The 51209-nt window shown below is 50.5% G+C and carries 67 protein-coding genes and 7 pseudogenes (1 of these 74 only partly in view); 58 read left to right on the top strand and 16 right to left on the bottom strand.

What is annotated here, in order from left to right:
- Positions 1-464 precede the first annotated feature (464 nt).
- From ATG98_RS08180 to ATG98_RS08220, 11 genes are all read left to right on the top strand, one after another.
- Positions 465-1085, top strand: coding sequence for a class I SAM-dependent methyltransferase (locus ATG98_RS08180; protein ID WP_098422589.1), 621 nt, complete (start codon positions 465-467; stop codon positions 1083-1085).
- 89 nt (positions 1086-1174) lie between these two features.
- The gene (locus tag ATG98_RS08185) at positions 1175-1381 is read left to right on the top strand and encodes an AbrB/MazE/SpoVT family DNA-binding domain-containing protein (RefSeq protein WP_098422590.1); all 207 of its coding nucleotides are present in this window, start codon (positions 1175-1177) and stop codon (positions 1379-1381) included.
- Positions 1378-1761, top strand: coding sequence for a type II toxin-antitoxin system VapC family toxin (locus ATG98_RS08190; RefSeq protein ID WP_098422591.1), 384 nt, complete (start codon positions 1378-1380; stop codon positions 1759-1761). Before ATG98_RS08185 ends, ATG98_RS08190 begins: the two co-directional genes overlap by 4 nt.
- A 110-nt stretch (positions 1762-1871) precedes the next feature.
- Entirely contained in the window at positions 1872-2288 is a 417-nt protein-coding gene (locus tag ATG98_RS08195) for an MAPEG family protein (protein WP_098422592.1), read from the top strand.
- 75 nt (positions 2289-2363) lie between these two features.
- Complete coding sequence (locus ATG98_RS08200) at positions 2364-3161, top strand: PhzF family phenazine biosynthesis protein (protein WP_098420606.1); 798 nt, start codon at positions 2364-2366, stop codon at positions 3159-3161.
- A gap of 76 nt (positions 3162-3237) precedes the next feature.
- Positions 3238-3675, top strand: coding sequence for a hypothetical protein (locus ATG98_RS08205; protein ID WP_228706065.1), 438 nt, complete (start codon positions 3238-3240; stop codon positions 3673-3675).
- 96 nt (positions 3676-3771) lie between these two features.
- Positions 3772-4158 (top strand): tautomerase family protein, encoded by a 387-nt coding sequence (locus tag ATG98_RS08210; RefSeq protein ID WP_098420584.1) that lies wholly within the window; start codon positions 3772-3774, stop codon positions 4156-4158.
- Between the two features lie 101 nt (positions 4159-4259).
- Positions 4260-5003 (top strand): hypothetical protein, encoded by a 744-nt coding sequence (locus tag ATG98_RS08215; RefSeq protein ID WP_143751172.1) that lies wholly within the window; start codon positions 4260-4262, stop codon positions 5001-5003.
- 113 nt (positions 5004-5116) lie between these two features.
- Positions 5117-5380 carry a hypothetical protein gene (locus ATG98_RS21480; protein WP_143751173.1) on the top strand — a complete coding sequence of 88 codons (264 nt, stop codon included), beginning with the start codon at positions 5117-5119 and terminating at the stop codon, positions 5378-5380.
- 98 nt (positions 5381-5478) lie between these two features.
- Positions 5479-5799 carry a hypothetical protein gene (locus ATG98_RS21485; protein ID WP_143751174.1) on the top strand — a complete coding sequence of 107 codons (321 nt, stop codon included), beginning with the start codon at positions 5479-5481 and terminating at the stop codon, positions 5797-5799.
- 122 nt (positions 5800-5921) lie between these two features.
- The gene (locus ATG98_RS08220; protein ID WP_098420610.1) at positions 5922-6299 is read left to right on the top strand and encodes a hypothetical protein; all 378 of its coding nucleotides are present in this window, start codon (positions 5922-5924) and stop codon (positions 6297-6299) included.
- Positions 6300-6377: 78 nt separating this feature from the next.
- Here ATG98_RS08220 and ltrA read toward each other — a convergent pair whose 3' ends face one another.
- Positions 6378-7712, bottom strand: coding sequence for a group II intron reverse transcriptase/maturase (gene ltrA, locus ATG98_RS08225; RefSeq protein WP_098422593.1), 1335 nt, complete (start codon positions 7710-7712; stop codon positions 6378-6380).
- A gap of 625 nt (positions 7713-8337) precedes the next feature.
- Here ltrA and ATG98_RS08230 point away from each other — a divergent pair.
- Both ATG98_RS08230 and ATG98_RS08235 read left to right on the top strand, forming a co-directional pair.
- Entirely contained in the window at positions 8338-9462 is a 1125-nt protein-coding gene (locus ATG98_RS08230) for a DUF3800 domain-containing protein (protein ID WP_098420612.1), read from the top strand.
- A 170-nt stretch (positions 9463-9632) separates the two neighbouring features.
- On the top strand, positions 9633-9857 hold the full coding sequence (locus ATG98_RS08235) for an addiction module protein (protein ID WP_098424406.1): 225 nt from the start codon (positions 9633-9635) through the stop codon (positions 9855-9857).
- 355 nt (positions 9858-10212) lie between these two features.
- On the opposite strand, the gene ATG98_RS08240 is transcribed toward ATG98_RS08235, so the two are convergent.
- Positions 10213-10530, bottom strand: a complete 318-nt coding sequence (locus tag ATG98_RS08240) for a CcdB family protein (RefSeq protein WP_098420614.1) — start codon at positions 10528-10530, stop codon at positions 10213-10215.
- Entirely contained in the window at positions 10530-10775 is a 246-nt protein-coding gene (locus tag ATG98_RS08245; RefSeq protein WP_036183053.1) for a type II toxin-antitoxin system CcdA family antitoxin, read from the bottom strand. The genes ATG98_RS08240 and ATG98_RS08245 overlap by 1 nt, the downstream gene beginning before the upstream one ends.
- Before the next feature lie 211 nt (positions 10776-10986).
- Here ATG98_RS08245 and ATG98_RS08250 point away from each other — a divergent pair, with 211 nt between their 5' ends.
- The 13 genes and pseudogenes from ATG98_RS08250 to ATG98_RS08320 all read left to right on the top strand — a co-directional run bounded on the left by ATG98_RS08250 (position 10987) and on the right by ATG98_RS08320 (position 22884).
- Positions 10987-11214, top strand: a complete 228-nt coding sequence (locus tag ATG98_RS08250) for an addiction module protein (RefSeq protein WP_007348074.1) — start codon at positions 10987-10989, stop codon at positions 11212-11214.
- Between the two features lie 1314 nt (positions 11215-12528).
- Positions 12529-13380, top strand: coding sequence for a tyrosine-type recombinase/integrase (locus ATG98_RS08265; RefSeq protein WP_098422594.1), 852 nt, complete (start codon positions 12529-12531; stop codon positions 13378-13380).
- Complete coding sequence (locus tag ATG98_RS22340) at positions 13380-13604, top strand: transposase zinc-binding domain-containing protein (protein ID WP_228706260.1); 225 nt, start codon at positions 13380-13382, stop codon at positions 13602-13604. Before ATG98_RS08265 ends, ATG98_RS22340 begins: the two co-directional genes overlap by 1 nt.
- Positions 13605-13790: 186 nt before the next feature.
- Positions 13791-14501, top strand: a pseudogene (locus ATG98_RS22345) (transposase).
- 363 nt (positions 14502-14864) lie between these two features.
- Positions 14865-17597, top strand: a complete 2733-nt coding sequence (locus ATG98_RS08275; protein ID WP_098420616.1) for an SIR2 family protein — start codon at positions 14865-14867, stop codon at positions 17595-17597.
- Positions 17598-18037: 440 nt separating this feature from the next.
- Positions 18038-18502, top strand: a complete 465-nt coding sequence (locus tag ATG98_RS08285) for a hypothetical protein (RefSeq protein ID WP_098422595.1) — start codon at positions 18038-18040, stop codon at positions 18500-18502.
- Positions 18499-18819 carry an IS66 family insertion sequence element accessory protein TnpB gene (gene tnpB / locus ATG98_RS08290; RefSeq protein ID WP_018405611.1) on the top strand — a complete coding sequence of 107 codons (321 nt, stop codon included), beginning with the start codon at positions 18499-18501 and terminating at the stop codon, positions 18817-18819. The genes ATG98_RS08285 and tnpB overlap by 4 nt, the downstream gene beginning before the upstream one ends.
- Positions 18794-20506 carry an IS66 family transposase gene (tnpC, locus tag ATG98_RS08295; RefSeq protein ID WP_218925849.1) on the top strand — a complete coding sequence of 571 codons (1713 nt, stop codon included), beginning with the start codon at positions 18794-18796 and terminating at the stop codon, positions 20504-20506. The genes tnpB and tnpC overlap by 26 nt, the downstream gene beginning before the upstream one ends.
- Before the next feature lie 164 nt (positions 20507-20670).
- On the top strand, positions 20671-20970 hold the full coding sequence (locus ATG98_RS08305; RefSeq protein ID WP_098420620.1) for a helix-turn-helix domain-containing protein: 300 nt from the start codon (positions 20671-20673) through the stop codon (positions 20968-20970).
- Between the two features lie 124 nt (positions 20971-21094).
- Positions 21095-21346: a toxin HicA gene (locus ATG98_RS08310; RefSeq protein ID WP_098420621.1), complete on the top strand. Its 252-nt coding sequence runs from the start codon at positions 21095-21097 to the stop codon at positions 21344-21346.
- Positions 21339-21665 carry a type II toxin-antitoxin system HicB family antitoxin gene (locus ATG98_RS08315; protein ID WP_098420622.1) on the top strand — a complete coding sequence of 109 codons (327 nt, stop codon included), beginning with the start codon at positions 21339-21341 and terminating at the stop codon, positions 21663-21665. The genes ATG98_RS08310 and ATG98_RS08315 overlap by 8 nt, the downstream gene beginning before the upstream one ends.
- Before the next feature lie 496 nt (positions 21666-22161).
- On the top strand, positions 22162-22296 hold the full coding sequence (locus tag ATG98_RS22705) for a hypothetical protein (RefSeq protein WP_267283833.1): 135 nt from the start codon (positions 22162-22164) through the stop codon (positions 22294-22296).
- Between the two features lie 114 nt (positions 22297-22410).
- On the top strand, positions 22411-22884 hold the full coding sequence (locus ATG98_RS08320; protein ID WP_179888086.1) for a GNAT family N-acetyltransferase: 474 nt from the start codon (positions 22411-22413) through the stop codon (positions 22882-22884).
- Between the two features lie 84 nt (positions 22885-22968).
- On the opposite strand, the gene ATG98_RS08325 is transcribed toward ATG98_RS08320, so the two are convergent.
- Together ATG98_RS08325 and ATG98_RS08330 are read right to left on the bottom strand one after the other, a co-directional pair.
- On the bottom strand, positions 22969-23283 hold the full coding sequence (locus ATG98_RS08325) for a type II toxin-antitoxin system RelE/ParE family toxin (protein WP_098420623.1): 315 nt from the start codon (positions 23281-23283) through the stop codon (positions 22969-22971).
- A 2-nt stretch (positions 23284-23285) separates the two neighbouring features.
- A complete protein-coding gene (locus ATG98_RS08330; protein ID WP_098420624.1) occupies positions 23286-23522 on the bottom strand; it encodes an addiction module protein in 237 nt (78 codons plus the stop codon).
- A gap of 209 nt (positions 23523-23731) precedes the next feature.
- Here ATG98_RS08330 and ATG98_RS08335 point away from each other — a divergent pair, with 209 nt between their 5' ends.
- Positions 23732-23974: a type II toxin-antitoxin system Phd/YefM family antitoxin gene (locus tag ATG98_RS08335; RefSeq protein WP_098420625.1), complete on the top strand. Its 243-nt coding sequence runs from the start codon at positions 23732-23734 to the stop codon at positions 23972-23974.
- On the top strand, positions 23971-24234 hold the full coding sequence (locus ATG98_RS08340; RefSeq protein ID WP_098420626.1) for a Txe/YoeB family addiction module toxin: 264 nt from the start codon (positions 23971-23973) through the stop codon (positions 24232-24234). The genes ATG98_RS08335 and ATG98_RS08340 overlap by 4 nt, the downstream gene beginning before the upstream one ends.
- A 148-nt stretch (positions 24235-24382) precedes the next feature.
- On the opposite strand, the gene ATG98_RS08345 is transcribed toward ATG98_RS08340, so the two are convergent.
- A complete protein-coding gene (locus ATG98_RS08345; protein ID WP_179888087.1) occupies positions 24383-24865 on the bottom strand; it encodes an HPP family protein in 483 nt (160 codons plus the stop codon).
- A gap of 99 nt (positions 24866-24964) precedes the next feature.
- On the opposite strand from ATG98_RS08345, the gene ATG98_RS08350 reads away from it, so the two are divergent.
- From ATG98_RS08350 to ATG98_RS08385, 6 genes are all read left to right on the top strand, one after another.
- The gene (locus ATG98_RS08350; protein WP_098420627.1) at positions 24965-25543 is read left to right on the top strand and encodes a TetR/AcrR family transcriptional regulator; all 579 of its coding nucleotides are present in this window, start codon (positions 24965-24967) and stop codon (positions 25541-25543) included.
- 78 nt (positions 25544-25621) lie between these two features.
- The gene (locus ATG98_RS08355) at positions 25622-26245 is read left to right on the top strand and encodes a SagB/ThcOx family dehydrogenase (protein WP_098420628.1); all 624 of its coding nucleotides are present in this window, start codon (positions 25622-25624) and stop codon (positions 26243-26245) included.
- 96 nt (positions 26246-26341) lie between these two features.
- Complete coding sequence (locus ATG98_RS08360) at positions 26342-26758, top strand: hypothetical protein (RefSeq protein WP_098421788.1); 417 nt, start codon at positions 26342-26344, stop codon at positions 26756-26758.
- 88 nt (positions 26759-26846) lie between these two features.
- Positions 26847-27260: an ACT domain-containing protein gene (locus ATG98_RS08365; protein WP_098420629.1), complete on the top strand. Its 414-nt coding sequence runs from the start codon at positions 26847-26849 to the stop codon at positions 27258-27260.
- Positions 27261-27406: 146 nt separating this feature from the next.
- Positions 27407-27907 (top strand): GNAT family N-acetyltransferase, encoded by a 501-nt coding sequence (locus ATG98_RS08370; RefSeq protein ID WP_098422597.1) that lies wholly within the window; start codon positions 27407-27409, stop codon positions 27905-27907.
- Between the two features lie 866 nt (positions 27908-28773).
- The gene (locus ATG98_RS08385) at positions 28774-29148 is read left to right on the top strand and encodes a hypothetical protein (RefSeq protein ID WP_098420634.1); all 375 of its coding nucleotides are present in this window, start codon (positions 28774-28776) and stop codon (positions 29146-29148) included.
- Between the two features lie 293 nt (positions 29149-29441).
- Here the strand turns inward: ATG98_RS08385 and istB are convergent, their stop codons facing one another.
- The 6 genes and pseudogenes from istB to istA all read right to left on the bottom strand — a co-directional run.
- A complete protein-coding gene (istB, locus tag ATG98_RS08390; RefSeq protein WP_098422599.1) occupies positions 29442-30197 on the bottom strand; it encodes an IS21-like element helper ATPase IstB in 756 nt (251 codons plus the stop codon).
- An 11-nt stretch (positions 30198-30208) separates the two neighbouring features.
- Positions 30209-31117: pseudogene (locus ATG98_RS08395) on the bottom strand (Mu transposase domain-containing protein); the annotation flags it as partial.
- An 87-nt stretch (positions 31118-31204) separates the two neighbouring features.
- Entirely contained in the window at positions 31205-32221 is a 1017-nt protein-coding gene (locus ATG98_RS08400) for a tyrosine-type recombinase/integrase (RefSeq protein WP_098418647.1), read from the bottom strand.
- Complete coding sequence (locus ATG98_RS08405; RefSeq protein ID WP_098418646.1) at positions 32218-33207, bottom strand: tyrosine-type recombinase/integrase; 990 nt, start codon at positions 33205-33207, stop codon at positions 32218-32220. The genes ATG98_RS08400 and ATG98_RS08405 overlap by 4 nt, the downstream gene beginning before the upstream one ends.
- The gene (locus tag ATG98_RS08410) at positions 33204-34466 is read right to left on the bottom strand and encodes a site-specific integrase (RefSeq protein ID WP_098418645.1); all 1263 of its coding nucleotides are present in this window, start codon (positions 34464-34466) and stop codon (positions 33204-33206) included. The genes ATG98_RS08405 and ATG98_RS08410 overlap by 4 nt, the downstream gene beginning before the upstream one ends.
- 165 nt (positions 34467-34631) lie before the next feature.
- A pseudogene (istA, locus tag ATG98_RS08415) lies at positions 34632-35270 on the bottom strand (IS21 family transposase); the annotation flags it as partial.
- Between the two features lie 178 nt (positions 35271-35448).
- Between istA and ATG98_RS08420 the strand changes: the two are divergent.
- Positions 35449-35682, top strand: coding sequence for a type II toxin-antitoxin system Phd/YefM family antitoxin (locus ATG98_RS08420; RefSeq protein ID WP_416376594.1), 234 nt, complete (start codon positions 35449-35451; stop codon positions 35680-35682).
- Positions 35670-35972 (top strand): type II toxin-antitoxin system RelE/ParE family toxin, encoded by a 303-nt coding sequence (locus ATG98_RS08425; protein ID WP_098420636.1) that lies wholly within the window; start codon positions 35670-35672, stop codon positions 35970-35972. Before ATG98_RS08420 ends, ATG98_RS08425 begins: the two co-directional genes overlap by 13 nt.
- A 137-nt stretch (positions 35973-36109) precedes the next feature.
- On the opposite strand, the gene ATG98_RS08430 is transcribed toward ATG98_RS08425, so the two are convergent.
- On the bottom strand, positions 36110-36625 hold the full coding sequence (locus ATG98_RS08430; RefSeq protein ID WP_228706261.1) for a transposase: 516 nt from the start codon (positions 36623-36625) through the stop codon (positions 36110-36112).
- 91 nt (positions 36626-36716) lie between these two features.
- Here ATG98_RS08430 and ATG98_RS08435 point away from each other — a divergent pair.
- Positions 36717-37998, top strand: a pseudogene (locus ATG98_RS08435) (IS4 family transposase).
- A 434-nt stretch (positions 37999-38432) separates the two neighbouring features.
- Here ATG98_RS08435 and ATG98_RS08445 read toward each other — a convergent pair.
- Positions 38433-38894 carry a helix-turn-helix domain-containing protein gene (locus ATG98_RS08445; RefSeq protein ID WP_018405070.1) on the bottom strand — a complete coding sequence of 154 codons (462 nt, stop codon included), beginning with the start codon at positions 38892-38894 and terminating at the stop codon, positions 38433-38435.
- A gap of 1240 nt (positions 38895-40134) precedes the next feature.
- Here ATG98_RS08445 and ATG98_RS08450 point away from each other — a divergent pair.
- The 4 genes from ATG98_RS08450 to brnA all read left to right on the top strand — a co-directional run bounded on the left by ATG98_RS08450 (position 40135) and on the right by brnA (position 41301).
- Positions 40135-40422, top strand: a complete 288-nt coding sequence (locus ATG98_RS08450; protein ID WP_098420638.1) for a toxin — start codon at positions 40135-40137, stop codon at positions 40420-40422.
- On the top strand, positions 40409-40711 hold the full coding sequence (locus tag ATG98_RS08455) for a CopG family antitoxin (protein ID WP_098420639.1): 303 nt from the start codon (positions 40409-40411) through the stop codon (positions 40709-40711). Before ATG98_RS08450 ends, ATG98_RS08455 begins: the two co-directional genes overlap by 14 nt.
- 85 nt (positions 40712-40796) lie before the next feature.
- On the top strand, positions 40797-41060 hold the full coding sequence (locus ATG98_RS08460) for a BrnT family toxin (protein WP_098420640.1): 264 nt from the start codon (positions 40797-40799) through the stop codon (positions 41058-41060).
- Positions 41050-41301, top strand: a complete 252-nt coding sequence (brnA, locus tag ATG98_RS08465) for a type II toxin-antitoxin system BrnA family antitoxin (protein ID WP_098420641.1) — start codon at positions 41050-41052, stop codon at positions 41299-41301. Before ATG98_RS08460 ends, brnA begins: the two co-directional genes overlap by 11 nt.
- 785 nt (positions 41302-42086) lie before the next feature.
- Here the strand turns inward: brnA and ATG98_RS08470 are convergent.
- Both ATG98_RS08470 and ATG98_RS08475 read right to left on the bottom strand, forming a co-directional pair.
- Positions 42087-42404: a CcdB family protein gene (locus tag ATG98_RS08470; protein ID WP_098420614.1), complete on the bottom strand. Its 318-nt coding sequence runs from the start codon at positions 42402-42404 to the stop codon at positions 42087-42089.
- Complete coding sequence (locus ATG98_RS08475; RefSeq protein WP_036183053.1) at positions 42404-42649, bottom strand: type II toxin-antitoxin system CcdA family antitoxin; 246 nt, start codon at positions 42647-42649, stop codon at positions 42404-42406. The genes ATG98_RS08470 and ATG98_RS08475 overlap by 1 nt, the downstream gene beginning before the upstream one ends.
- A 191-nt stretch (positions 42650-42840) precedes the next feature.
- Here ATG98_RS08475 and ATG98_RS08480 point away from each other — a divergent pair.
- From ATG98_RS08480 to ATG98_RS08560, 17 genes and pseudogenes are all read left to right on the top strand, one after another.
- Positions 42841-43109, top strand: a pseudogene (locus ATG98_RS08480) (type II toxin-antitoxin system RelE/ParE family toxin).
- 10 nt (positions 43110-43119) lie between these two features.
- Entirely contained in the window at positions 43120-43407 is a 288-nt protein-coding gene (locus tag ATG98_RS08485; RefSeq protein ID WP_098420643.1) for a HigA family addiction module antitoxin, read from the top strand.
- A gap of 165 nt (positions 43408-43572) precedes the next feature.
- Entirely contained in the window at positions 43573-43854 is a 282-nt protein-coding gene (locus ATG98_RS08490; protein ID WP_007348116.1) for a type II toxin-antitoxin system Phd/YefM family antitoxin, read from the top strand.
- On the top strand, positions 43851-44153 hold the full coding sequence (locus ATG98_RS08495; RefSeq protein ID WP_098422600.1) for a type II toxin-antitoxin system RelE/ParE family toxin: 303 nt from the start codon (positions 43851-43853) through the stop codon (positions 44151-44153). The genes ATG98_RS08490 and ATG98_RS08495 overlap by 4 nt, the downstream gene beginning before the upstream one ends.
- Before the next feature lie 147 nt (positions 44154-44300).
- Positions 44301-44525, top strand: coding sequence for an addiction module protein (locus ATG98_RS08500; protein WP_098420645.1), 225 nt, complete (start codon positions 44301-44303; stop codon positions 44523-44525).
- Positions 44522-44815, top strand: a complete 294-nt coding sequence (locus ATG98_RS08505; RefSeq protein WP_098420646.1) for a type II toxin-antitoxin system RelE/ParE family toxin — start codon at positions 44522-44524, stop codon at positions 44813-44815. The genes ATG98_RS08500 and ATG98_RS08505 overlap by 4 nt, the downstream gene beginning before the upstream one ends.
- A 95-nt stretch (positions 44816-44910) precedes the next feature.
- Positions 44911-45276, top strand: a complete 366-nt coding sequence (locus tag ATG98_RS08510; RefSeq protein ID WP_143751176.1) for a hypothetical protein — start codon at positions 44911-44913, stop codon at positions 45274-45276.
- 11 nt (positions 45277-45287) lie between these two features.
- Positions 45288-45788 (top strand): annotated as a pseudogene (locus tag ATG98_RS08515) (TSUP family transporter); the annotation flags it as partial.
- 130 nt (positions 45789-45918) lie between these two features.
- Positions 45919-46119, top strand: a pseudogene (locus tag ATG98_RS22350) (type II toxin-antitoxin system RelE/ParE family toxin); the annotation flags it as partial.
- 54 nt (positions 46120-46173) lie between these two features.
- Positions 46174-46461, top strand: coding sequence for a helix-turn-helix domain-containing protein (locus ATG98_RS08525; RefSeq protein ID WP_098420649.1), 288 nt, complete (start codon positions 46174-46176; stop codon positions 46459-46461).
- Between the two features lie 153 nt (positions 46462-46614).
- The gene (locus ATG98_RS08530; protein WP_098420650.1) at positions 46615-47625 is read left to right on the top strand and encodes a D-hexose-6-phosphate mutarotase; all 1011 of its coding nucleotides are present in this window, start codon (positions 46615-46617) and stop codon (positions 47623-47625) included.
- 283 nt (positions 47626-47908) lie between these two features.
- The gene (locus ATG98_RS08535) at positions 47909-48502 is read left to right on the top strand and encodes a GNAT family N-acetyltransferase (RefSeq protein WP_098420651.1); all 594 of its coding nucleotides are present in this window, start codon (positions 47909-47911) and stop codon (positions 48500-48502) included.
- Between the two features lie 560 nt (positions 48503-49062).
- Positions 49063-49380: an antibiotic biosynthesis monooxygenase family protein gene (locus ATG98_RS08540; RefSeq protein ID WP_098420652.1), complete on the top strand. Its 318-nt coding sequence runs from the start codon at positions 49063-49065 to the stop codon at positions 49378-49380.
- 99 nt (positions 49381-49479) lie between these two features.
- Positions 49480-49965 carry a DUF3291 domain-containing protein gene (locus ATG98_RS08545; RefSeq protein ID WP_098420653.1) on the top strand — a complete coding sequence of 162 codons (486 nt, stop codon included), beginning with the start codon at positions 49480-49482 and terminating at the stop codon, positions 49963-49965.
- A gap of 170 nt (positions 49966-50135) precedes the next feature.
- Positions 50136-50471 carry a hypothetical protein gene (locus tag ATG98_RS08550; protein WP_098420654.1) on the top strand — a complete coding sequence of 112 codons (336 nt, stop codon included), beginning with the start codon at positions 50136-50138 and terminating at the stop codon, positions 50469-50471.
- A 95-nt stretch (positions 50472-50566) separates the two neighbouring features.
- Positions 50567-50923 carry a DUF2628 domain-containing protein gene (locus tag ATG98_RS08555; protein WP_098422601.1) on the top strand — a complete coding sequence of 119 codons (357 nt, stop codon included), beginning with the start codon at positions 50567-50569 and terminating at the stop codon, positions 50921-50923.
- 173 nt (positions 50924-51096) lie between these two features.
- Positions 51097-51209, top strand: partial view of a hypothetical protein gene (locus ATG98_RS08560; RefSeq protein WP_098424409.1) — the 5' portion only. 295 nt of this gene lie beyond the right edge of the window; only the first 113 of its 408 coding nucleotides appear in the window; the start codon lies at positions 51097-51099; its stop codon lies beyond the right edge, outside the window.

Here is a 51209-nt window from a genome sequence, read left to right on the forward strand (position 1 = left end):
CGCTTATCTCAGCGTTAGCTGGATTTATGTGGTGCCTTTTGGGTAGTTCGGCACCAGTGGCCTTGGTTCAGATTTGGTCGCAAACCGGCGAGTTTTGGTGTTTGCCAAGGCCGTCTAAATCGGTGGTCAGTTGGTAGCTCAGTGATTCAGCAGTGGTGAAAGAAAGTTGAGCGTTCCGTTTGTGGGGCTGTCCGGCGCGCGCTTGGTTTTGATCTGCTAGTCTGATGTTCAGATTCATTCACCGTATGGAGTGTGGTGTTTTTAAACGCGGTGCACCGGCAAATTTTGGTGCAAAGCAGCAGTGGCGCAGGCCATCGTATTGGTTGCCAGGGAGTGGCTTCACCGTTACACCCAGCTAACCAGTCGCTTAAGTTCGTTCCCGGCCTGAAGGCCGTCCACCGGATGCCCTTGTCAGGGCACCGCTTAGCTTCGCGTTAGACCTGCACTGATTATCCGGAGGGATCATGCAATCGAAAGAACACTGGGAGGGTGTGTACTCCACCAAAGCAATGGACTCTGTTAGTTGGTTCCAAGAGCACGCCGAACATTCACTTCAGTTCATCGAAGGAACTGGAGCATCACCTTCCGCGCCCATCATCGACATTGGAGGTGGGGCTTCCACCTTAGTTGATGATCTTCTCGTCAAAGGCTATTCAAATCTTACGGTACTCGACCTCTCTGTAGCAGCGCTCAGCGCTGCCCGGATCCGTATCGGACCGTCCGCTGACGCTGTCCATTGGATAAGCGCGGACATTACTAAGGTAGAGCTACCGGTTCACGCTTTCGACGTCTGGCATGACAGAGCTGTGTTCCATTTTCTAACCGCGCCCGAGGACAGGCACGCTTATGTTCAAGCCGTGCTTCGTGCGGTCAAGCCAGGTGGTCACGTCATTGTCGCGACCTTCGCCGAGGATGGTCCAACTCAGTGCAGCGGTCTCCCCGTCATGCGCTACAGTGCTGCCGAACTCTACGCGGAATTTGGCGAACGGTTCACACTCGCGCAGCATGACAAAGTGGAGCATCACACGCCCTTTGGCACAGTTCAGCAGTTTACCTACTGCTATTTTCGCAAGTCAGTCTCATAAGGCGCAGGTCTAACTCAGGTGTTATGTGCCTTGACCGTTCTGATCGATAGAGGTATCGTAATACCGAATCGTTATCGATAGGTGATGTCATGACTGCAGTAACTGTTTCCCCGAAGTATCAGATTGTAATTCCTAAAGAAATTCGTGAATCTATGGGTATCGTGTCCGGACAGAAAGTCCAGATCATATCCTATCAAGGCCGGATCGAGGTGATTCCTCTGAAGCCCATGAAGGAAATGAAAGGGTTTCTTAAGGGTATTGATACCACTGTTGTCAGGGAAGAAGACCGGATATGAATGTCGTTGATTCATCGGCTTGGCTGTCGTACTTCGCCGGTAACGGTAATGCGGTCATGTTCTCGGAGCCAATCGAAAAATTAGACGAGTTGCTTGTGCCGAGTATCACGATCACAGAGGTTTTTAAGAATGTTCTGCGTCAACGCGGTGAGGAAGCTGCTTTGATCGTTACTGCCCACATGGAACAAGGCAAAGTCATTTCCCTGGATTCTGAGCTTGCAATGAATGCTGCCAAATTTGGTGTGCTCTATAAACTTCCCTTAGCTGACAGCATCATTTTCGCCACAGCTAAAAAGTATTCAGCCGTGCTCTGGACTCAGGATAATGATTTTGAGGGATTGGAGAATGTCAGGTACATTTCCAAGAAAAAGAACACATAACAATCCGCAGCAATCGCTCCCGTTGGTCGCTGGGACAGCTAAAACGCTGCGCTTATTTGTCTGCCCTTGTGCGGGGCGTTATGTTTTATTCAGACAGGGGGTATCAATAAATGGAAATTATCTACCCGATTTTTGTACTTGTAGTGCTTACATTTTTGATTGGATTTAGTACTGGGATATCGCGCCTAGTTAGTGTTAAGAAAGGACAGGTAAATCCTAGGTATTTTAAATTGCTCTCTGGGTATACTCCTCCTGATTACGTAGTTAAATTAGGTCGTAATTTTTCGAATTTATTTGAAATTCCGGTCCTTTTTTATGCCCTTGGTATTATTTACCTGGCTTTAGGTATTAATAATAATTTAATGCTGGGGCTAGCCTGGTCTTTTGTTGTCCTTCGGATAATTCACTCAATTATCCATATTACCTACAATAACCCAATGCATAGGTTTTTGGCATTTTTATTATCAAGCGGCACCGTGTTAGCAATGTGGATACAGTTAGTTATAATAATCAGTCAAAAAACATAACAAATCACGGAAGACGGACGCGTGAGACGCGCCGCTTTGTTCAGCGTTAGAAAGTATTAAAAGGAAGTGAGTCGAATGGATCTTGAAATAACTGTAGTTGATGCATTTACAGATTCCGTCTTTAGCGGGAATCCAGCAGCAGTGATCATCACGGATAGTTGGCTATCCGACGATTTAATGCAGTCTATTGCTGTAGAAAATAACCTTTCCGAGACAGCTTTTCTAGTTTTGTCTGAAGCATCAACTTATCAGATCCGATGGTTCTCGCCGCTCACTGAAATTGCTTTTTGCGGCCATGCAACTTTGGCCTCTGCTTTCGTCTTGTTTGACAAAAGTCCTGAGCTAGCTAACATTAAATTTTCAGCTAAAGCAGTTGGAGATTTCTCGGTAGGGAAAAGTGAGTCGGGTAGAATTCAGATGGACTTCCCGAACACCAAGCCTGAAAAAATCGAAACTATTCCTGAGAGTCTGATATCTGGTCTTTCCATTACGCCAACTGAAGTCTATCGCAACTCGCAGGCGTATTTTGTGGTCTACAGATCCGAATCTGAGGTCTTGTCTGTGCTTCGTAATAACGAGTCTCTGGTTAAACTTAAGCCCCTTGATGTTGTTGTGACGTGCAAGGCTGAAACAAAGGATTATGACTTCATATCAAGGTACTTCTGGCCTGCAAATGGCGGCGATGAAGATCCTGTAACTGGCTCAATCCACACGGGTCTAGCACCATTTTGGGCAGAACGATTGGGTAAAAATAATTTGGTGGCATATCAAGCCTCAGAACGAGGAGGGGTGCTCAATTGTGCGGTTTCAGGAGGAAGAGTACTAATTTCTGGCAACGCAGTTCAGTATTTAAAAGGTCGCATCACTATTTAGCGCTATATATTTCTAACAAGGCCCGGCACAGCGACGTCTTTTCCGTTGCGGCTCCGCCTCCACTACAAAGCCGCGCATGCTGGCGGTGTTAATTGGTAAAGCCATGAATTCAGTCATTCAGGAAGAAACGACCGGCTGTGGTATTGCAGCAAGCGCTGCTCTTGCAGATGTGAGTTACGCCGAGGCAAAAAAGAGAGCCAACGCTCTGAGTATTTATGCCGCAGACACGGCGCTCTGGTCGGATACCGAGTACGTCCGAAAGCTGCTCCGCGAATTCGATATTCCGGTATCCGCCATCGAGACGCCATTTGAGTCATGGGAGCGCCTTCCAGACAAAGCTCTTATGGCCATCAAGTGGCGGGTGAAGCGGGGCAAACCATTTTGGCACTGGGTGGTTTTCGTCAGGGAAGGAGGCCAAGCAATGGTGCTAGACTCAAAAAAAACTTTGAAATCGAACATCCGGCAAGATTTTGGACGCATCAAGCCCCAGTGGTACATTGAAGTCACCAATTAACAAGTCATTCAAGTTCGTTCCCGGCCTGACGGCCGTCCACCGGACGTCCCTGTCGGGCCGCCGCTTAATTCGGCGTTACACATCGCAGGAGGCATTGTGATAGTCATCTATGGAATTAAGGAACACCTGAATCCAGTCAAGGCCCAGCTTTCTGACGTCATTCACGGATGTATGCGGTCAGTTCTGGGCATGCCAGAAGACAAGCGGGCTCATCGTTTCATCCCAATGAATGCTGAGGATTTTTATTACCCAGGTGGAAGGACGCCCGCCTACACGGTTATTGAAATCAACATGATGCAGGGGCGAACTCCCGATACCCAGAAAGCCCTGATAAAGAAGCTGTTCTGTCAAATTGAGTCGGAGATTGGTATTTCGCCTGTGGACGTGGAAGTGACGATTAAGGAGCAACCAGCCCACTGTTGGGGTTTCCGTGGCATGACCGGAGATGAAGCGCGAGACCTCAAGTACTCAGTCAATGTGTAACAAAACGCTCAAGTACGTTCCCGGCCTGCAGCCGTCCACCGGACGGCTTTTAGCCGCCGCTTAGCTATGCGTTATGTATATAAATAAGATGGGAGAGTTGCATGAGTTTTTCTGAATTTCACTTCATTAAGACGTTATTTATAGTAGTACTGGTCTCTGGTGCTTTGGTCGGATGCGATACATCTAACTATTCTTTGAGTTCGGGCAGCGACCCCAGTTCTAATAATATAGCTGAACAGGAAACGGACTCACATTCGCCAGAAGCCTATTCGATCTCAGCTTCAAGTCAGAAACTAGGTAATAATAAAATTCTTCTGAAATTGGCGACAAACATACCTGGAACAATCGAATTGATGGCTGGCATCAGTTTAGCCGACCAGGCTCCGGACGATATTTTGATTGGAAAAAATGGACGCGCTCGATTAGTGAACGGGAAAGGGCAGGTAACATTTAATGTAAGTGACTTGCCATCTGGAAAATATAATGTGAAGGCTGCGTTTTATCCTCGCTGGGGCTTTAAAGATGAAGAGTCAAAGTTGTCTGGGGTGGACGAAAATCTAGAGTATAAACATTCAATTTCTCTAACTGGATCAGGTGAGCCAGCCGAGTCAGCTAATCAGCGCAATGAGGGGCAAGCGTGGGTAATGGAGAATATCACTATGGGGTCGGAGTGGGATCCTGGTTTTTGGAAAAACCGTTTTGGTCAATGGAATGAATTTCCCGTAACAACTCGTAATCCAGATATCACTTCAAACTATTATTTTGAATCTCTTGATATGACCATAATCGTAAATTCTTTCAAGAATGAAATAACAACTTGGAGAATGGGTCGAGATGGCTTGTAGTCGCACACTACATAACCAGTCAATTAAGTACGTTCCGGGCCTTGTGGCCCTCCACCGGACGCGCTAGAAACCGCGCGCCGCTTATCTCAGCGTTAGGCAATCAAGGAAAAGTCATGTTGAGAGTATTATTTATAGCTTTGGTTCTTGCAGGGTGTACATCATCTCCAGGCATCATTCCGGTGGGAAATGATACGTATGCAACAATGATTTCAGGCCAAAGTGGTTTTGTTCCTGTTGGTGGAATGAAGGCGGATGCATACGAAGGTGCGCAGAAACATTGCAAAAGCCTTGGAAAAACATTGGAAGAAGTATCATTTAATTCAAGTTCGGGTTTTGGAAAGTTCCCAGAAGTTGAATTAAAGTTCAAATGTGTTTAGTCCTAGTGCTCTGGAAATGCCTAACAATTGATTGCTACGGATTTGGTAGTTTTGAGTAGAATCGTAATGTGCTACCAACTTTAATACGAGAAAAGAAAATGACAAGTACAAACCCTGCACGACATATATTTTCTTTTGAGGGCGGTGACAAACTAACCACCATCGGTGCGACGTTCTTCGTTTCTTATCTCTATCATCTGCATGTCGATTCAACTCATAGAAAATGGGCTTCTATAAAAACTCAGAAATCGCGTATTAGTACTATCAACAAATCGGAGCAATATCATAGTATTTGGTTAAAGCACATCGGTGGTATGAGTGAAGCTAACCTCAATAGAAACACTCTAGGTTTGGACGGTGCTACTATTAAAAAAATGGCGCTGGCCATACAAAAATCATTGTCAATACCAAGAGCCTAACAAGTGCATCTTGCCGGATTTGGGTAAACTGTCACCTGTTTTGCAAAAACACGCAAAACAGCCGCCAATTCACCCAAACCGCAAATGCAGGCGTTAGCAATCAAAAAGGAACTTCAAAGTTCATGAACAAAATATTTAAAATACTTTTAATTTCTTTCTTGGCTTTTACAGGCACTTGTAGTGCTGGTGAGTGGTATGAAGGAGGCACACTCACAGACCGGAACGCAATTGCATGGCAAGATGCTAGTCTGGCAAATAAGATTGCCTCGTCAGCAGATTTTGTTGCAGTAATGTTCCAAGGCAGTTATCTCAAGCCTTCTATTTCAAGCAACATTAAGTCCGTTACTGATTTAGCCCCATATGCCATTCAAGTTGCAATATGCATTGACGGCTCAACAAAAAAACTGGCAGATCCAGAAGAAAATAGAAAAACCTTTACCAACCAAAAGTTAAGTGGCATGGCGGCAACATGTACAACTTTAATGGGCTGGATGAAATAATAATTGCTAATCGGGTAGCCGAGGGTATCTAACCCTCAGCCCCCACAACACCCTGCATGCGGGTCCGCACAGGGCGTTTCACTTAGGGTAGTGAAGCTTGATCCAACCATCACGCAACGAATAAAGCCCCTCAGATTTCAAATATTTTAAAGACAATGCTTGATTGATCCCTGGAGTTTTAGCGCTACGCCATGGCCCTTTGCTGGTAATGCCACACGCAACTGCTGACTGCACATGCACACCTCGTCTCATCAAGTTTCTTACCTTGGTTCGTGGCTTGCGCCACTGTCGCCAGTAAGCCATTCTGACCCTGCGCCGAATCCATTGATCTAGATCGACACAGAGTTGATAGCCTTTGGCGATACCAAAGTAATTGATCCAGCCACGTAGGTACTGGCTCAGCTTGAAGAGTTGGTATCGCATTGATACACCCCAGTTGCGATTCGTTAGTTTCCGAACTTGTTGTTTGAACTTGTTCAACGTATTCGGGTGCCAATGAATGTTCCCTGCTCGGAAAGTGAATCCCAAGAACTTGCTATCATTGGTTTTAACGACGCGGCTTTTGATCGTGTTAACGATCAATTTCAAACGGCATTGCAGGTATTTACTGATACTATGAAGTACACGTTCGCCTGCACGCTTACTCTTCACTAAGATCGTAAAGTCGTCTGCGTATCGGGCGAATTTGTGGCCTCGCTTCTCAAGTTCTTTGTCTAGTGGGTCGAGCATGATGTTCGCCAATAATGGCGAAAGAGGCCCACCTTGAGGAACACCCTCATGACTTTCACTATAGAGCTGGTTATCGATAACCCCAGCTCGGAGATAACGCTTAATCAATTTAAGAAGCCGTTTATCCTTCACTTTGTAGCCAAGGTACGTCATCAGTAAATCATGGTTAACTCGATCAAAGAACTTAGACAGGTCAACATCAACAGAAAAACGGCGACCCGTTTTGATGATGCCTTGAACCTGCTTAACCGCTTGCTGCCCATTACGATTTGGACGGAACCCGAAGCTATTGTTCGAGAAGTCTGGATCGAAGATGGGAGTTAGTATTTGGGCAATGGCTTGCTGAATAACACGATCAGTGACCGTGGGTATCCCTAATTGGCGTTTGCCGCCATCAGGTTTATCTATTTCAACACGTCTGACCGGAAAGGGATAATAGAGACCTGTTTCCAGTTCCTCAACAACCTCTTTCCAACGGCCACACCTTGCCCAAGAGGGGAACTCATCAACGGTCATCCCGTCGATGCCAGCCGCCCCTTTATTGGCTCGAACGCGTTTCCATGCCGCCTGAAGGTTTTCAGGTTGCAACGCTTGTCCGAGTAGATCTTCGCTAAAGGCTGGCTTCATATCCATACGCTGAATCACGTCATCACCGGACGGTGTTCGTGTGTTCAAGTCTGTCATGGCTCCTCCTTTATTCAACTAAGTGTTCAGGCCTTCACCGTGTCCCAACCATTACGATGGGCGTTTGGCTACTATGCCGTCTGCTGACTTCTGCTCAATCACCGGCGGGATTGCCCCCATCGGCGCTATCGGTGTCCACCTCGTTCGCTCGCAACCGCCGATGGCAACGGCTGCGCCTAGGCTTGATCGACCAGTGGCCTGACTGGTAATTGACCGATCGCTCGTTGAGCAGATCTCCCCAGATAAGAACATGAACTTTCACTGCACAACTGCATCATTTACGGTGGCCGTCAGATCACGCGGCTTCGTCGTCTTGTGCCAACTCGCCTCCGGCCTACGCCTCATATGATGTTCATCAGCTCGCAGCTTTGCTAGCGGCTTCCTCCAGACCGCGCCTCGCGGGTTGGCCCTTGCCATTCGCTAGTGGTTAGCGTTCAATCGGTAAAACCGGCTGAACGGTGATCTTCCCACAGGGGACTTTCACCCCATTAGTTCATGCCCATGCTGGGCGTACACAAGGCATTGCACCGGACTCCGCATACTGTCGCGCTTTTTGCAAAAACACGCAAAAAATCGCGCCAGCATGCTACGCCGGTGAATGCGGCGTTATATTTTTAGGAAGCATATGCACTTTTATTACGACGAATCTAACAATGTTAGAGTACTTAAAGTAAAAAATGATGGGTTTAATACTGATTCACACGACAATCCATCACCATGTTTTGTACTTGCAGGTATTGCTTTACCAAAAGATGGAAGCGCCATTACAGAAAGTGAAAAAATCATCTTAAATAAGAAAATAAACCTTCCTAAAGATTCTGATGAGTTTAAATTTAAAAATATCGCAAATGGTGAGTTCCTTGATAATTTAAAATCCGTAAAATTACGGAATTTATTAGAATGGGTTAAGAGTAGTGATTACTTAATACACTATAGTAATTTGAATATGGAATATTGGTCTGTAATTGATATAATTGATGATATTTGTGAATTCGCTGACTCAGAGGGATCTTTAAATTATGCCGCCGCAGGGGGGAAATATAACTTCACTGCGTTCCATAAAGATGCACTTTATTTACTTTTAAAATTACAAAAGCGGTCATTTATAACTATCTTACGTAATAATGGTTACCCAAATGTTATCGGCTTGAAAGTTAAAAAATTGCTTAAAGATCTTAAAATGCTTTGTAAAAAGACCACATCACCATCTTCCCATTCTGTTTATAAACTCAGTAAAGAAAGTAAGCTACAAATCAAGAGCTTGCAAAAACTACTTGAATTGTGTGCAAAAATATCAGAACTAGAGTTGGTTTACGATAGTGACGATGGAATTTTAATTGATGGATTAAGTGTTTTTTATCGATTTAGATTGGAGCAGTTTCCTGATTCTAAACATACTTTTGATAATGAGTATAAAATTCAAGAACATTTTGAAAAACTTAAAGGTCTTGATTCAGTACTTCAATCTGAAAACTATGAATTTGTTAACTCAAAAGATCATTATGAAGTTCAATTATCTGATGTAATGAGTGGTTTGTTTAAAAATTACTTTACGTTTATCGATAAAGTCAAAATAGAGTTAATCGGTGAAATAAAGGAAGGGTTAAATCAACTACAAATTAAAAATTTAGAATTGATTAAAGATTTGGTTTTGCAAACAGATAATACCATGCCTTTAATGCTTCATTATGTTTCAAGTGCTTCTGAACAAATAAAGCATGCTGAATTTTTATTTGATAAAAAAATATAACAAGCCATTCAAGCAGGACAAATAACAGTTGGCTATTTACTCCTTCGTCGCCTATTTTAGCCACCTATTATTTGCCTCTTAATGGGACGTTAAAGGGTAAAGCTCGAGGTATGGCAGCCATTACCTATCCGTGTCAGAATTATCAGACACACGAACGAGAGGTTTCGCCCATGAATCTCCAGAGAATTGAAGACGAGGCACTCCATCTGCCAAAAGAGGAGCGAGCTCAGTTGATCCAACGATTGGTTTTGAGCCTGGAATCTCCGTCAGAGGAAGAGATGAAGTCTGACTGGTTGCTTGAGGCTCGCAGGAGAGCGGAAGAACTTGATAACGGGTCGGTGCAAGCGGTACTCGGTGACGACGTTATGAGGAAGGCTCGAGCACTAATCAAATGAACTACTTTTTTCACCCGGCAGCGGAAGCCGAGTTTTGGAATCAGTCGGTTACTACGAATCGAAGGTTCCAGGATTGGGTGGTGCCTTTATAGAGGAACTTGAGGCCCTGGCCGAACTAATCGGCGAGTCACCAGAAGCTTGGCAGGTCAAGCTGGAGCCGGATATTCGCAGAGCTCCCCTTCATCGATTTCCGCTATCCATCGTCTATCGAAAAAAGCCTAGCTGTTTCCAGATTCTAGCGGTTGCACATGACCGGCGGCGGCCGCACTACTGGCTAGGCAGGCTTTAACAATCGGCTGCACGGCGACCGATTTTCCGCCGCTTCGCGGCTCCAAACCGGCGCGTGAGCCGGGCGTTAAATGCCAGTGATCGCGAAGTCCAGGGCATCTACTATCTGGTCTCGAAAGTGGGTTAATGAGCCTGCGGGGTTATTCAGTTGCTTGGTGGGCACTGAGGATATTTGAGGTGTCAGCAACAGAAGTTTCTGGCCATCGAAGGTGACCTTTGGAGTGAGGCCCTGCATCGTTTGGTTCCCGAAGGCTGAGAGCCTGCCAAGCGGAATAACGATGCGTGTTGCCAGTTCAGATAAGTGCAGGCTTTGAATGTCGACCAAGTAGGGATAAAACGATTTGCTGGCTTTGTTCGGATTGGGGTATACATCGAACTGGGCCATTAAAATTCCCTAAATTCGTCACCGAAGCAACCATGCTGCTCAACGAACTCGTTGTAACTTGTGATGGCAGCGCGGTTTTCGTCAGCCCATTGAGCTGCTTTGCGTTTCGCCAACTCTTCTCTCAAAGCTCGCTCAAGCGTGGCCGAGAGATTGATGTTCAACGCTCGCGTTTTTGAAAGCAGGTCGCTGTTCACGGACAGATTCGTTGCCTTTTTAGGAGAAGCTATATCGTAGAGCTCATGCATTTTGGCCTCCACAGAGCTATTTTCTGGCTTTTACACAGCTTATGCGTATGCGGGTGCGCATTCAAGTGCATTTAACCAATCAATCAAGTTCGTTCCCGGCCTGACGGCCGTCCACCGGACGGCTTTTAGCCGCCGCTTATCTCAGGGTTAGCGCTCCAAGACACCGGACGGAACCGGCGGTACAATGAAGATGGGAATACGGAGGTAAAGTATGGTGGCTTCATTCACAGAAATTGAGCGGCAGGCCCGGAATTTGACGGTTGAAGAACGTGCTAGGCTTGCAGAGTCGTTGCTCGAGTCACTTCAGTTGTCACGTTCCGATATAGAATTGGCTTGGGCCCAAGAGATCGAAGATCGCGTAGCCGCATTCGATCGTGGCGATATGCCGACCTACGCAGCAGAGGACGTTTTTGCAGAAGCGTACTACTTGTCGCGGTGAGACGCGTCAGGTTCGTTGCTGCAGCACGACGTGAATTCTTGGCTGAAGTCGTTTATTACAATGAGGAAGAGCAAGGTCTTGGCGCACGTTTTACGACAGCAGTTGAAGAGGCAACAAGTAGAGCTCTTGCGTTTCCGCTCGCTGGTTCGCCCGCGCCCAAGAATACTCGGCGGGTTTTTCTCAAGGACTTCCCATTCTCGGTCGTTTATCAGCCAACCGCCGGTGGCATCATTGTGTTCGCTCGCGCACCATTCGCTTCGGCCAGGTTATTGGCGGACGCGTCTGCAAGAGCGCTAACCAGCGCAGGCACGGCGACGCCCTTTACATTGCGCCTTCGGCTCCATTCCAAGGGCGCGCATGCTGCGAGCGTTAGCTGGATTGGTGTGGTTCCTTTTTGGTGGTTCGGTGTCAGTGGCCTTGGCCCAGAGTTGGCAGCAAAACCGGTAAGTTTCGGTGTTTGCCAAGGCCGTCAAAATCGGTGGTTAGTTGGTAGTTCAGCGTTTCAATAGCGGTGACAGAAAGTTAGGTGTTCCGTTTGTGGGGCTGTTCGTCGTGAACACGGTTTTGATCTGCTAATCTGGTGTTCTGGTTCATTCACCGCATCGGTTGTGGTGTTTTTAAACGCGGTGCACCGGCGGATTTTGGTGCAAAGCAGCAATGGCGCAGGCCATCGTATTGGTCGCCAGGGAGTGGCTTCATCGTTACACCCAGCTAACCAGTTAATCAAGTTCGTTCCCGGCCTGATGGCCGTCCACCGGACGGCTTTTAGCCGCCGCTTATCTCAGCGTTAGCTGGATTTATGTGGTGCCTTTTTGGTGGCTCGGTATCAGTGGCCTTGGCCCAGAGTTGGTAGCAAAACCGGTATTTTTCAGTTGCGCCAAAGCCGTCGAAATCTATGGTCAGTTTGGTGCTCCAACGTTTCAGTAGTGTTAGCAGGAAATTGAGTGTTCCGTTCGTGGGGCCGTCTGCGGCAAGCTGGGTTTTGATCTGTTAGTCTTATGTTCAGGTCCATTCGCCGCATCGGCGGTGGTCTTTTTCGCACTGTACATCAGCAGACCTTGGTACAAGGGCAGTAGCGGAATAGGCTATCGTTTTGAGTGCCGAAGGCTGGGTTGTCAGTTACACCCAGCTAACAAATCGCAGCAGCACCAGGCCTACGGCCGCCGGACGTCACTGACGTGCCGCCGCTGTGCTCAGCGTTGAACTAAACCGCTTCGCGGTAGCGAGTAAGCCTGAAAGTTTCCTGCGAGATCAGGTGAATTGACCGATACTTTTGATTAGCCCGAGTGGGCTTTCAAAAGAGGAGTGTCCGTCATGACACCGTTACGTCAGACCATGATCCAGGCCATGTGCCAACATGGCTTTTCCCCCCGAACCCAGCACAGCTATCTTTACGTCGTCACCGCGCTGGCCCGTTATTATCGGCGCTCGCCCGATCAGTTGAAGGTGGAAGACTTACAAGTCTTTTTCAACTATCTGGTGCAGGAGCGCTCGCTGTCACCGGCCAGTTGCCGTGTTTACCTCCATGGCATCCGGTTCCTGTATTTGCAGGTGCTGCACTGGGCGCACTTCGATGTAACCCTGGTGCTGCCGAAGCGACCCCAACGTATTCCGGAATTGCTAACACGTCAGGAAGTCGCGCGCCTTCTGGCTGCTGTTCTTAACCCCAAGCACCAAGCCCTGTTATCCGTCACCTATGGATGCGGTTTGCGCGTCAGCGAAGCGGTCGCGTTGAAGGTGAAAGACATTGATGGTGAACGCCATCTGCTGCGGATTGAACAAGGCAAGGGCGCCAAAGACCGGAGGGTGCCCCTGGCTCCCAGAGTACTCCAGGCGCTCCGTCGCTATTGGCGGATTCGTCATCCCATGCTCTGGTTATTTCCCAGCGATTTACTCCCGGACAGACACCTTCATATCACCACGCCCCAGAAGGTCTACCACACAGCCAAGACAACCAGTGGCATTGAAAAATGCGGTGGCATTCACGCCTTGCGCCATGCCTACGCCACACACCAGCTGGAGGGGGGTTTGCCCATTCATGAGCTGCAAAGGCTCTTGGGGCACAGCGATTTGCGCAGCACTCAACGGTATCTGCACTGGTTGCCAGGCGTCACACCCCAAAACGGGGGTCCCGCTGACCTGATCGCAAATCTCGGAGGTGCATGATGGCGGGCACACTGAGCGTTCAAAACATACTGGCGCGATTTCTGCCAGGTCAGACACTGGACAGTCACCGTCGTAAAGTCTGCGCCCGCCTAACGGACTGCCGAACCGCCCGCATGGGCGGTATGGAAATGCGTTGTGATCATTGCCAGGCCCACTCCGTCTGCTACTACGGATGCCGGGATCGCCATTGTCCGCAATGCCAGGGCCATGCAACTGAACAATAGAGCGCACGTCAGCGCTCCCTGTTACTGCCGGTGCCTTACTTCCATTGGGTGTTTACGCTACCCCATACCTTGAACGGCTGGGTTCAGCTCCATCCCGACGTGATCTACCGCTGTCTGTTCGCCGCAGCCTGGGACACGCTTAACCAGTTTGGGCGCAACACCCGGCACCTTGGCGGAGAGCTGGGCATGATAGCGGTGCTCCACACCTGGGGACAGAACCTGAGCCGTCATGTGCACGTGCATTGCCTGATCCCCGGCGGGGTGTTGACCGGCACCGGAGACTGGCACAAAGCCAAAAACCAATACTTGTTCCCGGTACGGGCCTTATCCCGGCGTTTTCGAGAGCGGATGGTGTCGTTGCTAAGAGCGGCGGTGAACGCCGGCGAACTGCACCGGGTGACCCGCAACGGTGAGATTGATGGCGTGCTCGACGGCCTGATGCAACACGAGTGGGTGGTCTACACCCGACACTGCCTGAACCAGGCCGAGAGCGTGGTGGATTATCTGGCTCGCTACACTCACCGAATCGCCATCAGCAATGGGCGTTTGTTGACGATGGAGGATGACCGGATCGCGTTCCGCTATAAGGACTATCGGGATCATTCCCGATTGAAGACCCAATGGCTGGATGGCTAGGAGTTCGTGCGTCGGTTCCTGATGCACATTCTGCCCAAAGGCTTTATGCGAATTCGCCATTTTGGCTACCTGAGCAACTGCACTCGACGCCGCAAACTGGCGGTTATCCGGCACTGTTTATCGCAGCCGCTCAAATCAGAAGCGACACTGGAGAGCCCGGCGTCTCAGCGATGCTGGCCGTGTCTTCTTTGTGACAGCGGTGTGGTTCGCATGGTTCGTCAGGTTCCACGATTTAGACCAGCGGTGATCCCAACGGGCTAACCCATCTCCGCCTGGTTCGGTGCTTGGAAAACAACCGTTCTAAAGGAGCTGGGCGTTTCTGCGGGCGAACGCTGGAAAAAGGGGCATACGAGGGGTAATCTGAGGGTAGTCACAACAAGGAACCGCCTCATGAAGGATCGAATGAGACCAAAACCCGCCGACATTGCTTCGTACCGGGCCCCAGATGTACCGTTCAGGCTTCGCCTCCAAATTACTTTATCCTTAAGCATTGTTCGATAGCTGCGGCGTTGGCGGCTTAGTCCAACAGACATTTAATGGTCATGCTGCGCACGACCATTAAATGCTTAGGTGTTATGGCTCTAGGCTAACTTCTCGCGTTAAATTGTAATTCTAGGATACAAAATGGATGTAACAAATAAAGAGCACTTTAAAACAATTCGTAAAGCTATTGAAAACAATAAACTTGCTGTGTTTGTTGGATCCGCTGTGTCTTTTGATTCAAATCTTCCGTCATGGGGAGAACTTATCAGTTTAATGAAAAGTGCTTTAGAACTGCCTAGAACAGATGATTATTTGAAAATAGCTGAACACTACTATCTTCAATATGGAAGAAATACGTATTACAGCAAAATTAATGACTTTTTTCCGTCTGAAAGCAAACCAAATAAGCTTCATGAACTGCTTCTCTCCTTAAAGCCACAACATATAATAACGACAAATTGGGATGATTTACTCGAAAAGTCGATAAACACTAACGGAGACTTGTATTTTACAGTAGCAAACGATCATGAACTTGCTTCGTCACCAAGCTCACAACTATTGGTAAAAATGCATGGTGATTTGACTCACCGAAATATAGTATTTAAAGAATCTGATTATTTAGCTTACACAGATAAATTTCCTTTAATTGAAAATTTCATCAAAAGCCTTTTTTCTACTCATGTTGTAATTTTTGTTGGTTACAGTATAAGCGATTATAATTTAAATCAGATTTTAAGCTGGATAAGAAACAGAACCCAAGATGCTCCGCCAGCTTTCACAATCTTAACCGAAAGTAAAATAACATTATCTGAATCAAATTATTTAAGAGAAAAAGGTGTATATCCATTACTGTGTGAGGAAAACACCAATAATGCAACGGACTACCCTGAACTATCACCTAAAAGCTGTAGGGTAGCAGAGACTATTTCTAAAATAATCCACCCAGAACCTACAGAAATGCTTGATATTATAGGTGAAATTGCTATTGATATTTCTAGCTGGGAAACCATATATCCTTCGGTATTTGTCCAATTATTTAAAAACAGGTTTAATATAACTGAGATTAATAAAATTTATTTTGATTCAAGTGATAATGTGATTGTTTATAACCTGAGCGAAGAAGAGAAGGGTTACAACCGAGATAAGATTAGAAAAATCAGAAGGCAACTCCTAAAAATATTACAATTTATTCCTGTTTCTGAAATTCGGCTTTCATTTGAGCATCGTAAATACTATCGAGTAAGAAATGTATTTAAATTCGAATTTGTTGATGAATATACATCCTTCAATTTTAGTAAAATCTCTGATCGGATTTCTACTGCAACAGTTAACTCAAGTGATAATCAGGATATGCATTTTCAAAATGCGTACGACAACTACTTTTTAAAAAAACTGCATATAGCAAGAGAGGCTTTTACACACGTAGCTAATATGTATTTTTCTAAGTCGTTGTTCATTAAATCTTTGATCTCTTCATTTAATAAGAAACAATTATGCTTAGGTGAAATACCATGGGATCTTGCTGGTGACTTTTTTGAAACCTCGATGGAAGAGCAGTTATCAAGAAATGATAATATCTCTGAACTCATTGAGAAATTTCCTAAAAGTATTGTTAATAGGCAAAAATCTCTATTTCATGGATTAGATTCAAATAACTCTTTTTTATTAGAGCGCTTCAGAAATGTAGCCAACCTGAGTAGAGAAATAGATGATGAAATCGATAGTATAAATAGTGGCTCGATGGTGTTTAGTAATAAGCTAGCTTCCATGTATAACCAAGTTCGCTGTACGGCCATGTTTATAACTAAAAATAGAATTACGACGTTATATTCCTCAGATTACAAAAATATTTGTAAAATTGCTTTTGAAGCAATTATAAAAAGGCAATGCTTAGAGAATAAAGTTGAGCTTGATGTGCTTCTTTCTTATAGCGCGTTGATTTCATTTAAAGAAAAAGATCTTGTTAAGTTTTTGTCCGACAAGTTAAATGAAGATAAATCATTAGAAATATCAGAAGATACAATTGAGTATATTTTTCTTGTCTTGGATAATTTAATCCAAACAATCTCTTCGGGGGGCTCATTCAACTTAAAAGAGCATTGTATTAAAGTTTGGTCTAATGCACTTATTTTACTTTCTTATGCAAAACACTCCGAAGTTACACTCAAAGAAATAATTAAACGTCTGACAGTTTCATTTGATACTAATAGGTGGTTTCTCCTATCTGAAGCTGTTAATAGATTTCTAGTATTTCAAGTTAATAGATATGGATGCTCATTTTCTGTAGCTGATTTAAAGTTATTATTTGACAAGCAAGTTGAGAAAATAAATTCAAATGAAAATATACCTATTCAAGAGCGAGGACGGCTATTTTCTAACCTTTTATACTTGATTAGAGACAACGAAAATGATGCAAGTGACCTTTTTGAAGGAAATAAACAGCTCGAAAGGTTTATTTCAAATATTACAGCGATGGAATTTAACGAGCGCCTAAGAGCTATAAATGGGTTTGTATTTGTAATCCATTCATTAGCTGTTGGAGAGTTAAAGAAAAAAGTTTCAGAACTGTTGAAAACAACATTTGAAGACTCTAAAGAAGCAGAGTTTAGTGAATCATCAATTATGTTTGGATTAGATTTATATAATGTTGGAGTTTTATCTGAAACTGAATTGGTTTTTGTAATCAAGCAACTGAAGATCAAAGTAGATGACCATATTCAAAAAGGCAGTACTACAAGTAGTTATTCAGTAATTAAAGAGCAGCTAGGAAAAATTAATAAAGAACAACTAAAGGGCTTTGAAGAAACAGTTGAAAGGGTTAATAAATTAACCGATGCAATGGAAAATAGCTTTAAACGGTTCAACGAGCCATAACAAGGCCTTTAAACGGAACAAAAACAGTTGGCTTTGTTTCGTGCCTCAACAAGTGTAGCCAACAATTTTTGTCCGCTTAAGGCGGCGTTAACCCTTCCTGCCGCCAATCTTGCAAAACTCCGTCAATGACGTATATTGGTTACCATGTTTACCATCATCGAAACCCCTACATTTGAAGCGGACGCCAGAAAAGTCTGGACTGAGGAGGAGCGAAGCGCTTTCTTTGCTTGGCTGGCAGCCAATCCTGAAATTGGCGACCCCATCTCAGGTAGCGGCGGGTGTAGAAAGATTCGTTGGTCGGTAGCGGGTTCAGGGAAGCGTGGTGGGGTGCGAGTTATTTACTTCACCAGGCTGGCAAATGGTGAGCTTACGGCAGCATAGCGCAACTTCCTGCTGAGCTTCTGATTCAATGAATGCCTCAACCCTATCAGGAGGCAGTCATGATTCCACTAACCCCCGTCAACGATACCGTTCAGCTCCAGAGGCGGCTCGATTCGCTGGCCGCAGACTTCACGCGCTGGCGTGCGCAACGACCACACCAGCGGGCTGCCGTGCCTCAGTCACTGCGCGACAGGGCCGTCGCGCTGGCACTGGCATCCTCGCGGGTCTGTGTCAGCAAGGCGCTCAGTATCAGCTACACCATGCTGAACACCTGGTCGCCGAAGTTGCAGGTGCAAGCAACGACACGTCGGGGCGCTGCTCCACAGACAGTGACACGCTCATGTGTATCAGCACCAACCTTCGTGCCGCTTGAACAGGCGATAGCCGAAACCGAAACCGATATCACTGTCCCTACCTTCACCCTCTCGACCTCATCAGGGCAACGGCTGACCATCGAAGGCGCCTGCAGTCCTGCTCAGGTGAGTGCGCTGGTACTGGCGCTCTGCGCCACGGCGGCCGCATGATCCTGCTGACCAGCTCGAGCCGCATCCTGCTGGCAGCGCAGCCGGCTGACTTTCGTCGCGGCATCGATGGCTTCGTGGCCCTGTGCCGTGATCAGCTCAGGCAAGACCCCCGCGGTGATACCCGCTTCGTCTTCACCAACAAAAGCCGCACCATGGTCCGCGTGCTCTGCTATGACGGCAGCGGGTTCTGGCTCATGACCAAACGCCTCTCGCAAGGCCGCTTTACCCGCTGGCCGGCCGCAGGCAGTGCGCTGACCGTGCTGGAGGCGGCGCAGCTGCGGCAGTGGCTGCGTGGCCCTGTCGAGAAATTATCTTGAAAACGTTCGAAAACTCAGTAGGCTATGCCAACACCTTCAAACAGACTCACAACAGGAACAGATCATGGCTGCCAGTGCCACAACACTGACCGAAGCGCAGGTAGAAGCGCTGACCACGCGCGTGCAGCATGCGCTGGATCATGATCTGGCCCTACCCCCCGAAGATGTCAGGCTGCTGCTCGATGCGCTGATGACGCTGGCGAAGCTGCAGGCTGGCATCAAGTCCAAGAGAGTCGGCCTGCACAAGCTGCGGAAGCTGGCCGGCCTGGTCGATGCTTCAGAAAAGCTCAGCAGTCTGCTGGGCACCGCCACTGGGAAGAGCGGATCACGCAAAGCCTCATCACGCAGTCCGGCCACCTCGGCCGAACCACCGGCTGTCGAGGCGGTGGCACCGACGGTCGAACATCATGCGCTCGAAGACGTCAGCAAGGGCGACGACTGCCCTGAATGCGAGACCGGCAAGCTCTACAAGTACGATCCGGCCAGCTTCGTCCGCATTGAGAGTCAGCCACCGTTCAATGCCGTGCAGCACGTGGCCGAGCGCCTGCGCTGCAACGCCTGCGGTGTCTTCATCACGGCCACACTGCCAGACTCTGTTCTGCAGGACGGCGGGCGAGGCCAGAAGTACGGCTACGGCGCCAGAGCCCTGATGGCCATGAACAAGTACTTCGCCGGCCACCCGTTTTACCGTCAGGGCACCCTGAATCAGCTCCTGGGCGTGCCAATGACAGCCTCGACGATCTTCGATCAGTGCGAGCATCTGGCCAATGATCTCAAGCCGGTGCATGACACCCTGCTCAAGCTGGCCGCCGACGCCTGGCTGTATCATATCGACGATACCGGGAACCGGATACTGGATCAGAAGCCGGTCATGAAACGCAGTCGCCATGACGGCCGTGAGCGACTGCGCTCCGGCATTCATACCTCCGGTATGATTGCCGAGCAAGGTGACGGTCCGCCCCTGGTGCTGTACCAGACATCGCTCAGCCATGCCGGTGAATTACTGGACGATGTCCTGCGCCTGCGCAGTGACGGCAGCCCGCCGCCGCTGGTGATGAGTGATGCGCTCTCATCCAACCATGTCAGCCGCACCCCGCTGCGCATCGCCCTGTGCAATGCACACGGCCGGCGCAACTTTGCGGATCTGATGGTGCACTTTCCTGAAGAGGCGGAGGCGGTACTGACGCGTTACCAGCTGATCTGGCAACACGACACTGAAGCGACTGAGCAGCAGATGACGGCCGCGCAGCGGCTGGCCCATCACCGCAAGCACTCACTTCCGGTGATGGAAGACATCCGCCGCTATGGCGCAGACCGGCTGGCTGCGAACGCGGCTGAAGCCAACAGCAGCTTTGGCCAGGCGGTCAACTACTTTAACAAACACTTCGACGGACTCAGCGCGTTCTGCCGCCATGAGGGGGCACCGCTCGACAACAATCGCATGGAGCGTGGTCTCAAGCTGCCGATCCGCAATCGCAAGAACGCCATGTTCTTCAAGAGCGCCGCCGGTGCGGCCATCGCCGATGTGATCACCTCAGTGATTGCGACCTGCGCCTTTGCCGGAATCAATCCGCTGATTTACCTGCGCAGCGTCCAGCGCCATGCCAGCGAAGCCAGGCAAAGCCCGCAGAGCTGGTTGCCGTGGACCTATCAAAGCCACAGCAGTCAAGACGTCAAGGCCGCCTGAGCACGCCATCCAGACAGGTCTAGCACAAGCGTAGCGCGAAGTTGCGCTATGCTGCCGTAAGGTCACGGCAAATGGTGAGATCTGGTTGTTGGTGATCTACAAAAAGGCCGTCAAGGACAACATACCCGCGCATATCCTGAAGTCGATTCGTGAGGTATTGGAAAATGAGTAACGAGATTCTGAGTGCTGAGGAACTTGGCAACAAGCTACTCCAATCCGTCAAAGAAATGAAAGCGGGCAAAGCCGCACGAGTCAGTCGTGTGGAGCCTAATGAGGTAGCAGATGCACGGAGTAAAACCGGCCTGACCCAGATAGAGTTTGCTGAGGTACTGCATATTTCTGCGCGTACGTTGCAGGAGTGGGAGCAAGGGCGACGGAAGCCCTCTGGGCCAGCGAAAGCGCTCATCGAGATTGCTTTCCGCCATCCCGAGGTCATCCGGGAGGACCTCGAACTCCGGGGTTAACAAGCGGCTGTTGTCGGACGCGCCTACGCTGCGCTCCGGCACGCCGCAAAGCCGAGCGTTAAATGGAAACGGCTACCAGCGCCTAGCCTGTTGACTTCAGTATCAATAGTGATACTATTTTCACATGGCAAAACTCGACGATCTTCTCAAATCTATGCGAGACAATCCGAAAGGCGTCCGCTTTTCTGACTTGTGCAAAGTATGCGATCTGTATTTCGGTGAGCCGCGGCAATCCGGATCCAGTCACAGAGTCTACAAGACGCCATGGCTTGGTGACCCGCGAGTCAATATTCAGAACGCCAAAGGCAAGGCTAAGGCATATCAAGTGAAGCAGGTGCTGCAGGCTGTAGAGCGACTGGAGGTGAAAAATGGATAAAACTATTGATCGATATACATACCGGGTGACCTGGTCAGAAGACGATCAGGAGCATGTGGGTTTGTGCGTTGAGTTCCCTAGCTTAAGCTGGTTGGAAGACACACCCGAAAAAGCCCTCAAGGGTATTCGTAGGTTGGTTCGAGATTGCATCAAGGATCTTCAGGAAGAGGCTCAAGATATACCTCAGCCCATTTCTGCAAAGTCATTCAGTGGGAAGTTTATGGTGCGCGTCCCTCCAGACACACATCGTTCGCTTGTAATCCAAGCTGCTGAATCCGGTGTCAGCTTAAATCGCCTCATCTCGAGCAAGTTGCACTGATCCATGTAACAAATCACGGAAGGCGGACGCGTGAGACGCGCCGCTTCGTTCAGCGTTGAGGCTGTAGAAAAAGGTCGAAGACAATCCTCGAACTGAAATTGGTTAATAAACGATCTAAAAATAGCGCCTATTCTTAAAATCTGGAGCACTTATCGTCGAAAGCAGACCTGGATTTTACGTAGAAACGTCATCACAAAAGTGCTCGAGGGTTTTTCTACAACCTCGTTAGGCGCACCACAATCTGAGTTTGAGTAAGATCCATAGTATGAAAAAGGTATCAGAAATGCTCATAGCAGTTAGCGGTGACCTGCTAAAGAGCGTGGAAAATCTGGAGGAAATGCAGGCACACTTGGATTTGGTGAAGACTGCATGGAACATGTCACTGTCATCTGGAAAAAAACGGAATGGAAAGCTCAAAAAGTTCATTGAATCTCAACGGGCCCGGGCGCCAAGCATATAGGCACTCGAAGGTCTCGAATGGGAGTTCAGGCGAATCATGAAGCAAAAGGACAAGCTTTTTCCAACGGTAAAGAAAAAAGTAGAGTTTGCAATGGCCATTGAGGAAAGCAAGAACGACTATATTATACGGGCATACTTCACTAATGGCGCCGAGCCGAGTCCGATCGCCTAACAATCACAATCACAGCCACGGCGACGTCTACTCCATTGCGGCTTCGCCTCCACTCCGCAGCCGCGCGTGCTGTTGGCGTTATGTTTGTGACGAGATACCGGCATTGGAGTATTGATGAATTTAGATGGACTGACTGTGCGGGAAGCAAGGGTTGACGATTACCGTTCTCTCGCAGCATTGGAACAAAAGGTGATTGACGCTGAGCGTCCGTACAATACGTCTCTCAAAGAAAAAGACGCCTATTACTACGATATCGAAAAGCTGATTACTGATCGTGATAGTAGGTTGGTCGTTGGAGAGGTTTCTGGCAACATTGTCGCTACAGGGTACGTTCAGGTGCGCCATTCAAAGCCTGCCTTAGACCACGATAACCATGGATATTTTGGCTTCATGTATGTGGCAGAGGAGTACAGAGGGCTAGGGTTAAACAAAGTGATCTTGCAAGATCTGGTTAGTTGGGGCCAGCAACGAGGAGTCATCGATTTCTATCTTGAAGTGTATGCGGAGAATAATTCTGCTGTTCGTGCATATGAGAAATTTGGCTTTCGAGGATCTCTGCTAGAAATGAAGTTGAACCTTGGGAGTTGATTCAAAACATAACCAGTGCAGGCACGGCGACGCCCTTTACATTGCGCCTTCGGCTTCATTACAAGGGCGCGCATGCTGCGAGCGTTAGGGCTTACTTCGCCCCAGCCAATAGCCAGGCTTCCGGGAGTGGTGGGCAACGGCGATTACGACAGTTTCTTTCGGCAACTCAATTGCGACAATGTCGTACGGGAAGCGTTCCAGAATCAGTCGTTTTGCGCCTGTATGGCCGGCTTGCTCGGGGAGAGGTGATAAGGGGATGAAGTTCTCTTCAATAACGTCGATGGCAGCGTCAATAGCAGCGAAGAACTCGGCTCCGAGTCCAGGTTGCTCATATTCGTACCATGCTGCGGCCTCTATCGCTTCCTGTGAGGCTTCTTCCAGTATCCTTACCGTTCGCATTGTTACTGGTTTAGCCTCGCTCGCATCTTTGTTCGGAATTCTTCGCGGCTGAGAAGTGTGGCCTTACCACTTTTGACCTTGGACACACGGCGAATAATTTCATCGTTCCAGGCCTGCTCAACAGAGTCATCACGGGGGCCGTCCAGGCTCATTATGAGCTCGCGAGCCAGCACTGCGCGTTCCGACTCGGAGAGAGTCGAAATCTGGGAGCGTAGGTGATTTAATGTTTCGGTAGTCATGGAGCCTCCGCGAGTAGCACTATGGTTATGCTATCCCGATTAGAAGGCCCTAACAAGGCGGTCAACCGGACGCCAAAAGCGTGGCCGCTTTTGGTTCCCTCCGCTGGCGCTCCGGCGCCGGTTACCTAAGCGTTATGCAAACCGTTCGTCTTGACGTACGTACCTTATAGCGTACACTGGTGAAAAATTAAACACACCAGAGGTGCGTCATGATCGGAATTACTGCAACTGAGGCACGCAGCAACCTTTATCGGTTGATTGATGAAACCGCCGACTCTCATCAGCCGATCATCATCATGGGCAAGCGGAATAAAGCCGTACTTGTGTCTGAAGAAGACTGGTCTGCTATTCAGGAAACGCTTTACCTGCTTTCCGTGCCGGGTATGCGCGAATCTATTCGTGAGGGGATGGGTGCCCCTGTCGAGGAATGTGATAGGGAGCTGGACTGGTGACATGGACGTTGGTTTACACCAAGCAAGCCCAGAAAGACGCAAAGAAGTTGGCCTCAAGCGGCCTAAAACCAAAAGCCCAAGAGCTGTTGGCGCTGATTTCAGAAGATCCGTATCGAAAACCGCCTCCATTTGAGAAACTTATCGGTGATCTTGCGGGAGCTTACTCACGGAGGATTAATATTCAGCATCGACTGGTGTACCAAGTGCTTGAAGACGAACGAGTAGTCAAAGTTCTCCGACTCTGGAGCCACTACGAATAATGCATAACCAGTCGCTGTTGCCGGACAATATTTCCACCGCTGCGCGGCTCCAAAATTGCCGCAAAGCTTGGCGTTATGCAGATCAGTGAGCTGGGCTCCTCAAGTATTTCTCCTGGCCCAGCCTCCCTGTTTTGACTAATAGTGTCGTTTACAACCACTGCTTCGGATAGCGTTGACCGGAAATAAGCCGGTGGTATGCCACCCCGAAAGCCACAATCAGAACGGTGCCTGCCGCCACCGGCGTCAACAGGAAACCCCAGTGTTCACCTGCAAGCATGACGACCAGCGGATTAGCCCCTGCTGGTGGGTGGGTAGTGTTGGTCAGCATCATCAAGCTTACCGCTAGTCCTACTGCCAACCCCATCGACCAGGGGGTAACGCCCACCAGAGCTGCTACAGACAGGCCGGTCGCCGTTGTTAATAGGTGACCTATGATGATGTTTCTGGGCTGTGCTAGTGGACTTTCCGGCAATCCGAATAGGATTACCATGGTCGCGCCAAAGGGAGCCATCAACCAGACGGAGGACTGATTAGCGCTGCCCAGGCTGCTCAAAGCGGTAATACACAGCATTGCCCCCAAGCCTGCTAGCAAAGGGACAAGGTAACGTGAAGTGGTCAGACGTTTGTACATGAGCAAAATCTCCAAAGTAGACAGATCGGTCTGCATAGAGTAGACAGTCTTGTCTACTGATGTCAAGATACGGATATCTGGTGTGATGTGGGTATAACCATGGATAAGCAAGAACAGCTAGTTCGTACCGCCTTTAAATTGTTTTACACTCGGGGCATTAACGCAGTGGGAGTGAACCTAGTGTTAGCGGAGTCAGGCATAGCCAAGAAAACGCTTTATCATCACTTCCCCAGCAAGCAACATCTAGTGGAAGCGGTCATCCGCTATCGTGACTGTAGCTACCGGGCTTGGCTTATATCGAGGCTGGATCATGTACTTTCAGGCAAACCCGCTTTGCTTGAACTATTTAGTGCTCTGGATGACTGGTTCCACAGCCGGGTGCCGGATATCGACCACTTCCATGGCTGCTTCTTTATCAATGCCAGCGCTGAATTCGGCGACCGAGACAATGTCATCCACCGGGCCTGTGCCGAGCACAAATCTGATATAACGAGACTGATTCGAAAGCATGTGGATGCGTTGTCTCTCCCGGATGGGGCAACAGAAGAGCTCACACGCTTGGTTGTTCTACTTAAAGAAGGGGCTACCTCAGTAGCGCACGTTCAGGGAAATCTTGATGCGGCGATGGAGGCTAAAAAAATACTGGAGAATATACTGCATCGCTATGCTGATGAATAACTTTGGTACATGTGTTGCTTGAAGAAAATATCTTCGAGAAATCGATTGCGTAACGCCACAATGCATAAGGAGTAGTGCATGATTTTCGAGCTACCTGCTCCTGAAACACTTGAGTCTGAATCATTGGTTAGCTGTATTGAAAATCGTCGCAGTGTGCGAGAGTACTCTAAGGCTCCCCTGCGTATTGATTCTCTATCCCAGTTACTGTGGTCTGCGCAAGGAATAACAGGCCCGGAGCAAAAAAAGGCAATACCTTCAGCGGGCGGACTCTACCCTTTGCAGACCCACATTTTGGTGCGGCGTATTGCGGAACTTGAGCCTGGGATTTATGAATACCAGAGTGGCAATCACTCTTTGAAGCTACTTGGCAGCATCTCTCCAGAAGCGTCGATACGAGAAATGGGGATTGGCGATCAACCATGGCTAAATGACGCGGCCATCGTCATTGGGTTAGCTGGAAAGCTCGAAGTAGCCATTAGGCGCTTTGAATCTCAGGCACCCCAAGGAGAGCGCGGTTCTCGCTATGTGTATATGGAATCGGGAGCTTTAGCGCAAAATGTCCATCTTCAGTGCACGGCTCTAGGGATTGGTTGTGTTTTGGTCGCAGGCTTTGATGATTCGAAGGTGAAGGAAGCATTTGGGTTCCCTTCAGATGTGGAGCCTACTGCGCTACTTTGTATCGGACAACGGTGGAGTGTCTAACTATGCATAACCAGCCACGTCACACGGATGGTTTTTCTCCGCTTCGCTCCAAAAAAGCCACCGGTGCGCTTAGCGTTATGGATTCAGGAGTTTACAGTGCTAGAGTCGGTAATACAGGAAGAAGCAACAGGGTGCGGCATTGCATCCGTAGCCAACATTCTTGGCAGGTCGTATGCAGAGATGGCATCCATAGCTGACACCATGGGCATCCATGCCTCAGACAAGTCGCTGTGGTCAGATACAGAGTATGTCCGTCGCATGTTGTCCAGCGCGGGCGTTGAAACCTCGAACGATGAGATTCCGTTTGAATCCTGGGATAGATTGCCGGACCTTGCGTTGTTGTCTATCAAGCATCATCAGGAAGAGGGCAGATATTTCTGGCACTGGGTTTTGTTTAAGCGTGTGGAGGGTCAGCCATTCGTTTTGGATTCAGCAAGCTACCTGTCTTCCAATATTCGTCAGGACTTCGAAGCAATGCAGCCGAAGTGGTTCATTGAGGTCAAAACTGTATAACAAGGCCATTAAATTCGCGCCATGTGGTCTCTCGTTGGTCGGGTCGCTTATGGCGGTCATTTCATTAGCAATAAGGACGTTTACTAGGATGGACGGCACCGTCGAATTGGAAAGCCTATTGAGTTCCCTGGTCCCACAGATGCCAGAGGTCGACTATGTATTCTGCAGTGTCCCTGGCACTCTCGGTGACTATGCTGGGCTTGAGCCAGTGACTACTGTAAGGGAAACGGAAGGCTTAACATTGGTTTTGCCGGTCGCTGTAGCAGTGAGGGAAAACTTCAGGTTCAACGGAACATATCGGCAAATCACTCTCACAGTGCACTCAAGCCTAGAAGCCGTTGGGCTGACAGCGGCTATTTCCTCCGAGCTTGCATCAAATGACATTCCGGCTAACGTCGTCGCTGGCTATTATCACGACCACATTTATGTCCCTAGCGGCAAGGCTGAAAAAGCGCTGCACCTGCTGCAAGCACTGAGCATCAACAGCGCAGTCGTTAAATGAGAACATTCCCCTTGAGAATGGTAGGCGTGCCAATATTGTCAGGTTTGGCGCATGATCTATAACCAGTCGCACCAGTTCACGCCTACGGCGCCGGACGCTCGTTCCTTGCGCCGCTGTGCTTGGCGTTATACCGCCAGGAGAGTGATGTGTTTGAGGTAGTAAGAGCAGTTTTTCCTGATGATTTAAAGGATGTTCTTGATCTATACCGCGAGTATGTTAGTCGGACTTCGGTCGATCTTTCTTTTCAAGGTAACGATCAAGAATTTAATCAGCTACCTGAAAAATATAGCTCTGAAGAGTCAAAGATTTTTTTGCTGAAAAAAGACAGCAAACCTATTGAGTGTGCGGCATTTCGGAGGTTGGATGAAACTGTCTGTGAAATGAAGCGAGTTTATATTCGACCAAGCGCTCGTGGTAGCAATCTGGGGACCAAGCTGGTTGATAGAGTGTTGCAAGAGGCTGTTATCAGTGGATACAAGAAAATCTGTTTAGATGTTCTGCCTGAGTTCCAAACCGCCTTGAAATTATATAGGTCATATGGGTTTGTTGAGCATCCACCCGCAACGAACAACCCAGTTCAAGGAACACATTTTTTGGGCTTGAATTTAGAGCAGTATAACCAGGCATTGCAGCGGACGAGCCGCTGAATGCGCCGTTAGCTGGATTGATGTGGTTCCTTTTTGGTGGCTCGGTATCAGTGGCCTTGGTTCAGGTTTGGCAGCAAACCGGCGAGTTTCGGTGTTTGCCAAGGCCATCGAAATTGGTGGTCAGTTGGCAGCACAGCCGTTCAAAAGTGGCGACAGAAAATTGGGCGTTCTGTTTGTGGGGCTGTCCGGCGTAAGCAAGTTTTTGGCCTGCTAATCTGGCGTTCAGGTTCGACCGCCGCATCGGTTGCGGTGTTTTAGGACATTGTGCATCGGCGGATTTTGGTGCAAGGGCAGCGGCGGAGTAGGCTATCACTTTATGTGCCAGGGGCTGGGCTGTCAGTTACATCCAGCTAACAAATCGCAGCAGTACGCGGCCTACGGCCACCGGACGTCACTGACGTGCCGCCGCTGTGCTCAGCGTTAGCTGGATTGTTGTGGTGCCTTTTTGGTGGCTCGGTATCAGTGGCCTTGGCCCAGAGTTGGTAGCAAATCGGCGATTTTCGGTGCGTGCCAAGGCCGTCGTAATCAGTGGTCAGTTGGTAGTTTAGCGGTTCAACAGTGGTAACAGAAAATTGGGCGTTCTGTTTGTGGGGCTGTCCGGCGTAAGCAAGTTGTTGGTCTGCTAATCTGGCGTTCTGGTTCATTCGCCGCATCGGTTGCAGTGTTTTTGACACTGTGCATCTGTGGATCTTGGCATAAGGGCAGCAGCGGAATAGGCTATCGTTTTGAGTGCCGGGGGCCGGGCTGGCAGTTACACCCAGCTAACAAATCGCAGCAGTACGCGGCTTACGGCCGCCGGACGTCACCGACGTGCCGCCGCTGTGCTCAGCGTTAAAAATACAATTTATCAGAAGTAAGGAGTCTCAGTGAACAAAGGTATTGTCGCAGTTGCCGTAAGCTTGTTATTGGTGGGCTGTGCTGCCCAAACTCCAGAATACAGACTTGGCCAGTTTACGGCTGCGTCCAGTTTCAATGTCAGAAACCTTGACTACGATTCAACATCTGCAACGAGAGTTGAGGGAGAGGATTGCCATCAGGTGGGCCAGCAGCCAAATGACTCTCGTCTCCAGAGAGCGATGGATCAAGCAATCCAAAATGGTCAAGAACAGGGAATCACTGGTGACCTTTTGGTCAATGTAAGAATTGATCAGGTTCAGAAGAATAAGCCTGGCAACTTCTTTGGACTCCCCGTGGCTCACAATTGTATCCAAGTAGAGGGCGAGCTAGTCACTCTGCGTTGATTTTTAACAAGTCGCTCAAGTTCGTTCCCGGCCTGATGGCCGTCCACCGGATGCCCTTTTCAGGGCACCGTTTAGCTTTGCGTTAGCTGGGATGGCGCCACCTGAAAAGTGATACTATAGTGTCACTATCAAACTAATTCAGGGTAATTCCATGAAAGTTGAGCTAGTTACAAGCCTCAAGCGCCAAGCTGCGTAAACCGCTGAAGGTTGCCACCCATTCCACCTGAAGCCTGCCACCCGGACCGGCGCAAGGCTGCCACCCATCGGAGCGACGCGACGCGGGGGTTTCATTGTTACTCCGAAGCCGTGGTGCCCGTCAACTTTGCTTGTCGTTTTCGCATGGATTCACCCCTGAGGTTGATCTTGTAGGCGTTGTGAACCAGCCGATCCAGAATCGCATCCGCCAGAGTGGCGTCACCGATGACGTCATGCCATTCCTCGATAGGGAGTTGGCTGGTGGCGATGGTGGAACGACGGCCATACCGGTCTTCCAGCACTTCCAGCAAGTCTCTTCGGTTCTCTGCGCTCAGTTTCATGAGCCCCCAATCGTCCAGGATCAGTACATCGACTTTGGCGAGATTTGCTAGCAGTTTGGGGTACTGACCGTCTCCTTTAGCGATGGTCAGTTCTCGTAGCAGCCGGGTCAGGCGAACGTACTGGGCGGTGTAGCCTTCCCGGCAGGCTTTGTGCGCCAAGGCACAGGCCAGCCAGGTTTTGCCAACGCCGGTGGGGCCGGTGATGAGCACATTCAGGTGTTCCTTCACCCATTGGCAGCTTGCCAGGGATTGGATTAATCCCTTATCCAGGCCGCGTGAGTTCCGGTAATCCAGGTCTTCGAGAACGGCGGTGTGTCGCAGTCCAGCCCGGCGCAGCCGGCTGGTCAGGCGTCGGTTATCTCGTTCGGTCATCTCCCGGTCAACCAGCAGTCCAAGGCGTTCCTCGAAGCTCAATTCTGTGATGTCAGACGTGGCTGACTGATCAGCCAGTGCGGCGGCCATGCCGGTCAATTTGAGGGCATGGAGTTTGTCCAGAGTCGGATGTTTCAGCATGTCAGGTTCCCTCAGTGGTAGTAGGTTGGGCCGCGGATGTTGTCGTGGGTATCCGGTAAGGCCAGCTCTTGCTGTTCTTCCAGGGGCTTCTGGTCCAGGCGGTGTTTGAGAATGGATTCAATGCTTTTGTAGCGGCAGCTACCCAGCATTAAGGCGCGCTGGCAGGCGGCTTCCAGTCGTGCCTCGCCGTAGCTCTTGCCCAGCCGGAGAATGCCCAGGCAGGAGCGGTAGGCCTGCTGCGGGTGTTTGCGGGCAGCCAGGGCGGTGCGGATGAGTTTTTCTGTGGCGGGTCCGGTCTTGGCCTCCCAGGCAATCAGCCGTTCCGGCGACCACTCACCCGCCTGCCGATGGGATTCGGGCATGTGAGCGGCGACGGTGGTGTGTCGTCCTTTCTGATCAGAGCGACGGTGGCTGGCGATCCGGTTGCCCCGGTAAAAACACTCAATGGTGTTGTGGGTGATCCGGACCTCCACTTCCTTCTTGATCAGGGTGTAGGGTACCGAGTAGTAATGCCCGTCAACGGCTATGTGGTAGTCGATGTTAACCCGAGCCTTCTTCCACTCTGCGTAGACATACGGTTCTGCCGGTAGCGGCTGTAAAACGGACTTGTCCAGTTGTTCGAAGTGGTCACGCCGGCAGCCGGGCAACTTTCGGAAGGGGCGGCGATTGAGCTTCTCCAGCAGCTCACGGAGAGTGGCATTGAGCTGCCCGAGCGAGAAGTGCTGACGGTGGCGCAGCGCCGCCAGGATCCAGCGTTCGACGATCAACACACCGCCTTCTACCTTGGCTTTATCACGTGGCTTTCGGACCCGTGTAGGGACAACGGCCACGCCGTAATGGGCGGCCATGTCCTGGTAGGTCGGGTTGAGGTCTGGCTCGTAGCGGTGAGCTTTGGTGACACCGGATTTTAGGTTATCGGGGTTATGTTCCCAACTCCGTTATGTGCCGTTCACTGCGGAAGGCCTTGAAAGCACGGGGCGGAGCCCGTGCGAAGGGGCACATAACGATCACAGAGATTCGAGCCACTGCAGTAGCTCCGGATTGGTACGCCATACGGGCTTTCGGGGGGACGCCGCCGGAGAGTCCCAAGCAGGCTCGCAGGTGCGCACCGCATCCACCTTCATTCGGAGGGTGATTTCGGCGTATCTGTTGGTGGTCTCCAAACTGACGTGGCCAAGCCAGGCGCGGATGACATTCACCTCGACACCCGCCTCAAGCAAATGCACAGCCGTTGTGTGGCGCAAAACATGTGGCGAGATGTGCCGCACCGTGCCATCTGCGCCTTTTTTCACGACCTTGGCGGTATGACGCCTCACCACCTTGTAGATACCAAATCTGGTCAGCGGCGCACCGTTACGGGCCAAGAAGACGGCGTCCTCGGATTGGCGCCGTCGCCGATTATGCTCCAGCAAGCTCTGTAGCAGATTCGCCGTCTGCGTCCATAAAGGACAGGTACGCCATTTATCACCTTTACCATGCAGCCGCACTCGGGCTTCAGTGCCGAGGTCCAGATGCGTTGCGCGCAGATCCGCCGCCTCTTGTACCCGTGCCCCGGTATTGTAAAGGAAGCGAAGCAAGGCCTGGTCGCGCAGGGCCTGCGGGTGACCGGTGGGCAAGGCCGCGAACAGAGAATCGATCTCGTCGCGTTCGAGATACAGAGTCTCGCCTGGTGGTGAGCGTTTGACAGGGATGGAGCCAACTCGTTGAGCCTCCCCGAGCACACAGGGCTCACGATCGGCAAGATACTCGAAGAAGGTGTGCAGCGCCGCAAGACGCTGGTTGCGAGTCCGGACCCCATTACCACGTTGTTGTTCAAGGTTCTGCAGAAAATAACGCACCCGCTCACTGGTGAGATCAGCCAGTTCCAAACGGGTGATTCTGCAGCGCTTATCCTTTGCGATGAACTGGAGGAACAGGCGCAGACTTTCCTTGTAACTTCGGATACTGGCCGGACGCAGTCCCCGTTGGCACTTAAGGTGATCTTCCACGAAGGCAAAGAGCAAGCGCCCTAATTGATCGTTCATGATAGATCCTCCTCATCATGGGGAGTGGCGAAACGCTCAAAGCGCCGGTTTGCCTCCTGGAGTAACGCATCGGTGATGGTCAGATACCAAGCCGTCGATGCCGGGTCGGCATGCCCCATGAAGGTGGACAGGTGAAAAAGCCGTTGATTGGGATCCACGCCGGTGCGATACCAGCGCAGCAGGATTGCGACCGCGAACGAATGACGCAGACAATGCAGGTGGGGTTGGCGTACGCCGGGTGGCACGGACAGATTGAGCTCCGGCATCAAGTGGTGGAAGGTCTGACTGACCGTCTCTGTGCGCATCGGCTTGCGCACAGAAGTAGTGCTGAAAGAAAATACCGGATCCTCCGGTTGCCAGGCTCCGTACCGCCCAATGCCCAGTTGCAAATAGCCGGCAATCCGTTGCGTCATGAGCGGACCGAAGGGAACCAAACGCGTTTTGCCAAACTTGCTCTTGTCGATTATCAAAAGGTTGCGCTGGGAATCGACGTCGCAGTATCGAAGACGCACAATCTCGCCGACACGCAGGCCCAAACCGTACATCAACGAGAAGATCAGTGGGTAAACAACACCGCGGCCGGTTGCGCGTGGGTTGTCCGGAAGTTCTGATGCCAGCGCCAGAAGCCATTTTATCTGAGTCGGTTCAAACAGGAAGGGTTTAAGCTGGCAAGTGACCCGCCGAGGATGAGCCCGAACTGGGGAGTACGTCAGCCGCTCCTGAGCCACCTGCCAGGCAAAAAAGCAGCGGAGCACACCCAAAAGGTGATTGTAGCTGCGCGGGCGAGTGCGTGGCCGCGAAGCGAGAAAAGCCTCGATCAACGCCGGTTGCACTACCGCCGCATCGCTCACTCGTTCATCGATCAGGAACCGATCGAATAATCGCAAGGCCCGCTCTTCAGTATCGAATTTACGGCCAAGCGCTCGCTTGTAACTCAAGTAGGCAGAAAAATCCTTGCCCAGTGCACTGCAGAATGAGGCGTTCATGGCAGCAGCTCCTCGTGATCCAGCGCCACCGTGCGCAGAGTTTCCACATCCACCTTGGAATAGATACGGGTTGAGCTGGGGGATGCATGACCGACGTAATCGCCGATGACTTTGAGGTTGAACTCGGCATCGACCAGTCGCTGCACGCAAGTGTGTCGCAACGTGTGGGAACCCGGGCGACGAACATGAATACCCGCCTTGCGCAGGTATTGTGTCGCCTGGTTGGCCACGGTAACCGCCGTCACAGGTCGGATAGGTGCCACAACCCGGAAGAATAACCTACGCTCCTCCGTGTGTGGGCGCGCATTTTTTAAATAGTCGAGGATCGCTTCACCGACTACCGAAGAGAGAGGGTAGGCTGTGGTGTGGCCCGCCTTGCGCTGAGGCACCAACAGGCGTTCTCGCTTCCAGTCGATATGATCCAACGTCAATCCGGCCACCTCATGGCCGCGCAGTCCATAAGTGACGAGCAACAGCAGAATCGCGTAGTCACGCTTGCCAAGGGCACTGCGTCGATCAACAACATCGAGCATGCGCCGGACCTCGTCCCAGGAGATCGAGCGAGGAAGATCGGCCAACTGATACCGGCGCGGGGACTCAACGGTAGCGCCGAGATCGCGGTTGATCAGCCGCTCGCGGTACAAGTAACGCAGGAAGACCCGCAAGGAACTGCACAGCCCCGTCATGGAATGCTGGCTCAGGCGGCGCCCGCTCTCCACTATAAACGCGCTGAGTACAACTGGCGTGAGCTCGGACAACTGCAACAGATTGATCCGTGTCAGGTAGGCTTCCAGGTTACGCAGATAATGGCCGTAGTGCCGGAGGGACTTCTCACGCAGGCCCCGTTCATCACGCAGGTAAGCAAAGAAACTCGGCGCCTGATCCAGGAAGGGATCTTGACGGGTACGTCTACGGCCTCCGCCACGGAAATCGGGCAATATCAGGCAGAGCAATTGCTCGATCGGTGTTCGGGCTTCATTGGCCACCCACTGCTCTGCCTGGTATGCATTCTTGGCATGAATCTTTATCCAGTATTGGACATAGGACTCGACATGAGTTGGCAGCTCACTCCACTGAGTGGCTCCGTGATTACGAGCAAACTCACCAAACTGCCTCAGGATCGGGACTCGTCGCAAAACTGTCCGGGAGCGATACCCATTTCCAGCTAACCACTCGACATACTGCTCAATCGGTCCTCCGATCCAGGAAGCGCGAATCGCATCAATGGTATCGGGCTTAACGAAGTAATGTTCTAACATGACAATCTCCTTTCTACCGTGGTGGTAAGAAGATCATGCGCCAGAACGGAGCCTTTCGTTATGTGCCCGTTAGAAAGGGCGCCCCCTGTGATTTAGAGGCCTTCTGCGGGGAACGGAACATAACGGAGTTGGGAACATAACCCCGATTATGTGCCCGGGCACATAATCGGGGATTACCAGTTCAGGCACTCCCATGAGGAATTCGAAGACCCGGATGTGGGAGCCAATCCAGTCCGGCAGCTTCTGGCTCCAGGTGGCTTCGGCGTAGGTGTAATTGGAAGCGCCCATAACCGCCACAAAGATCTGCGCCTCGTGGATCTCTCCGGTGGTGCGGTCAATGACGGGCACGGTCTGGCCGGCGTAGTCCACGAACAGCTTCTCACCCGCTCGATGATCCTGACGCATCACCAAGTCCAGCTTGCCCTGCCAGGCCCGGTAGTGTTCGCAGAACCAGCTGTACTGATACCCCTCTGGGTTTGCCTGCCGGTACTCCTGCCAGAGCAGGAACAGAGTGACGTATTTACCCTTCAGTTCATCGTGAATCTGCTTCCAGTCCGGTATGCCCCGAACCTGAGCCGGCAAGTCTGGAGGGGGCGGGAACAACAGCTGCTCCAGCTGAGCCTCACCCAGATCCTCCGGCAATGGCCAGTTCAGACCGGCTTCGGCCAAACGCCGAAGATACTCGCTCACCGTGGGGCGGCTGACGCCGCAGGCCGCCGCAATCTGTCGATTACTTAGCCCTCGCTCCCATTTCAGGCGAAGGACTTCTTTGATCTTACGCATGGATAACCTCTTTGCTGGCATCTGATCTTCTCCGGATGAAAAGACTCAGAGTACCGTTAAGTTATCCCGCGTCGGGCGGTTTCGATGGGGCGGACCAGGCAACCTGCCGGGGTGGCAGCTTTGCCGTGGAATCAGTGGCAGCTTTCGCGTGGAATGGGTGGCAGGCTTCGTCTGGAATCAGTGGCAACCTTGGTCTGGAATACGCAGCCAAGCGACAAAAATTCTGGCAGACCTGCGTTTATCAAAAGAACCGGTACTGATTACAGAGCATGGCCAGCCGTCCGCTTATCTTGTTGATGTGAAGGATTACGAGTTTATGCAGCGCCGGCTGGAACTACTTGAAGGGCTCTCACGGGGAGAGCGTGCTGTACTGGAGGGAAGAACGTACAGCCAAAGCGAAGCCAGGGAGAAAATGAGTAAATGGCTGAAATAATCTGGACGGAGCCAGCTCTTCAAGAATTAGATTCTATTGCCGAGTACATTGCTCTGGATAATGTAGTTGCTGCAAGCGCTCTGGTTGAAAAAGTTTTTGAAAAAACGGAGCGCTTGGAAAACTTTCCGCAATCCGGCCGAACTCCACCTGAGCTACCCAATTCAATCTACAGGGAAGTTGTCGTGCCCCCTTGCCGTGTTTTCTACCGTGAAGAAGGGAGTCATGTGTTCATCCTCTATATTATGAGGGAGGAGCGGCAGCTTCGTGTTTACATGCTGGAAAACAGCTAACCAGACGCGGCACGCGGATGCCTTTGTCTCCGCTTCGCTGCGTCAAAGCCACCGGTGCGCTCAGCGTTAGCTGGATTGGTGTGGTTCTTTTTTGGTGGTTCGGCGGCAGTGGCCTTGGCCCTAGTACACTGTATAGTTTAAAACTTCGGATATAAACGCTTTAACTTGCGTCTTGCATCATTTGTACCGAATTGCCAGTCCACATTGGTTTGTCGGTTGTTCCTGTCTGTATTCCATGCAGCCACTTTAGTTCGCATCTTTTCAATACAATCAATTCGTCCTGCAAGACATTGTCGTTTCAAAACACTGAGTTCTATCTCTGCAATGTTCAGCCAACTCCCATGTTTTGGAGTGTAATGTATCTCAAGCCGGTCAGCCAAACGTTTGGCTTTTTCAGGTGGGAAAGCCGTGTATAACGAAGCCATATTGTGTGTATTCAAATTGTCCATAATAAAAATAACTTTTTCCGCATCTGGGTAACGCTCTTCCAGCATTTCCTTGGTAAAAAAGGCCCAGTCAATTCGCTTTCGTGTTGTAGTAATTTTTACTTTCCGCCGCCCTCCAAGTGGTTCTACCTCAATAAATATGTTTGCGACTCCTTTACGAACATATTCATCATCCATCAAAACAGGGTGCCCAGGAGCCAATGTCATCAACTTAAGACATTTCCCTAAAAATATCATATAATTAGAGCCCAACCATCAACGAGGAAATGCCCTATGGAGCACAATAAAAAAACAACGTTTGACAACCCAGCCGACATTCTTTCCGAAAATTGTACATAAAATAACCAGCTTACTGAGCTGCCCCGAGTTTATTGCCCAGCATCGCACCCATCCGAAGCACTTTACCCGCAAACGCCATTTGACCTTCCGCAATCTGATCCTGTTTCTGCTGAATCAGCCCAAAAGCGCCCTGCAAACCGAACTGGATGCCTTCTTTCAGGCGCTCAATGGCTCGGCCTTTGAAACCCAGGTGGTCACCGCACAAGCCTTCAGCAAAGCCCGCCAGAAGCTCAGCGCGTCAGTTTTTGAGGCTCTCAACAGCGCCCTGCAGGCCCAGATGGATGAGCTGGGGCTGCACAAGACCTGGCAGGGCCTGCGCCTGCTGGCCGTGGACGGCTCCAGCATGCACTTGCCGCTGGAAGACCCACTGGCCAGGCACTTTGGTACCCACAACGGGTTGCCGGTGGCCCGAGTGTCGGTCCTGCAAGACCTGCTGTCCAATCAGACTCTGCACACCCTCCTGATCACGCCGGATGTGGATGAGCGGGGCTGTGCCAGCATGCTCCTGACCACAGTCTGATTCTGTTTGATCGGGGCTATCCCGCGCACTGGCTCTTTGCCGAGCTACAGCGCTGTCAACAGCAATTCCTGATGCGCCTGACACTGACCCATTCCCGAGAAGTCCGCGCGTTTGTGGATTCTGGAAAAGACGACGACACCGTCTCAATGACGTGCCGGCACTGGTTATCCCGACAGGTCTGTAGGCAGTCCGGCGTTGATCCGGACACGGCCCTCCAGATCCGGTTGATCCGGGTGACGCTGCCCACCGGGGAAACGGAAGTGCTGGCCACCTCACTCCTGGACACCGGGGCCTTCCCCGCCGAGCTCTTTGCCGACCTGTACCAACGGCGCTGGGGCATCGAGACCGACTACCGCCGGCTTAAGCAAACCCTGACCTGGAAAACGTCAGTGGCCGGACGGTCTGTGCCGTACAGCAGGACATCCACGCCTGCCAACTGCTCAAGAACCTGGCCCTGCTGATGCAGGCCCTACAGCAGCCCGACATTGAGCGCAAAACCGCCCACCGAAAGCTGGCCTGGAAGGCGAACTTCACTCAGGGCGTGTCCCGGCTGAAGCATACCCTCGTCTCCTTGTTCGTGCGTCCCAGCCGCGAGGCCCTGGATAACCTGTGGCGCCTGTTGGGTAACAGCTTGAGTGCGGTGCGCCCCGGGCGAAGTAGCCCACGACGCCGAAAACGACTGGCCACCAAAGGCTGTGAAGGGTACAAGCCGACTCGCTGACCGACACCACCCCCCGGCGGCGTATAACAAGACTTCCTGACAGACTGTGCCGGCCACCGGTCGAATGGTTCTCGCCCTGAATAACGCTTAAACCGCTCTGACACACCGGCAAATACACCATTGACGGTCTTTGGCGCTGATTTCGGGTTAGGCTCTGATTTTAATCGCCTGTCGATTCAATAATAGGCTGTCTCACGATTGGTAATCTTGGTGACTCAGAGGATCATAATGGACTTCTGGGGCTTAAGTTGATGACATTGGCCCAGGAGCTGCTGGAATAGGTTCATGAACCTCGCCAATTAACTGCATGCTCGATTCGTCCATACAGACCACCGGAAATTTCGGATCATATGGCCGTGAATAGATATCAAGAACGTCCTCCATCGCCGCTACAAAAGCGGCATTCTCATCCGGTGGTATTTTCCAGTACTTGCTCAGGTGAGGCTTAAGTTCATTTTTTTTAGAGTGTTACATACCGTCATGGGGGAAACACTCGGTGCTATTTCCAATTCCACCACTTTCTCAGCCAGTAACCGTACGGTCCAACGCTTTCGGCCTTCCGGCGCTTGTGAACACGCCAATGCCAAAAGCCGGGCTTCAAACTCACCCCCAAACAGAATTTCTCGGGGAGGTGTTTCGCGTTTCTTCCGTTCGATGGCTGCGGTGAGACCCTCTTCAACAAATCTTTTTTTTAAATGTTCGAGACTTCGAGTCGTTCGCCCTAAGGCTTCAGCAACTCTTGCAACAACCCATTTAGGCCCATATTCTCCAGCATCAAGCAGTAGCAATGCGCGGGCAGATAAAACGGTTCGGGCGGCCCTTTTGCCCTTCGTTGAAATTGCCTCCAATTCTTTTCGTTCTTCTTTTGTCAGTGTCACCTTGTAACGTGGTGCCATATCGTCGTCCTCAATTGATGGTTGAGAACGAGTATAGCAAAATGCTATTAATTGCGAACTATTAAGATGTACAGTGTACTAGGTTCGTAGCAAAACCGCTAATTTTCAGTTACGCCAAGGCCGTCTGAGTCCGTAGTTAGTTTGGCCGCTCAATCGTTCACTGGCGTTGTCATAAAATTCGGTGTTCGCCGTGCGGGGCCTTCCACGGAAAATTGGTTCTGCGCCTGTTACTCTGAAGTTTAGGTTCGTTCGCCGCATCGGTTGCAGTGATTTTGACACTGTGCATCTGCGAATCTTGGCATAAGGGCAGCAGCGGAATAGGCTATCATTTTGAGTGCCAGGGGCTGGGCTGTCAGTTACACCCAGCTAATCGGGTAGCTGGGGGTATCTAACCCCCAGCCCCCACAACACCCTGCACCGATGCGTCGGACCGGCGGGTCCGCACAGGGCGTTTCCCGAAAACGTTCAGAGTAAGATGGCCGATTACCTCCTCCTACCCCAATGATGGCTTCTGATTTTGCGCCAACGTTCCTCAGTCCGGTCGGACATGGAATCGTTGAGCTGCACAGGCTCCTCATTGATTTTCGGGTTCAGGCCTTCACCCTGTCCCAACCATTACGATGGGCGTTTGGCTACTATGCCGTCTGCTGACTTCTGCTCAATCACCGGCGGGGTTACCCCTATCGGCGCTATCGGCGCTATCGGTGTCCACCTTGTTCGCTCGCAACCGCCGATGGCAACGGCTGCGCCCAGGCTTGATCGACCAGTGGCCTGACTGGTAATTGACCGATCGCTCGTTGAACAGATCCCGAAGCGTCGGACCGCCCCAAATAAGAACATGCACTGTCACTGCGCAACTGCATCATTTACGGTGGCCGTTAGATCACGCGGCTTCGCGGGAGGCCGCCCCGTCGGCTTGTGCCAACTCGCCTCCGGCCTACGCCTCATATGATGTTCTTGTTCATCAGCTCGCAGCTTTGCTAGCGGCTTACTTCCGGCCGGCGTTCCGGAGACCGCACCTCGCGGGTTGGCCCTTGCCATTCGCTAGTGGTTAGCGTTCAATCGGTAAAACCGGCTGAACGGTGATCTTCCCACAGGGGACTTTCACCCCATTAGTTCATGCCCATGCTGGGCGTACACAAATGGCTGTTGGCGGACGCGCCTTCGCTGCGCTCCGGCACGCCGCAAAGCCGAGCGTTAGCAAGATGCCAATAGGCACACACTCTGCTAGACTCATGTCATGAAGCAAATTAACTGGAATGCTGAAAAGAACCAGCAGTTGATGAGCGAGTGCGGAGCTTCTTTCGAAGACGTTCTGTTCGCCCTTCAGTCTGATGGTTTACTTGATGATGGACCTCATCCCAACAGTGATAAGTATCCGAATCAGCGTCTGTTTGTGGTTCGGATTGATGATTACGCCTGGCTGGTACCGTATGTTGAGAATGACGGGGAGATCTTTCTCAAAACGATCATCCCCAGCCGCAAGGCCACCAAGAAATTTTTAGGGGGATTGTATGGCCAAGATTAAATTAGATTCTGAAGAGCAAGAGTTGCTTGAGGCATACGAGTCCGGGGAATTCGAATCGGATCTGGATGCCGATCGGCGCGAGCATCTCACGAAGGCAGCCGAAGAAACCTTCAAGAAAGACAAGCGGATCAATATCCGTATTTCTAGGCGGGATCTGGAGGCACTTCAGCGCCGGGCTTTGGAGGAGGGCCTGCCGTACCAATCTCTGGTTTCCAGTGTTTTGCACAAGTATGCCTCTGGTGGGTTCAAGGACATCTCTGCTAACAAGTCAGGCCAGCGGACGCGCTGACGCGCGCTGCTGCCTTCTGCGTTAGCAGGCACCACTTTACCTCCACGATCTTGCCGGTTGAGTAAAAAAGGGATATTTTATACTCATGGATGAATTCGAGTTCGACGACCACAAAAGCAAGGCTAATCTGGAAAAGCACGGTATTGATTTCGAGAGTGCTCGAACGCTTTGGGAAGATCCATATCTGTTGGAAGTCCGAGCAAAAGCTATGGATGAGGAGCGATTCCTCCTGGTTGGTCGAATAGGCGAAAAGCATTGGTCTGCGGTCGTTACATATAGGGGCAGGCGTATTCGGATGATTTCAGTCAGGCGTTCCCGCAAGAAAGAGGTAGAGCTCTATGAAAGCTAGAGATTTCGACAAAAAGTTTGAGGAAGATCAGGAGAATATTGTTGACGATCTTGATCTTTCCACGGCGCGGCGCGTGAACCAAGAAGCAAAGCGGATAAATGTAGATTTCCCTGCGTGGGTTGTTGAATCGCTAGACCGGGAAGCGGCCCGTATCGGTGTCACGCGCCAGTCAATCATCAAGGTCTGGCTAGTTGAGCGCCTTCAGGCCGAAGCTGCTAATCGGGTAGCCGGGGGTATCTAACCCCCAGCCCCCACAACACCCTGCACCGATGCGTCGGACCGGCGGGTCCGCACAGGGCGTTTCCCGAAAACGTTCAGAGTAAGATGGCCGATTACCTCCTCCTACCCCAATGATGGCTTCTGATTTTGCGCCAACGTTCCTCAGCCCGGTCGGACATGGAATCGTTGAGCTGCACAGGCTCCTCATTGATTTTCGGGTTCAGGCCTTCACCCTGTCCCAACCATTACGATGGGCGTTTGGCTACTATGCCGTCTGCTGACTTCTGCTCAATCACCGGCGGGGTTACCCCTATCGGCGCTATCGGTGTCCACCTCGTTCGCTCGCAACCGCCGGTGGCAACGGCTGCGCCCAAGCTTGATCGATCAGTGGCCTGACTGGTAATTGACCGATCGCTCGTTGAGCAGATCCCGAAGCGTCGGACCGCCCCAAATAAGAACATGCACTGTCACTGCGCAACTGCATCATTTACGGTGGCCGTTAGATCACGCGGCTTCGCGGGAGGCCGCCCCGTCGGCTTGTGCCAACTCGCCTCCGGCCTACGCCTCATATGATGTTCTTGTTCATCAGCTCGCAGCTTTGCTAGCGGCTTACTTCCGGCCGGCGTTCCGGAGACGGCGCCTCGCGGGTTGGCCCTTGCCATTCGCTAGTGGTTAGCGTTCAATCGGTAAAACCGGCTGAACGGTGATCTTCCCACAGGGGACTTTCACCCCATTAGTTCATGCCCATGCTGGGCGTACACAAATCGCTAAACCGTGACGCCGTAAACGGCGCACATTAGCGCAGCGTTAAATGCCAGTGATCGCGAAGTCCAGGGCATCTACTATCTGGTCTCGAAAGTGGGTTAATGAGCCTGCGGGGTTATTCAGTTGCTTGGTGGGCACTGAGGATATTTGAGGTGTCAGCAACAGAAGTTTCTGGCCATCGAAGGTGACCTTTGGAGTGAGGCCCTGCATCGTTTGGTTCCCGAAGGCTGAGAGCCTGCCAAGCGGAATAACGATGCGTGTTGCCAGTTCAGATAAGTGCAGGCTTTGAATGTCGACCAAGTAGGGATAAAACGATTTGCTGGCTTTGTTCGGATTGGGGTATACATCGAACTGGGCCATTAAAATTCCCTAAATTCGTCACCGAAGCAACCATGCTGCTCAACGAACTCGTTGTAACTTGTGATGGCAGCGCGGTTTTCGTCAGCCCATTGAGCTGCTTTGCGTTTCGCCAACTCTTCTCTCAAAGCTCGCTCAAGCGTGGCCGAGAGATTGATGTTCAACGCTCGCGTTTTTGAAAGCAGGTCGCTGTTCACGGACAGATTCGTTGCCTTTTTAGGAGAAGCTATATCGTAGAGCTCATGCATTTTGGCCTCCACAGAGCTATTTTCTGGCTTTTACACAGCTTATGCGTATGCGGGTGCGCATTCAAGTGCATTTAACCAATCAATCAAGTTCGTTCCCGGCCTGATGGCCGTCCACCGGTCGGCTTTTAGCCGCCGCTTGTCTCAGCGTTATGTGCTTTGAAACCTGATACGTTACAGGGTACGATCAAGTAATGATTCGAAGCTTCAAACACAAGGGCTTGGCCAAGTTTTTCAAGTCCGGTAGCACAGCAGGGATTCAGGCTGGTCACGCGAAGAGGCTTCGGCTTATTCTCGGTAGATTAAATGCAGCGTCGGATGCCAAAGATATGGACTTACCAGGCCTTCGATTGCACGAACTGTCCGGCAATCGCGCTGGAGTCTGGTCAGTGGTAACTGGCGGGTAACGTTCCGGTTTGAGGACGGTGATGCCGAGATAGTGAACTATGAAGATTACCACTGAGGTATAGCCAATGTTGATGCACAATCCTCCCCACCCTGGTGAAGTATTGCGAGAGCTTTGTCTGGAGCCCCTTGGCATCTCTGTCACGGCGGCTGCAGAGGCATTGGGTGTTAGCCGAAAAACTTTGAGCGCTGTATTGAACGGCAAGGCCGGTATTAGTCCCGAAATGGCTATTCGGCTTTCTATTGCGTTTGACACCTCAGCAGAGAGCTGGCTAAACCAGCAGTCCCAATATGAGCTTTGGCATGCTGAACAACATCGTAAAGAGCTCAACGTGAAGAGGCTTGTTGCGGCCTGAATCATCACATAACCAAGCCATGCACCGGATTTCAAACCCTCCGCTTCGCTGCGGTTTTGTCACCGGTGATGGCAAGCGTTATGTTTCTTCCCTCGGACACCTTGTCTGCCTGTAAGCAATGTCGTACTCTTTAATGTACGCTAAAACGTACTTGAGGTGAATGCCATGTCTAGGGTCCGTGTAGATGAAGATATCCGTCCTCTGTCTGAATTCCGGGCAGGGGTAGCCACATTTGTAAAGCAGCTCCATGAAACCCGCCGCCCTATGGTATTGACGCAGAGAGGTCGTGGCGTTGCAGTATTGGTGGGTGTCCACGAGTACGAGAGGATGCAAGAGCGTCTGGAAGTGCTGGAAGAGGTGTATAAGGCCGAAGAACAGATAGCCTCCGGGGATGGTATTGCGCATGAAGACGCGAAGGCTCGGGTTTTGAGCAGGCTGGGTCAATGAAGATTGTTTGGTCCCCGCTTGCGCTGGAGCGTGTTGAGGATATTGCTCGGTATATAGCAGAAGATAACCCAGATGCTGCGCTACGGTGGGTTGATGGTTTATTCGCCACGGTAGAGCGGCTAGTCGACTTCCCTAAAAGTGGGCGTATGGTTCCCGAGGTGGGGTCGCCTCGCATCAGAGAGTTGATATTTGGAACTTATCGGGTTATTCACAGCGTCAAAGATCAGGTTGATATTCTGACTGTGCGTCGCAGCAGCCAGTTATTGCGGGTGTCCGAGGTCGATGATGATGAAACATAACCAGCGGCTGCACAGCGACCGATTTTCCGCCGCTTAGCGGCGCCAAACCGGCGGGTGAGCCGGGCGTTAAAGGGTAAAGCTCGATGCATGGCAGCCATTACCTATCCGTGTCAGAATTAACAGATACACGAACGAGAGGTTGCGCCCATGAATCTCCAAAGAATTGAAGACGAGGCACTCCATCTGCCAAAAGAAGAGCGAGCTCTGTTGATCCAACGATTGGTTTTGAGCCTGGAATCTCCGTCAGAGGAAGAGCTTAAGTCTGACTGGTTGCTTGAGGCTCGCAGAAGAGCGGAAGAACTTGATAGCGGGTTGGTTCCAGCGGTACCCGGTGACGACGTTATGAGGAAGGCTCGAGCACTAATCAAATGAACTACGTTTTTCACCCGGCAGCGGAAGCCGAGTTTTTGGAATCAGTCGGTTACTACGAATCGAGGGTTCCAGGATTGGGTGGTGCCTTTATAGAGGAATTTGGGGCCCTCGCCGAACTGATCGGCGATTCACCAGAAGCTTGGCAGGTCAAGCTAGAGCCGGATATTCGCAGAGCTTCCCTTCATCGATTTCCGCTATCCATCGTCTATCGAAAAAAGCCTAGCTGTTTCCAGATTCTAGCGGTTGCACATGACCGGCGGCGGCCGCACTACTGGCTAGGCAGGCTTTAAAAATCGGCTGCACGGCGACCGATTTTCCGCCGCTTCGCGGCTCCAAACCGGCGCGTTAGGCGCACCACAATCTGAGTTTGAGTAAGATCCACAGCATGAAAAAGGTATCAGAAATGCTCATAGCAGTTAGCGGTGACCTGCTAAAGAGCGTGGAAAATTTGGAGGAAATGCAGGCACACTTGGATTTGGTGAAGACTGCGTGGAATATGTCACTGTCATCTGGAAAAAAACGTAATGGAAAGCTCAAAAAGTTCATTGAGTCTCAACGGGCCCGGGCGCCTAGCATAGAGGCACTCGAAGGTCTCGAATGGGAGTTCAGGCGAATCATGAAGCAAAAGGACAAGCTTTTTCCAGCGGTAAAGAAAAAAGTAGAGTTTGCGATGGCCATTGAGGAAAGCAAGAACTGCTATATTATACGGGCATACTTCACTAATGGCGCCGAGCCGAGTTCGATCGCCTAACAGTATGCCTTGGTACAGCAATTGGCATTCAGTTCCTTACCTCGGGGTCGTCCCGCTGGCCATCACTTGCGCTCGGGTCAGTTCTTGCGCTCTATGCGGTCATTGCGCTGTTCCTGCCAAAGTTCAGCGTGTCGCAAAAAGTGGAGCTTCGCCTTTCGCCAATTGTCGGTGGCGTCACAGGCATCCTTGCCGGCGCAACAGGTGTCTTTGTAGTTCCGGCCGCGCCCTATCTCAGTGCGCTGGGCCTGACCAAAGACGAACTCATTCAAGTACTGGGCTTGTCTTTTACAGTGTCCACGGTTGCATTGGCAGTTGCACTGGGTGCAAGCGGAAGCTTTTCTTCCGGAATTCTCGTGGCCTCCGCTGGCGCGGTGGTGCCAGCGTTGGTCGGCATGTTCATTGGGCGGCACACGCGTAATCGAATCGAACCGGCTGCATTTCGCAAGTGGTTTCTGGTTTCCATGCTTTTTGTTGGTGGCTATATGGCCGTCCGCAGTCTGGTTGCGCAGTGACGCCTAACGATCTGCTGCACAGTGAGCGTTTTTCCACCGCTTCGCGGCTCCAAACCGGCGCGTGAGCCGAGCGTTTACACCTCACTGATCTGGCCTTGATGTTTATACGGCAGCGCCGTATATTTTAGCAATGCTATTCATTGAAACCTCGACGTTCACCAAGCTGTTGCCGAGCTACCTCACGGACGAAGAATACCGTGGGTTTCAAACATACCTTATGCAGAAGCCTGATGCGGGCGATCTCATCAAGGGCTCTGGTGGTGTTCGCAAGGTTCGTTGGGCACCAGCGGGATCGGGCAAGAGTGGTGGCATTAGAGCGATCTACTATTGGGACGTGCCTCGATTCCCGGGCACATGCTTAAGCAGATAGCGGAGGCGATTAAAAATGAGTGATAGAAATCTTGGTGCAGAAATCCTCGCTGGGCTTGATGAAATTAAACAATTCAAAAAGGGCAATCGGGCGTTGCGCACTTATGAACTGTCTGAGCCCTCAGCGCCTCAAATTATTCGGTTAAAACTGAAAATGTCTCAGTCAGTTTTTGCCGGTCTCATGGGAGTAAGCGTTCGCACCCTGCAGGATTGGGAGCAAGGGCGTAGAGAGCCACAAGGCCCAGCAGTTGCGCTTTTGCGTATTGCTGAGCAGCACCCGGAAGTTTTTGGCCAGCTACACTGAGTATGGAGCAAGGTGAAGTGGGAAAGCGCAACGGCGGCACCGCCATATACATTAAAGATGCCCAAAAATAACGAGTAGTGGGCTGTGTTTAGACTATAAAACAAGCCATAACCAGCAGCATAAATTCCTCGGTTAAACACAGGTTTCAAGCAAATGCCCAGCCAGCAAAAACTTGCCACACTCAACGAACAGTTCGCAATAGAAGGGCACCTGCAATTCAACGCGACTGGCGATTTGATTGTGGCTGACATCACTAACCAGCAAGCCACGGCAAGCATTGCCCTGCAGGGCGCGCAGGTGCTGTCCTGGGCTGCTAAAAGAGAAGCTAAAGGGGGTGCCGAAAGAGGTGCCAACGAGCAGCAACCGCTGATCTGGCTTTCAGACGAAGCGACGTTTATCGCGGGTAAAACCATTCGCGGCGGCATTCCAGTGTGTTGGCCTTGGTTTGGCGCACATCCTGATCGTGAGGATTATCCCGCCCATGGTTTTGTCAGAGCCGCCGTTTGGGACGTGATTGAAACCAGCACGACGGCTGCCGGGCAAACGAACATAGTATTTCGCCTGCCGCAAACGCAAGTGCCCCCAGCCTTATGGTCACACAACACCGAGCTAGAGCTACACGTCAGCGCCGGCGCAACCCTTGAGCTGAACTTGATTACGCGCAATCATGGGTTAGAAACCGTCACCATCAGTCAGGCGTTACACAGTTATTTTGCCGTGAGTGATATCAATGATGTGACGGTTAAGGGCCTGGAAGGTTGCCAGTTCATTGATGCCCTGGATGATTGGCAGCGTAAAGTCGAAATCACGCTGATTTGCATTGATGCCGAAATTGACCGCATTTATCAAGATACCCAGCCCGTCTGTTCACTCGAAGACAAAGGTTGGCAACGTCGTATCAACATTGAAACCAACAACAGCCGCTCAACCGTGGTCTGGAACCCCTGGATTGATAAATCAGCCCGGCTGGGTGATATGGGGGAGGGCGGTTATTTGAACATGCTGTGTATTGAAACTGGCAATATTGCTGATGATCGTGTCAGCATTGCTGCGGGTGCGGAGCATTGCTTGTCGGTCTGTTATCGGATTGCGAAACCTTCAGCCAATTCATCACTGCGGCGAAGTACAAGTAGTTGCCTGGGCTTCAGCGAGAGCGAGGCCTAAACCCTTCGCTCAAACGGACCCGCATCGGCATGCCGTTACAGGCCCTCATTTCATTCTGGGCCTTGCGCGCAGCCTGCCGCTTAGCTCAAACGTTGAGGCTGTAGAAAAAGGTCGAAGACAATCATCGATCTGAAATTGGTTGATAAACGATCTAAAAATAGCGCCTATTCTTAAAATCTGGAGGACTTATCATCGAAAGCACACCCAGATTTTACGTAGGAGCGTCATCAAAAAATACTCGAGGGTTTTCCTACAGCCTCGTTAGGCTTCAAAAGGAGTCTGGATGAAAACTGAAGATATTAACTACCACATAGGGTTACCTGAAAAATACAGAGACTCTGCTGTTGATTTGTACGACGAAGCTTTTGGACAAAAATTTGCTGTAGCGATACCTTCTAAGAAAAAAAGAATTCTCTTTTTAAAGACATGTTTAACTCTTGACTATGTAATTAGTGCTATTCATAAAGATAAGTTAATTGGAATAGCGGGCTTTCAAACTCCAGAAGGTTCATTAACAGGTAGTATGACGTATAGTGAATTAATTTCTCAATTAGGTTTTATAAAAGGGAATTGGGCTGCTGTTATTTTTACCCTTTATGAAAGGAAGGCTGCGGTTAAAGAATTAATTATGGATGGCATCGCTGTTCACTCTGATGCCAGGGGAAAAGGCGTAGGGAGTCACCTCCTAAAAGAAGTAGCAAAATATGCTAAAGATCATAAATTTAACAGTGTACGCTTGGACGTTATTGATATAAATCCCAAAGCTAAAATACTGTATGAACGAATGGGATTTAAGTCAGTTAAAATAGAATCCTATCCATACTTAAAATGGTTACTTGGCTTTAGTGGTTCCACTACAATGGAATTAACTGTGTAATGTCAGCTTAACCAGCAAATCAACAAGGACCCGAACTTCCCCTAGATTAGTAGACACGCGTCGATAACTCCGCAGTACATCACTGAGTTCAAAGTTAAAGTGGCGGAGTGGAGTCACCAGGCTCACCGGATTGTGAAAGGCGTTGCTGAAGCACTGGATAGCCATTCTTTCATACTGGCGCACTGGCGACTGGGAAACGGTCTTAGTGCAAGCTTCGTCGGGGCAACGTTGCGTGATGCCTTTACCTGTCGAAAGCTGGCCTCTGGCCTGTTATTCCATACGGATCGCGGCATTGAATACCGTACGTCGTCCGTTTCTTTGCGATGCGTCAATTTCGGAAACATAGAAAAGCTTATATTGAGGGCTTCTATAGTACCCAACGACTGCACAGCGGCCTTGATCATCGGACTCAGATAGAGTTCAAAGAAATTGACTGACGGAGCTCGTGAATTTTATTAAGGGAAGTTCACGAATAACAGCGGGCTATTTTCACTTCGCTCAAGTTTAGGCCACTATTATTTGCCAGTTATTCGGGGCGTTTTAAATGTTAAGAGGACGTTATGTCAGGGATTGCTAAAACTCCAAATCCGCCGTACTACGCTGTGATTTTTAGTTCCGCTCGCACTGAGGGTGATCATGGCTACGGTGCAATGGCCGACAGAATGCTGGAGCTGGCAGCGCAACAGGAAGGGTTTCTTGGTTTAGAGTCAGCCCGGGAGGGTATTGGTATTACGGTATCGTACTGGGCCAGCGAGGAAGCCATCAAGAATTGGAAGCAAAACGTTGAGCATCTTGAAGCCCAGCGTCTGGGTCATGAAGCCTGGTATTCCGAGTTCAAAGTCCGAGTCGCAAAGGTAGAACGGGCTTATGGCATTTAACCAGTGGCTTAAGTGCGTTCCCGGCCTGCCTGCCGCCTACCGAATGCCCTTGTCCCGGCACCGCTTAGCTTTGCGGTAAGTGTTTTCAGGAAGGAAGCTGTGAGTAAGTATCATATCGCCCAACTCAACATTGCCACGCTGTTGGCCCCAATTGATTCGCCGCAGCTTTCGGATTTTGTCTCGAATATGGATAGGATCAATGCGTTGGCAGAGGAGTCGCCGGGTTTTGTCTGGCGGTTTCAAACCAAAGACGGTGATGCTACCGGCCTTGATTGTTTCTGCTCCGGTAAGACTGTGAATCTTTCCCTCTGGGGTTCGACCGAGGCTTTGCATAATTACGTTTATCGGTCTGCCCACGTTGAGATCATTCGCCGTAAGAAAGAGTGGTTTTACAAAATGGGTGAGGCTTACATGGTCCTTTGGTGGGTGCCTGCCGGTCACATTCCGTCAATTGAGGAGGCAGCCCAAAAGCTGAAGATGCTGCGAGAGCGTGGCCCATCCGCGGAGGCTTTCACATTCAAAAAAGCATTCCCGGCCCCCAGTGCACCAGCCGAAGCGTGGGGTGGTGAATGTTCAGCTATTTAACCAATCGCTTAAGCGCGTTTGCGGCCTGACGGTCGCCCACCGGAGGCCCCTGACGAGTCGCTGGATGGACGGACCTCGAAGCATTTGGATCAGGTTGACGGCACTTTCCGCAACCGCTTGTGCTGAATGGCATTATTTTTACGAAATAAACACATAACAAGAAGGTATTTATGCACATTGGACTGATCGGTGGTTTTCGAGAGACCGAAATTGTTGTGCCGCTTGGCGAAAGTCTCGACAAAGTTTACGATGCCTACATGAGCATTGCTGTTTCTGGTGCTGTCAGCGAAGAACAAAGAGACACTATATTCCGGGCTGGCAAGAAGATGTGCGACGACCAAGGTGCTCAAGCTGTCGTCCTTGCTGGCACAGATCTTTTCGTGGCCTTCGATGGGTATGAGTGCGGGTTCAAGTACGTCGACAGTGCTTTAATCCACATCGATGCGATTTATCGAGCATCGCTGCAAAAATCAGATAACAAGGCAATGCTCGCGACAAGCGTGTGATTGTAGCGTTAAGATTTTCGAAGCGTTCGTTATTTTTCCTACTCGACTATTTAGCATAATAGTGTGACCTCAAAGATCAAAGGAGTGATCTCGAAATGAGTTTGTACGACATCTATTCTCACCCTGACGGAAGAGTTGAAGCAGTAAAACAAGGATGGTCATGGCCAGCAGTATTTCTTGGCGGCTTTTGGGCACTATCGAAGAGACTTTGGCCGCCGGCTGGGGCCGCATTCCTTATAGCGATATTAGGCTGGTTCACAGCGCCTTTTTTGGCTGGTCAAGGCATTGCTTTTGAGACCATTGAACTCGCTCACATGGTTATAGCGGCACTGATGTTTCGGGTTTTTGGGGCTTATGGAAATCGTTGGTATGCAACAAAGCTTCAACCCGAAGGTTTCCGAAGGGTTTCAAAGGTATCCGATATTGATGCTTCAAGAACGATTAACGAATAAAAAAATCGCTTTCTGGCTCTCATACTCCAAAAGCGTGACTTGATCGCCCTGAAATCATGCCTTAACAAAAACAGTCATGGCGACGGATACACTGTTGCGGCTTCGCCTTTATTCCTTAGCCGCGCATGCTGTTGATATTAGGCGCAATTGATATACCAAACATTGGGTTTACAATGAATAATGAGCAAGCACAAGAACATATAAAGCAAAAATTAAAGGAAGGTGATACGTTAATTGGTTTCTTTCAAGCAGTTTCACCGCCTAAACTTTGGATGTTTTTCATAAT

It is taken from the genome of Marinobacter sp. LV10R520-4, from assembly GCF_002563815.1.
In the GTDB taxonomy this organism is placed as follows: Bacteria; Pseudomonadota; Gammaproteobacteria; order Pseudomonadales; family Oleiphilaceae; genus Marinobacter.

Excerpts from the sequence above, each read along its gene's own strand:
- ATG98_RS08240 (WP_098420614.1), bottom strand. The coding sequence starts at position 10,530 with ATGGCCCAGTTCGATGTATACCCCAATCCGAACAAAGCCAGCAAATCG.
- ATG98_RS08275 (WP_098420616.1), top strand. The coding sequence starts at position 14,865 with ATGGATGTAACAAATAAAGAGCACTTTAAAACAATTCGTAAAGCTATT.
- ATG98_RS08525 (WP_098420649.1), top strand. The coding sequence starts at position 46,174 with ATGAGTGATAGAAATCTTGGTGCAGAAATCCTCGCTGGGCTTGATGAA.
- ATG98_RS08195 (WP_098422592.1), top strand. The coding sequence starts at position 1,872 with ATGGAAATTATCTACCCGATTTTTGTACTTGTAGTGCTTACATTTTTG.
- ATG98_RS08450 (WP_098420638.1), top strand. The coding sequence starts at position 40,135 with ATGAAGCAAATTAACTGGAATGCTGAAAAGAACCAGCAGTTGATGAGC.
- ATG98_RS08245 (WP_036183053.1), bottom strand. The coding sequence starts at position 10,775 with ATGCATGAGCTCTACGATATAGCTTCTCCTAAAAAGGCAACGAATCTG.
- ATG98_RS22705 (WP_267283833.1), top strand. The coding sequence starts at position 22,162 with ATGAAGCAAAAGGACAAGCTTTTTCCAACGGTAAAGAAAAAAGTAGAG.
- ATG98_RS08400 (WP_098418647.1), bottom strand. The coding sequence starts at position 32,221 with ATGAACGATCAATTAGGGCGCTTGCTCTTTGCCTTCGTGGAAGATCAC.
- ATG98_RS08540 (WP_098420652.1), top strand. The coding sequence starts at position 49,063 with ATGTCAGGGATTGCTAAAACTCCAAATCCGCCGTACTACGCTGTGATT.
- brnA (WP_098420641.1), top strand. The coding sequence starts at position 41,050 with ATGAAAGCTAGAGATTTCGACAAAAAGTTTGAGGAAGATCAGGAGAAT.
- ATG98_RS08460 (WP_098420640.1), top strand. The coding sequence starts at position 40,797 with ATGGATGAATTCGAGTTCGACGACCACAAAAGCAAGGCTAATCTGGAA.
- ATG98_RS08475 (WP_036183053.1), bottom strand. The coding sequence starts at position 42,649 with ATGCATGAGCTCTACGATATAGCTTCTCCTAAAAAGGCAACGAATCTG.
- ATG98_RS21485 (WP_143751174.1), top strand. The coding sequence starts at position 5,479 with ATGACAAGTACAAACCCTGCACGACATATATTTTCTTTTGAGGGCGGT.
- ATG98_RS08235 (WP_098424406.1), top strand. The coding sequence starts at position 9,633 with ATGAATCTCCAGAGAATTGAAGACGAGGCACTCCATCTGCCAAAAGAG.
- ATG98_RS08350 (WP_098420627.1), top strand. The coding sequence starts at position 24,965 with ATGGATAAGCAAGAACAGCTAGTTCGTACCGCCTTTAAATTGTTTTAC.
- ATG98_RS22340 (WP_228706260.1), top strand. The coding sequence starts at position 13,380 with ATGGCGGGCACACTGAGCGTTCAAAACATACTGGCGCGATTTCTGCCA.
- ATG98_RS08445 (WP_018405070.1), bottom strand. The coding sequence starts at position 38,894 with ATGGCACCACGTTACAAGGTGACACTGACAAAAGAAGAACGAAAAGAA.
- ATG98_RS08485 (WP_098420643.1), top strand. The coding sequence starts at position 43,120 with ATGTTGATGCACAATCCTCCCCACCCTGGTGAAGTATTGCGAGAGCTT.
- ATG98_RS08315 (WP_098420622.1), top strand. The coding sequence starts at position 21,339 with ATGGATAAAACTATTGATCGATATACATACCGGGTGACCTGGTCAGAA.
- ATG98_RS08535 (WP_098420651.1), top strand. The coding sequence starts at position 47,909 with ATGAAAACTGAAGATATTAACTACCACATAGGGTTACCTGAAAAATAC.
- ATG98_RS08365 (WP_098420629.1), top strand. The coding sequence starts at position 26,847 with ATGGACGGCACCGTCGAATTGGAAAGCCTATTGAGTTCCCTGGTCCCA.
- ATG98_RS08325 (WP_098420623.1), bottom strand. The coding sequence starts at position 23,283 with ATGCGAACGGTAAGGATACTGGAAGAAGCCTCACAGGAAGCGATAGAG.
- ATG98_RS08425 (WP_098420636.1), top strand. The coding sequence starts at position 35,670 with ATGGCTGAAATAATCTGGACGGAGCCAGCTCTTCAAGAATTAGATTCT.
- ATG98_RS21480 (WP_143751173.1), top strand. The coding sequence starts at position 5,117 with ATGTTGAGAGTATTATTTATAGCTTTGGTTCTTGCAGGGTGTACATCA.
- ATG98_RS08265 (WP_098422594.1), top strand. The coding sequence starts at position 12,529 with ATGACACCGTTACGTCAGACCATGATCCAGGCCATGTGCCAACATGGC.
- ATG98_RS08505 (WP_098420646.1), top strand. The coding sequence starts at position 44,522 with ATGAACTACGTTTTTCACCCGGCAGCGGAAGCCGAGTTTTTGGAATCA.
- ATG98_RS08190 (WP_098422591.1), top strand. The coding sequence starts at position 1,378 with ATGAATGTCGTTGATTCATCGGCTTGGCTGTCGTACTTCGCCGGTAAC.
- ATG98_RS08250 (WP_007348074.1), top strand. The coding sequence starts at position 10,987 with ATGGTGGCTTCATTCACAGAAATTGAGCGGCAGGCCCGGAATTTGACG.
- ATG98_RS08470 (WP_098420614.1), bottom strand. The coding sequence starts at position 42,404 with ATGGCCCAGTTCGATGTATACCCCAATCCGAACAAAGCCAGCAAATCG.
- ATG98_RS08455 (WP_098420639.1), top strand. The coding sequence starts at position 40,409 with ATGGCCAAGATTAAATTAGATTCTGAAGAGCAAGAGTTGCTTGAGGCA.
- ATG98_RS08320 (WP_179888086.1), top strand. The coding sequence starts at position 22,411 with ATGAATTTAGATGGACTGACTGTGCGGGAAGCAAGGGTTGACGATTAC.
- ATG98_RS08335 (WP_098420625.1), top strand. The coding sequence starts at position 23,732 with ATGATCGGAATTACTGCAACTGAGGCACGCAGCAACCTTTATCGGTTG.
- ATG98_RS08220 (WP_098420610.1), top strand. The coding sequence starts at position 5,922 with ATGAACAAAATATTTAAAATACTTTTAATTTCTTTCTTGGCTTTTACA.
- ATG98_RS08330 (WP_098420624.1), bottom strand. The coding sequence starts at position 23,522 with ATGACTACCGAAACATTAAATCACCTACGCTCCCAGATTTCGACTCTC.
- ATG98_RS08550 (WP_098420654.1), top strand. The coding sequence starts at position 50,136 with ATGCACATTGGACTGATCGGTGGTTTTCGAGAGACCGAAATTGTTGTG.
- ATG98_RS08200 (WP_098420606.1), top strand. The coding sequence starts at position 2,364 with ATGGATCTTGAAATAACTGTAGTTGATGCATTTACAGATTCCGTCTTT.
- ATG98_RS08510 (WP_143751176.1), top strand. The coding sequence starts at position 44,911 with ATGAAAAAGGTATCAGAAATGCTCATAGCAGTTAGCGGTGACCTGCTA.
- ATG98_RS08490 (WP_007348116.1), top strand. The coding sequence starts at position 43,573 with ATGTCTAGGGTCCGTGTAGATGAAGATATCCGTCCTCTGTCTGAATTC.
- ATG98_RS08430 (WP_228706261.1), bottom strand. The coding sequence starts at position 36,625 with ATGACATTGGCTCCTGGGCACCCTGTTTTGATGGATGATGAATATGTT.
- tnpB (WP_018405611.1), top strand. The coding sequence starts at position 18,499 with ATGATCCTGCTGACCAGCTCGAGCCGCATCCTGCTGGCAGCGCAGCCG.
- ATG98_RS08405 (WP_098418646.1), bottom strand. The coding sequence starts at position 33,207 with ATGAACGCCTCATTCTGCAGTGCACTGGGCAAGGATTTTTCTGCCTAC.
- istB (WP_098422599.1), bottom strand. The coding sequence starts at position 30,197 with ATGCTGAAACATCCGACTCTGGACAAACTCCATGCCCTCAAATTGACC.
- ATG98_RS08410 (WP_098418645.1), bottom strand. The coding sequence starts at position 34,466 with ATGTTAGAACATTACTTCGTTAAGCCCGATACCATTGATGCGATTCGC.
- ATG98_RS08185 (WP_098422590.1), top strand. The coding sequence starts at position 1,175 with ATGACTGCAGTAACTGTTTCCCCGAAGTATCAGATTGTAATTCCTAAA.
- ATG98_RS08205 (WP_228706065.1), top strand. The coding sequence starts at position 3,238 with ATGCTGGCGGTGTTAATTGGTAAAGCCATGAATTCAGTCATTCAGGAA.
- ltrA (WP_098422593.1), bottom strand. The coding sequence starts at position 7,712 with ATGACAGACTTGAACACACGAACACCGTCCGGTGATGACGTGATTCAG.
- ATG98_RS08495 (WP_098422600.1), top strand. The coding sequence starts at position 43,851 with ATGAAGATTGTTTGGTCCCCGCTTGCGCTGGAGCGTGTTGAGGATATT.
- ATG98_RS08500 (WP_098420645.1), top strand. The coding sequence starts at position 44,301 with ATGAATCTCCAAAGAATTGAAGACGAGGCACTCCATCTGCCAAAAGAA.
- ATG98_RS08530 (WP_098420650.1), top strand. The coding sequence starts at position 46,615 with ATGCCCAGCCAGCAAAAACTTGCCACACTCAACGAACAGTTCGCAATA.
- ATG98_RS08310 (WP_098420621.1), top strand. The coding sequence starts at position 21,095 with ATGGCAAAACTCGACGATCTTCTCAAATCTATGCGAGACAATCCGAAA.
- ATG98_RS08345 (WP_179888087.1), bottom strand. The coding sequence starts at position 24,865 with ATGTACAAACGTCTGACCACTTCACGTTACCTTGTCCCTTTGCTAGCA.
- ATG98_RS08230 (WP_098420612.1), top strand. The coding sequence starts at position 8,338 with ATGCACTTTTATTACGACGAATCTAACAATGTTAGAGTACTTAAAGTA.
- ATG98_RS08355 (WP_098420628.1), top strand. The coding sequence starts at position 25,622 with ATGATTTTCGAGCTACCTGCTCCTGAAACACTTGAGTCTGAATCATTG.
- ATG98_RS08215 (WP_143751172.1), top strand. The coding sequence starts at position 4,260 with ATGAGTTTTTCTGAATTTCACTTCATTAAGACGTTATTTATAGTAGTA.
- ATG98_RS08285 (WP_098422595.1), top strand. The coding sequence starts at position 18,038 with ATGATTCCACTAACCCCCGTCAACGATACCGTTCAGCTCCAGAGGCGG.
- ATG98_RS08555 (WP_098422601.1), top strand. The coding sequence starts at position 50,567 with ATGAGTTTGTACGACATCTATTCTCACCCTGACGGAAGAGTTGAAGCA.
- ATG98_RS08180 (WP_098422589.1), top strand. The coding sequence starts at position 465 with ATGCAATCGAAAGAACACTGGGAGGGTGTGTACTCCACCAAAGCAATG.
- ATG98_RS08305 (WP_098420620.1), top strand. The coding sequence starts at position 20,671 with ATGAGTAACGAGATTCTGAGTGCTGAGGAACTTGGCAACAAGCTACTC.